The 48,299-nt window shown below is 48.2% G+C and carries 46 protein-coding genes and 3 tRNA genes; 38 read left to right on the top strand and 11 right to left on the bottom strand.

All coding sequences use genetic code 11. The features are described 5' to 3' along the window. Positions 1–135 precede the first annotated feature (135 nt). From Q0537_RS07525 to glmU, 8 genes are all read right to left on the bottom strand, one after another. Complete coding sequence (locus Q0537_RS07525) at positions 136–1,077, bottom strand: TAXI family TRAP transporter solute-binding subunit (protein WP_299226662.1); 942 nt, start codon at positions 1,075–1,077, stop codon at positions 136–138. Positions 1,078–1,310: 233 nt separating this feature from the next. Next, the gene (truA, locus tag Q0537_RS10425) at positions 1,311–2,009 is read right to left on the bottom strand and encodes a tRNA pseudouridine(38-40) synthase TruA (protein WP_366811377.1); all 699 of its coding nucleotides are present in this window, start codon (positions 2,007–2,009) and stop codon (positions 1,311–1,313) included. Between the two features lie 607 nt (positions 2,010–2,616). Further along, positions 2,617–3,648: an LptF/LptG family permease gene (locus tag Q0537_RS07515; protein WP_299226656.1), complete on the bottom strand. Its 1,032-nt coding sequence runs from the start codon at positions 3,646–3,648 to the stop codon at positions 2,617–2,619. Then, entirely contained in the window at positions 3,641–4,396 is a 756-nt protein-coding gene (locus Q0537_RS07510; protein WP_299226653.1) for an A24 family peptidase, read from the bottom strand. Before Q0537_RS07510 ends, Q0537_RS07515 begins: the two co-directional genes overlap by 8 nt. A 65-nt stretch (positions 4,397–4,461) precedes the next feature. Next, the gene (locus Q0537_RS07505; protein WP_299226650.1) at positions 4,462–4,887 is read right to left on the bottom strand and encodes a hypothetical protein; all 426 of its coding nucleotides are present in this window, start codon (positions 4,885–4,887) and stop codon (positions 4,462–4,464) included. A 326-nt stretch (positions 4,888–5,213) separates the two neighbouring features. Continuing rightward, positions 5,214–5,891, bottom strand: a complete 678-nt coding sequence (gene uppS, locus Q0537_RS07500; RefSeq protein WP_299226647.1) for a polyprenyl diphosphate synthase — start codon at positions 5,889–5,891, stop codon at positions 5,214–5,216. 3 nt (positions 5,892–5,894) lie between these two features. Beyond that, positions 5,895–7,076, bottom strand: coding sequence for a bifunctional phosphopantothenoylcysteine decarboxylase/phosphopantothenate--cysteine ligase CoaBC (gene coaBC / locus Q0537_RS07495; RefSeq protein ID WP_299226645.1), 1,182 nt, complete (start codon positions 7,074–7,076; stop codon positions 5,895–5,897). Continuing rightward, on the bottom strand, positions 7,069–8,370 hold the full coding sequence (gene glmU / locus Q0537_RS07490; protein WP_299226642.1) for a bifunctional UDP-N-acetylglucosamine diphosphorylase/glucosamine-1-phosphate N-acetyltransferase GlmU: 1,302 nt from the start codon (positions 8,368–8,370) through the stop codon (positions 7,069–7,071). The genes coaBC and glmU overlap by 8 nt, the downstream gene beginning before the upstream one ends. A gap of 150 nt (positions 8,371–8,520) precedes the next feature. Between glmU and Q0537_RS07485 the strand changes: the two genes are divergently transcribed. The 32 genes from Q0537_RS07485 to msrB all read left to right on the top strand — a co-directional run bounded on the left by Q0537_RS07485 (position 8,521) and on the right by msrB (position 40,882). Further along, entirely contained in the window at positions 8,521–9,390 is an 870-nt protein-coding gene (locus Q0537_RS07485) for an EamA family transporter (RefSeq protein WP_299226639.1), read from the top strand. A gap of 64 nt (positions 9,391–9,454) precedes the next feature. After that, a complete protein-coding gene (locus Q0537_RS07480) occupies positions 9,455–10,639 on the top strand; it encodes an efflux RND transporter periplasmic adaptor subunit (protein ID WP_299226636.1) in 1,185 nt (394 codons plus the stop codon). Between the two features lie 19 nt (positions 10,640–10,658). Beyond that, the gene (locus Q0537_RS07475) at positions 10,659–12,587 is read left to right on the top strand and encodes a MacB family efflux pump subunit (RefSeq protein WP_299226633.1); all 1,929 of its coding nucleotides are present in this window, start codon (positions 10,659–10,661) and stop codon (positions 12,585–12,587) included. A 13-nt stretch (positions 12,588–12,600) separates the two neighbouring features. Beyond that, a complete protein-coding gene (locus tag Q0537_RS07470; protein WP_005873225.1) occupies positions 12,601–13,959 on the top strand; it encodes an efflux transporter outer membrane subunit in 1,359 nt (452 codons plus the stop codon). After that, positions 13,956–14,270 carry a hypothetical protein gene (locus tag Q0537_RS07465; RefSeq protein ID WP_299226630.1) on the top strand — a complete coding sequence of 105 codons (315 nt, stop codon included), beginning with the start codon at positions 13,956–13,958 and terminating at the stop codon, positions 14,268–14,270. Before Q0537_RS07470 ends, Q0537_RS07465 begins: the two co-directional genes overlap by 4 nt. A 78-nt stretch (positions 14,271–14,348) precedes the next feature. Continuing rightward, positions 14,349–14,483: a 50S ribosomal protein L34 gene (gene rpmH, locus Q0537_RS07460; protein ID WP_005873223.1), complete on the top strand. Its 135-nt coding sequence runs from the start codon at positions 14,349–14,351 to the stop codon at positions 14,481–14,483. Beyond that, the gene (gene rnpA / locus Q0537_RS07455) at positions 14,471–14,806 is read left to right on the top strand and encodes a ribonuclease P protein component (RefSeq protein WP_366811375.1); all 336 of its coding nucleotides are present in this window, start codon (positions 14,471–14,473) and stop codon (positions 14,804–14,806) included. The genes rpmH and rnpA overlap by 13 nt, the downstream gene beginning before the upstream one ends. Then, positions 14,803–15,156, top strand: a complete 354-nt coding sequence (yidD, locus tag Q0537_RS07450) for a membrane protein insertion efficiency factor YidD (RefSeq protein ID WP_299226628.1) — start codon at positions 14,803–14,805, stop codon at positions 15,154–15,156. Before rnpA ends, yidD begins: the two co-directional genes overlap by 4 nt. Beyond that, positions 15,146–16,789, top strand: a complete 1,644-nt coding sequence (yidC, locus tag Q0537_RS07445) for a membrane protein insertase YidC (protein ID WP_299226626.1) — start codon at positions 15,146–15,148, stop codon at positions 16,787–16,789. The genes yidD and yidC overlap by 11 nt, the downstream gene beginning before the upstream one ends. Then, on the top strand, positions 16,786–17,541 hold the full coding sequence (locus tag Q0537_RS07440; protein ID WP_299226623.1) for a Jag N-terminal domain-containing protein: 756 nt from the start codon (positions 16,786–16,788) through the stop codon (positions 17,539–17,541). Before yidC ends, Q0537_RS07440 begins: the two co-directional genes overlap by 4 nt. Before the next feature lie 2 nt (positions 17,542–17,543). After that, positions 17,544–19,292 (top strand): tRNA uridine-5-carboxymethylaminomethyl(34) synthesis GTPase MnmE, encoded by a 1,749-nt coding sequence (gene mnmE, locus Q0537_RS07435; protein WP_299226621.1) that lies wholly within the window; start codon positions 17,544–17,546, stop codon positions 19,290–19,292. A 59-nt stretch (positions 19,293–19,351) separates the two neighbouring features. Continuing rightward, positions 19,352–20,233, top strand: coding sequence for a lysophospholipid acyltransferase family protein (locus Q0537_RS07430; RefSeq protein ID WP_297879820.1), 882 nt, complete (start codon positions 19,352–19,354; stop codon positions 20,231–20,233). Then, positions 20,218–21,603, top strand: coding sequence for an ELM1/GtrOC1 family putative glycosyltransferase (locus Q0537_RS07425; protein ID WP_299226619.1), 1,386 nt, complete (start codon positions 20,218–20,220; stop codon positions 21,601–21,603). Before Q0537_RS07430 ends, Q0537_RS07425 begins: the two co-directional genes overlap by 16 nt. Beyond that, positions 21,600–22,676, top strand: coding sequence for a glycosyltransferase family 4 protein (locus Q0537_RS07420; RefSeq protein ID WP_299226617.1), 1,077 nt, complete (start codon positions 21,600–21,602; stop codon positions 22,674–22,676). Before Q0537_RS07425 ends, Q0537_RS07420 begins: the two co-directional genes overlap by 4 nt. Then, complete coding sequence (locus Q0537_RS07415; protein WP_299226615.1) at positions 22,673–23,857, top strand: O-antigen ligase family protein; 1,185 nt, start codon at positions 22,673–22,675, stop codon at positions 23,855–23,857. Before Q0537_RS07420 ends, Q0537_RS07415 begins: the two co-directional genes overlap by 4 nt. Beyond that, the gene (locus tag Q0537_RS07410; protein ID WP_299226612.1) at positions 23,854–24,672 is read left to right on the top strand and encodes a polysaccharide deacetylase family protein; all 819 of its coding nucleotides are present in this window, start codon (positions 23,854–23,856) and stop codon (positions 24,670–24,672) included. The genes Q0537_RS07415 and Q0537_RS07410 overlap by 4 nt, the downstream gene beginning before the upstream one ends. After that, positions 24,669–25,901 (top strand): glycosyltransferase, encoded by a 1,233-nt coding sequence (locus Q0537_RS07405; RefSeq protein WP_299226610.1) that lies wholly within the window; start codon positions 24,669–24,671, stop codon positions 25,899–25,901. Before Q0537_RS07410 ends, Q0537_RS07405 begins: the two co-directional genes overlap by 4 nt. After that, entirely contained in the window at positions 25,889–27,055 is a 1,167-nt protein-coding gene (locus Q0537_RS07400) for a glycosyltransferase (RefSeq protein ID WP_299226608.1), read from the top strand. Before Q0537_RS07405 ends, Q0537_RS07400 begins: the two co-directional genes overlap by 13 nt. Next, positions 27,052–27,843, top strand: coding sequence for a polysaccharide deacetylase family protein (locus Q0537_RS07395; protein WP_299226606.1), 792 nt, complete (start codon positions 27,052–27,054; stop codon positions 27,841–27,843). Before Q0537_RS07400 ends, Q0537_RS07395 begins: the two co-directional genes overlap by 4 nt. Next, entirely contained in the window at positions 27,840–28,595 is a 756-nt protein-coding gene (locus Q0537_RS07390) for a glycosyltransferase family 2 protein (protein WP_298978891.1), read from the top strand. The genes Q0537_RS07395 and Q0537_RS07390 overlap by 4 nt, the downstream gene beginning before the upstream one ends. A 64-nt stretch (positions 28,596–28,659) precedes the next feature. Then, complete coding sequence (gene purL / locus Q0537_RS07385; protein WP_299226603.1) at positions 28,660–30,855, top strand: phosphoribosylformylglycinamidine synthase subunit PurL; 2,196 nt, start codon at positions 28,660–28,662, stop codon at positions 30,853–30,855. Positions 30,856–30,858: 3 nt separating this feature from the next. After that, positions 30,859–31,818: a molecular chaperone DjiA gene (locus tag Q0537_RS07380; protein WP_299226600.1), complete on the top strand. Its 960-nt coding sequence runs from the start codon at positions 30,859–30,861 to the stop codon at positions 31,816–31,818. Between the two features lie 154 nt (positions 31,819–31,972). After that, positions 31,973–32,614: a hypothetical protein gene (locus Q0537_RS07375; RefSeq protein WP_299226598.1), complete on the top strand. Its 642-nt coding sequence runs from the start codon at positions 31,973–31,975 to the stop codon at positions 32,612–32,614. Positions 32,615–32,630: 16 nt separating this feature from the next. After that, positions 32,631–33,242, top strand: a complete 612-nt coding sequence (locus Q0537_RS07370; RefSeq protein WP_299226595.1) for a hypothetical protein — start codon at positions 32,631–32,633, stop codon at positions 33,240–33,242. A gap of 14 nt (positions 33,243–33,256) precedes the next feature. Further along, a complete protein-coding gene (locus Q0537_RS07365) occupies positions 33,257–33,880 on the top strand; it encodes a hypothetical protein (protein ID WP_299226592.1) in 624 nt (207 codons plus the stop codon). A gap of 26 nt (positions 33,881–33,906) precedes the next feature. Next, positions 33,907–34,938 (top strand): hypothetical protein, encoded by a 1,032-nt coding sequence (locus Q0537_RS07360; RefSeq protein ID WP_299226589.1) that lies wholly within the window; start codon positions 33,907–33,909, stop codon positions 34,936–34,938. Positions 34,939–35,257: 319 nt separating this feature from the next. After that, the gene (locus Q0537_RS07355) at positions 35,258–35,779 is read left to right on the top strand and encodes a hypothetical protein (RefSeq protein WP_299226586.1); all 522 of its coding nucleotides are present in this window, start codon (positions 35,258–35,260) and stop codon (positions 35,777–35,779) included. Next, on the top strand, positions 35,730–35,999 hold the full coding sequence (locus tag Q0537_RS07350; protein WP_299226583.1) for a hypothetical protein: 270 nt from the start codon (positions 35,730–35,732) through the stop codon (positions 35,997–35,999). Before Q0537_RS07355 ends, Q0537_RS07350 begins: the two co-directional genes overlap by 50 nt. A 103-nt stretch (positions 36,000–36,102) precedes the next feature. Continuing rightward, positions 36,103–36,693: a hypothetical protein gene (locus Q0537_RS07345; RefSeq protein ID WP_299226580.1), complete on the top strand. Its 591-nt coding sequence runs from the start codon at positions 36,103–36,105 to the stop codon at positions 36,691–36,693. Between the two features lie 16 nt (positions 36,694–36,709). Beyond that, entirely contained in the window at positions 36,710–38,248 is a 1,539-nt protein-coding gene (gene purH, locus Q0537_RS07340) for a bifunctional phosphoribosylaminoimidazolecarboxamide formyltransferase/IMP cyclohydrolase (protein ID WP_299226577.1), read from the top strand. Positions 38,249–39,341: 1,093 nt separating this feature from the next. Beyond that, complete coding sequence (locus Q0537_RS07335) at positions 39,342–39,479, top strand: hypothetical protein (protein ID WP_297882193.1); 138 nt, start codon at positions 39,342–39,344, stop codon at positions 39,477–39,479. Between the two features lie 455 nt (positions 39,480–39,934). Then, on the top strand, positions 39,935–40,882 hold the full coding sequence (gene msrB, locus Q0537_RS07330; RefSeq protein WP_299226665.1) for a peptide-methionine (R)-S-oxide reductase MsrB: 948 nt from the start codon (positions 39,935–39,937) through the stop codon (positions 40,880–40,882). Between the two features lie 789 nt (positions 40,883–41,671). On the opposite strand, the gene Q0537_RS07325 is transcribed toward msrB, so the two are convergent. From Q0537_RS07325 to Q0537_RS07315, 3 genes are all read right to left on the bottom strand, one after another. Continuing rightward, positions 41,672–42,025, bottom strand: coding sequence for a hypothetical protein (locus tag Q0537_RS07325; RefSeq protein WP_299226574.1), 354 nt, complete (start codon positions 42,023–42,025; stop codon positions 41,672–41,674). 16 nt (positions 42,026–42,041) lie between these two features. Further along, a complete protein-coding gene (locus Q0537_RS07320; protein WP_299226571.1) occupies positions 42,042–42,665 on the bottom strand; it encodes a hypothetical protein in 624 nt (207 codons plus the stop codon). A gap of 67 nt (positions 42,666–42,732) precedes the next feature. Next, complete coding sequence (locus tag Q0537_RS07315; protein ID WP_299226568.1) at positions 42,733–44,046, bottom strand: sodium-dependent transporter; 1,314 nt, start codon at positions 44,044–44,046, stop codon at positions 42,733–42,735. 732 nt (positions 44,047–44,778) lie between these two features. On the opposite strand from Q0537_RS07315, the gene Q0537_RS07310 reads away from it, so the two are divergent. From Q0537_RS07310 to Q0537_RS07285, 6 genes are all read left to right on the top strand, one after another. Further along, a tRNA-Arg gene (locus Q0537_RS07310) sits at positions 44,779–44,855 on the top strand. Positions 44,856–44,919: 64 nt separating this feature from the next. Continuing rightward, entirely contained in the window at positions 44,920–45,912 is a 993-nt protein-coding gene (locus Q0537_RS07305) for an agmatine deiminase family protein (protein ID WP_299226566.1), read from the top strand. A gap of 20 nt (positions 45,913–45,932) precedes the next feature. After that, positions 45,933–47,123 (top strand): carbon-nitrogen hydrolase, encoded by a 1,191-nt coding sequence (locus Q0537_RS07300; RefSeq protein ID WP_299226564.1) that lies wholly within the window; start codon positions 45,933–45,935, stop codon positions 47,121–47,123. A gap of 277 nt (positions 47,124–47,400) precedes the next feature. Then, entirely contained in the window at positions 47,401–47,871 is a 471-nt protein-coding gene (locus Q0537_RS07295) for a type II secretion system protein (RefSeq protein WP_299226562.1), read from the top strand. 231 nt (positions 47,872–48,102) lie between these two features. Continuing rightward, positions 48,103–48,177: transfer RNA gene (locus tag Q0537_RS07290), tRNA-Gln, on the top strand. Positions 48,178–48,214: 37 nt separating this feature from the next. Next, positions 48,215–48,289, top strand: a tRNA-Met gene (locus tag Q0537_RS07285). Positions 48,290–48,299: the final 10 nt, after the last annotated feature.

Raw genomic sequence — 48,299 nt, 5'->3', positions numbered from 1 at the left:
CGATGTAAAGCTGAAAGACCGACCACGAGAAGCAGACCAGCGTCACGAGCCAGAAGAGCTTTTTAGAGGTAAATTCTCTACTCTTTACCTCTAAAACCTGCTCGTCGTTTTGTGTAGATTTCTCCATCAACTAGCCTATTTCAGCAGCCCAGCTTCTTTATACACCGCCTCTGCTGCAGGATGAAGTGGCGCACTAAGCCCCTCTAAAAGAGATTCTTTGCTTACCAAATTTAGCGCAGGGTGTAGCTTTTTATACTCGTCAAAATTATCAAGTATAGCTTTAACTACCGCCCTAACCGCCTCGTCGCTTTGGCTAGCGTCGGTTACGAGTACGGCCTTTACGCCGATAGTCTGCGTATCGTGATCTACGCCGTCATACATTTTCGCAGGGATCACGCCTTTAGCGAAATATGGATATTTTTCTAGAATTTTTTTGATATGCTCATCGTCGATGCCGACTAAGTCGATAGGAAGCGAAGTCGCCGCATCAGTGATATTTGCGGTCGGATGTCCTACGACGTAGAAGTATCCGTCGATCTTCTTATCTTTTAGCGCCATAGGGCATTCTTGCGCCGTTAAAACGCCGTGCTGGGCGAGCTTTTTAAGATCAAAGTCGTAGTTTTCAAAAACTATTGTGCTGGTTAGCTCGTTGCCGCTGCCCGGGTTTCCGATATTGATCTTTTTACCCGTAGCGTCGCCGTAGGCTTTGATGCCGCTCTCCTTAGAGACGACGAAAGCCAAAAGCTCCGGATAGATCGAAATTACGGAGCGTAAATTTTTATCCGCCGCGCCTTGGAATTTGCCCGTACCGTTGTATTTATCATAGACGACATCGCTTTGAACGAAGCCGAAATTTAGCTCTTTTTTAAGCACGTTATTGACGTTATACGTCGAGCCGCCCGTCGATTGCACGGAGCATTTCATATTTTTATCCATATTTACCAAGCGGCAAATCGCGCCGCCTACCGGATAATAGGTGCCGGTCATACCGCCGGTGCCGATATTGATGAACTCCTTAGCGCCTGAAACGCTAGCTAGTAAGGCCAAACCGGCCAAAGCAACAGAAAATTTTTTCATCTTTGCTCCTTTTTGAGTTAAAAGTTTGAAAGTATTGCTAAATTTCTATAAAATTCTAATAAAAATAGATCGAATTTCGCGCAAATTTACGATTTTACACATCGTGGTGCAGGTGATTTAATATCAAAGTAGGGTGGCGATCTACTCTCATATGCAGAATTTTACCGCGATAAAATTCTAAGCTTGAAATCCAAATGCCCGTGGATAAAATTTAACGCTATAAATTTCAAGTCTTAATAACTCACGCCGCTAAGATACAACCCGTTCGGCGGAAAGGGGATTCTACTAAGCGCTCGCGAGAAGCTGATCTTGCGCCCGCTCTGCACGGATTTTAGGGCGTTTGCGACCATCAGCCGCACTTGCGCTCGCAAAAATCCGTTGGCTTTAAAATTTATCAAGGTCAAATTTCTAAAAGAGTAGGCGCGCGCGACGTAGAGCTCGCGTATCGGACTTTTTATGTCGCTGCCGCTTTTCATAAACTCGCTAAAATCGTGCTCGCCGACGAAATTTGCAAGCGCAGCATTGAGCGCGGCAAGATCCACGCGCGGATAAAACACGCAAAAATCGCTAAGAAAGGGGCTTGGACGTCCGTGGTTTAAAACGTAGCGATAGCAGCGCGCCACGGCGTCGTAACGCGGATGAAAATCGCGCGGTACCGGGCTGATGTGGCGTACAAAAATATAGGGCGCGCAGTGGCGGTTTATGAGCTCTTTTAGACGCGGTAGCTCCCAGTGCGCGGTGCATTCGACGCAGCTTACCTGGCGCAGCGCGTGCACCCCTTTATCTGTGCGCGAGCTGCTGATTAGCGGCGCAAAGATACCCACGCGCCCCAAAGCCGCGCGCAGCACGTCCTCGACGCCGCGCCCGTGAGGCTGAGACTGCGAGCCGCTAAATTTCGAGCCGTCATAGGAATAGACGAGCTTGAGCTTCACGCGCTCGGAGTTTGCGCTCGCGGCATATGCGCACGCATCTGCGGGGATATTTAGCGGAGTGCTTATTTTGCCGATTTGCGCAAGTTCGCTCGCTGTGAAGTCGCTTGCGGGCGCGCTTTCAATAATATTTTTGGGTCCGGACGCGTTTGCAGGAGTGTTTGCGGAAATGCCCGCTTTGTAGGCGGCGTCTGCTTTGCGGGCATCTGTGGGATGAATTGTGTAAATTTTTTCTATGCCTGCCGCACAAATATCCAAAGCGGCGGTATTGGCGGAATTTTTACGGGCGGAATTTAAATTTGCCGCACGCGCGACCTCTTTGGCGCAAACGGCGTCCAAATTCCGCCTGACGCTTTCTTGCTTCAAACCGCAATCGGGCGCAGTACAAGCAGCCGTATCGCTCTCAGTATTCGCGAGAGCGGAATTTTTAAAATTTGAAAACCCGTCGTTTAAGATCAAAACCTGCTCGCCGTTTTGCGTTTTGCGTTTTAAATTTACGCCACGCAAAATTTCAGACGCGCTAGGCTTGCTAGCCGAAATTTTATCCGCTAAATTTCGAGCAGACGAGCTTTTGTTCAAAATTTCGCCGCTGCAAAGTTCGGAGTCTTTTTCAGTATCTCGGGGCAATTTTGATCCTGTAGTAAAGAAGCGAGCCGATAAGCGTAACGCCGAATGTCACTGGAAGCGCGATGCTCGGGTATTTAGAGAGCAGCATAATCATCGCAAAGTAGCTAAAAAGCACGCCGAATATCCCCGCGTAAACGAAGCCCTTTTCATAGCGATAGGTCACGATACCGAGGCTTAGTGCAAACAGAAAGCTCGCCAGCGGAAAGAGCGAGACGAGGGTGTAGATGCTAAATTCCTTCCTGCGCTTTTCGCTGCCGCTCATATCGCTCCAGTATCCGATCACGCCGCCTCCGCCGCGGATATTGCGGTCGCTTTGCGTGCGCAGGGTTAGGCTTTCAAACTCGCTTACGTGCCACTGCTCGCCGCCCATCGTGTAAATTTTACCGTCGTGCAGCATCGCTGAAAAGCTCGCATTTTCGTTTTTAAACTCGCCGCTACGCGCTACGATCATCCGCTCGTGATCCTGCGAGTTACCTGGATTATACAGCACTAGATCCTTATACAGCGTGCTTGTGCCGTTGTTTTCCTGTGAATCGATAAAAACGAGCCAGTCGGAGAATTTCTGCCCGAATTCGTTGGATTTGATATTTAGCGTCGCGCTGATCTTTTTGTAATCGATGAAATTGTCCTTTAAATTTTCGGCTATCGGCATCATAAAAAGCGAGACGAAAAGCAGCGCCAAGGAGCACAGCGAGGCGCTTATGCCAAAAAACAGCGCGATCTTGCGCGTGGCGTAGCCGATCGTAAATATGACGATGGTTTCGTTCTCTTTAGATAGCCTAAAAAGCGAGATGCTAAGCGCTACAAAAAACGCGATCGGCACCGTAAATATGAGGATGCGCGGCAGCATGAAAAGATAGAGCTTGACTAGCTCTGAAAAATTTATCTCGATAAACGACGTAATGCGCGCGATCTGAAGGAAAAAGACGATCGACATTATGATAAAAAGCGTGCTGAAAAGCGATGCGAAGGAGCCGACGAAATTGCTAAATAAATAGCGCTGCACCCTATCCATAAATGATGTCCAAGAGCCTTAAAATTTGATCTTTGAAGATAAAGGTAAGAAGCAGCCCCATCGATAAAAACGGCACGAAAGGCAGCTCGTAGCCCTTTTTGTTCGCGATGAGATACGCAGGCAGCGTCAAAATCGCGCCGATGTAGATCGAGATACCGCCCAGCTTCCAGCCCAAAATCGCCCCCATAACGCCCGCGATAAAAATATCCGCGCTGCCCATCGCTTCGCGCTTTAGCACGAAAGTAACGATGAGGCGCAGCACGAAAAATATCGCCGCGTATCCCGCCGCTGCACCAACGCCGCTGAGATCAAAATCATACATCAGCGTATAAGCAAGCGAAAGCGCCGTAACTACGTAAAGAAGGCTCTCAGGCACGGCTTTATACTCAAAATCGATCGCCGAAAGCGCCATAAGCAAGATAAAGCAAAGCCCAAGCACCGCGGCTTTTGCAAGATCGGGTTCGCCGAAATACGCCGCAAGCGCAAGCGCGCCGCCTAAAAGCTCGACGATCGGGTAGCGGATCGAAATTTTGGTTTTGCAAAAGGCGCATTTGCCGCCCAAAAAGAGCCACGAAAGCAGCGGGATATTGTGGTAAAATTTTAAAGCGTGAGAGCACTTTGGGCAGTGCGATGCGGGGAAATTTACGCTCTGTCCGCGCGGCAGGCGGTAGATCAGGACGTTGCAAAACGAGCCTACGCAGGTGCCGAATACCGCAAAAATCACGCCGTAAACGATATTTAAATCCATCTTTTTCCTTTGGAGCTTTAACTTTTTAAAATTTAATCAAACGCTCTATGGTAGCGAGAAATTTCTTAGTTTTCATTGATTTTTTGCCTCTTATAAGGGAAAAATTTTACGAAAATCGCCGCCGCGCCCACGCAAAATAAAATGGCTATGAGCCCCGCGATTAGCGGCTCGCCCCATGCCTCATATAATCCGCCGAAAATCAAAAATCCCGCTACTAGTATCACGGCGTCCAAAAGATCGAAGTTTAAAGTATCTACGATCCATAAAAACATAATATATGCGCCTATCCCGCTGCCTGCGGATGCCAAAATCCCCATTTTATCGGGGATGAAGGCAAACGCTAGCATAAAAAACAGCAGCAGGCAAATATAGACCGCCAATATAAATTTCTTAGGTTTTTTATACACGCTGCCGCATCTTGGGCATCTTAGAGTTTTCATCGGCTTTTTCGTAAGTTTTTTGCCGCAACCACATTGTATGTAGTAGCTCATGGCCTTCCTTTCGGTCCTTGCGTTAACGGGCGGCGTGATTTTAAAATTCCTGCCGCGTAAATTTACCGCACCTCGTAACACGGCTCGCGCTAGAGCTTTAAATTTAAGCGGCACGAAATTTTAAAATTCTAAAATTTTGAAATTTCACGGCACCGCGCGCCTGCGTAGTTAAAATTTTAAATTTTACGACGCCGTAAATTAAAATCCCGAAATTTTAAAATTTCAAGATGTCGCGAGCGCTCGTGGATTAAATTTTAAAATTTATCGCGTTGCAGGCGGTAAAATTTTAAAATTTAAAGCAGCCGTCAGAGCGACTGCGACGCAGCTCAAAGACCGCCGAAGCGGCGCTGTTTGCGGCGGAAATCATCCACTATGCGCGCAAGCTCCTCGCGCGTGAAATCCGGCCACAGCGTCGGCGTAAATGCAAGCTCGGCGTAGCTTGCCTGCCAGAGCAAGAAATTCGATAGCCGCTGCTCGCCACCCGTGCGCACCAGCAGATCCACGTCGCCGCTGTGCGCGGTATCCAGATGCGCGCCGATGCCCGCTTCGCTTAGTCGCTCGCCGCTTGCAAGCAGCCTCTCGCACGCCCTGGTGATCTCGTCGCGCGAGCCGTAGTTGATCGCTAGGTTAAAATTTAGCGCTCGCCTGTTTTGAGTTAAATTTGAAAGATATTCGATCTCGCTTCGCAGATCGCCCTCAAAAGCCGATATGTCGCCGATCGGATAGAATTTTATCCCGTTTTGGGTAAATTTTTCGCGGCGAGAGATTAGGAATTTTTGAAGCAACTTCATCAAAAATTCCACTTCGCTTTTCGGGCGCTTCCAATTTTCGGTGCTAAAGGCGTAGAGCGTGAGGTTTGCGATGCCTTCGTCGATGCAAAACTCGCAGATCTGCTCCACGACCTCCGCGCCCGCTTCGTGCCCGCCGGTGCGCAGCAGACCGCGCTTTTTCGCCCAGCGCCCGTTGCCGTCCATCACGAGGGCTAGATGATTTAGGCTATTCACGGATCAGATTTTTTTCAGCTCAGCCGCGATTTTTAGGGCGACTTCGTCCTTCGGCGCGGTGTCGATTACGACCTGATCGTTTTTCGTGATGAAAGTGACCTTAAGGACATCGCCGCCGAGCTTGATGATGTCGTCCAGCACGTTTAGGCAGACGGCGTCGAGATGCTTTTCGTTAAGCATGCGTTTGGCCTCGCCGACGGCGTTTTCGCGGTCGGTTTCGAGTTTAAAGCCCACTTTTTTGATATTTCCGCGCACGGAGCTTAAGATATCCTCGTTTTCGCCCAGGCGTAAATTCCAAATTTCGCCGATCTCCGCTTTTTTCACCTTGTCTTTGTAGCGCACCTTCGGCGAGTAATCGCTTACCGCGGCAGCCATTATCAAATATGCGCCGTCGGGGAATTTTGTGCTGTCAAGCGCCGATTTTAGCCCGATAGTGCTTTCAAATTTAACGAGCTTGTATGGCAAATTTTCATATTCGTTGCTAGAGATCAGCGTCACGTCCGCGCCTAGGTAAAACAGCGCGTCGGCAATCGCTTTGGAGGTTTTACCGCTGGAAAAATTCGTAATGCCGCGCACGCTGTCGATCTTTTCGATCGTCGCGCCTCCGGTGATGATGACGGTTTTATCCTCCCAAAATTTATCGTTGTAAAGCGCGCGCTTTAGCGTCTGCATGATCGCCTCGGTACTCGCTAGCCCGCCCTTGCCGGTATCGCCACAAGCTAGGGTTTTTTCTATCGGATCGACGAAATACGCATTGACGCTCGCTTTTAGCATATCGATGCAGTTTTTCGTGATGTTGTTTTCAAGTAGCGCGGGGTTCGCTGCGGGCGCGATAACCACCTTGGCATGGGCGAAAGCCGCGTTTAGCACCTCTAAAAATATGTTGTCGCAGACGCCCCACGCGAGCTTGTTTATCGTATTTGCCGTTGCGGGCGCGATCAAAACTAAATCCACTTTGGAGTAAGCGATGTGGTTGATGCCGGCCTGCCAGTTCTCGTTGGCTTTGCAAAGCACCGGGTGATCGCACAGCGCTTCGAATGCCTTGTAGCTGACGAACTCCTGCACGCCGTCGCTAAGCGCGACATAGACGTCGAAATTCGACTTTTTCAGAGCGGATAAAATTTCAAACGCTTTGTAAAAACTGATACTCCCGCAAACCGCCAGTAAAACCTTTTTCTTACTCATCTTCGCTCCTAAAAAATTTATGGAAAAACCCATCTTTGTTGATTTGCTTGCTTCGGCTGATCGCCAGCGCGCCGCTCGGAACGTCGCTTGTCACCGTCGTGCCCGCGGCGATTATGACGTCGTCGGCCACCCGCACGGGCGCTACTAGCTGCGTATCCGAGCCGATAAAGACGTTTTTGCCGATTATTGTTTTGTATTTTTTCTTGCCGTCGTAGTTGCACGTAATCGTGCCGCAGCCGATATTGCTGCCCTCATCGATCTCGCAATCCCCAAGATAGCTTAAATGCCCCGCCTTGATCTTGTTTACTTTTGCGTTTTTAAGCTCGACGAAATTTCCGATATGGGTGCCTATAACCTCGCATTTTGGGCGCAGATGCGCCATCGGACCGATATCGGAATTTTTTACGACGCTATCTTCGATGACACAGCCACTTTTGATGAGCGAGCTTTCGATCACGCAAGGACCTATGATGCTTACATTTTCTTGCAGCTCGCACTCGCCGATAAATTTTGCTCTGCCGTCGATGTAGATGCTTTGAGGCAGGCGCATCAAAACGCCTTGCTTCATCAAATTTTCTTTGATCTCGTTTTGCATTAAATTTTCGGCAATGCTGAGGGCAAATTTATCGTTTATACCCATGAAGCTTTGCTCATCCACCCACACGGCGGCGCATTTTAAGCCCATATCTTTGGCGATTTTGATCGCATCCGTGAGGTAGTACTCTTTTTGCGCGTTATCTGGTTTGATCTGCGGTAGTATCTGTTTCAATGCCTCGCTTTTGAAGCAGTAGCAGCCGGCGTTTGCGTCTTTTACCGCTTTTTCCTCTTCGCTTGCGTCCTTTTGCTCGACGATCTTTAAAATTTCGCCACCGCGAGTAATTACGCGACCGTATCCGAATGGATCGTGCGCGCTAAAAACGCTTAAATTTACTTCCGCGTTTCCCTCGCAGAGTTTGCGAAGCTCGGCGCTTTTTACCAAAGGCATATCGCCGCAGATTATTAGCGTTTTGGCTCCGCTGATTTCGACCTCTTTTAGTCCGCCCGCAGTGCCGGGGAAGCGCTCGTGGTCTTGTTTGTAAATTTTAGCGTTTGGGAACTGCGCTAGAACCGCGCTTTTAACCTCGTCGAATTGATAGTGTAAAATCACGCTCACATCGTTTGAAATTTCGTAAGCTTTCTTTAGGATGTGGATTATCATCGGCTCGCCGCAAAGCTCGAAAAGAACCTTGGCTTTTTGCGACTTCATCCGAGTGCCGAGTCCTGCGGCAAGAACTATAACCGAAACGTCGTTCATTTGTACCCTTAAATTTCAAAAATCGGATAATTTTAACACATTTAAAATAAATAAAAACCTAAATTTATGCCGCGCGGGCGAAATTTAAATCCCAAATTAAACTAAAATTTTATAAAATTCCGCCTAAATTTTAAAGCTTAGGCGGACGTTTTGAAAAAACTGATTTTGGTTACTTGTATTTGGGCGTTTAGCTTCTCGCTGATAGGCGAGTTTTTGCGCGGCATAGACAGCGCGTATTTGGCATTTTCGCGCGTATCATTGGCGTTAATTTGTTTTTTGCCGTTTATGAAATTTCGCGGCGTAAATCCCACTTTAGCGCTTAAAATTTGCGCCGTGGGCGCTGTGCAGATCGGCGTGATGTATATCTTCTACTACCGCAGCTTTGCGTATTTGAAGGTCTATGAAGTCGCGCTTTTTACGATATTTACTCCGTTTTACGTGACGCTGCTTTACGACGCGCTTAAGCTTAGATTTCGCGCGTTATACCTTTTCAGCGTCGCTGTCGCGGTGCTCGGGGCTTTGGTGATAAAATTCGGCGCGATAAACTCTGAGTTTTTGACGGGTTTCTTGCTCGTACAAGGCGCAAATTTATGCTTCGGGCTCGGGCAGAGCGCGTATAAATTTATGCTGGAGCGCCACGGCTTTAGCGAGCAGAAGGAGCTTTTCGGCTATTTTTTCGTGGGGGCTACCGCGGTTACGGCGATTGCGGCGATCGTGCTCGGAGATTTTTCTAAATTTAATCCTAGCTTCTCGCAGGGCGCGGTGATCGTGTATCTGGGCACGGTAGCCAGCGCTCTAGGGTATTTTTTGTGGAACAAGGGCGCGTGCGAAGTCGATAGCGGCGTGCTTGCGATTATGAATAACGCGCTCATCCCCGCAGCAATCGTCGTAAATTTAGTGTTTTGGCAAAAGGACGCCGATCTAGCGCGCCTGCTTGCGGGCTCGGCGCTGATCTGCGTTTCGCTAATTTTGCATAAAAAGATTATGAAATTTTACGCCCTGCGCGAGCAAAGAATTTAGTATTTAACTAAAATTTTATATTTTTACATTAGAATTAGCTCTTATTTTATTTGAAGTTGGCAAAATGAAAAAAACCTTGAAATTTATCACCTTTACCCTGCTTGTCGTCATTGCGATATATTTTTTATACGGCAAATTTTTTAAACAAGAAGAGGTGCCGAAGGCCCTTACCACAAGGCTTGAGAAGGGTAGTATCAGAGGCACGGTAACGGCTGCGGGCGAGGTTTATGCCAGGGATTTGGTCGACGTAGGCGCTCAGGTAAGCGGTCAGATCAAAAAGCTCTACGTCAAAGTGGGCGATAAGGTTCAAAAAGGCGATATGATCGCACAGATTGACTCGGTCACGCAAGAAAACGAGATTGCGCAGCAAAAGGCGCAGCTTCTAATCCACGAGGCAAATTTGGCTTCGGCAAAGATCGCCGCGGCAAACGCTAAAACGCAGTATAACCGCGAGCTGCAGCTGTATAAAAGAAACGCCGCTTCCAAAGAGGCTGTGGAAAACGCTAAAAATAGCGCCGCTTTAAAAGAGGCCGAGCAGAAGCAGATCGAGGCGCAGATCGAGCAGACCAAACTTCAGCTAAGCACGGCGGAGACGAATTTCGGCTATACCAAGATCACGGCTCCGATAAGCGGCACGATCGTTTCCATGCCGGTAGAGGAGGGCAAAACGGTAAATTCCAACCAAACTACGCCTACGATCGTAAAGATTGCCGATCTGAGCAAGATGGAGATCAAGATGCAGATCGCAGAGGGCGATATATCTAAAGTAAAGGTTGGAATGGACGTAGAATACTCCATACTATCGGATCTGGATAATATCAAAAAGGCTAAAATTTACAAGATCGATCCGGGTCTTACTACGCTTAGCGACGGGACGTACGATAAAACCTCTAGCGGTTCGTCCTATTCTTCGAGTAGCAGCGACAGCGCGATCTATTTTTACGCAAAGATGCTAGTGGATAACGAAAACGATTTTTTAAAGATCGGAATGACGACCGAAAACAACATAATCGTAAGCGAAGCGAACAATACTAGCTACCTACCTACCTCGGTTATTAAGCGCGACGGGGGAGGCGATTACGTCACGGTGCTTAATGGCAAAGAGCCTGAGCAGCGATACGTGAAAACGGGCGTCAGCGACGATCTGAATACTGAAATTTTAAGCGGTTTGGATGAAAAAGATGAGGTGCTCATCGCCGACGGAAAAGCCGCGCCGTTAAATATGGACGGGCCTCCGATGGTGTTTTAGAGAATTTTATGGTGTGAAGATGCTAGAGCTTAAAGATATAAACAAAAAATTCATTCTCGGCGATAACGAAATCCACGTCCTAAAGGACGTAAGCTTAAATATCGAGGCGGGCGAGTTTATATCTATAATCGGGCAATCGGGAAGCGGAAAATCGACGCTGATGAATATAATCGGCTGCATAGATACGCCAAGCAGCGGAAGCTACAAGATCGAAGGTCGCGAAACCGCGAATTTAAGCGGCGACGAGCTTGCGGCGCTTAGAAGCAAAAAATTCGGCTTCGTTTTTCAAAAATACAATCTCATCGCTACGATGGATGCGACCGCAAACGTCTCGCTGCCTGCGGTGTATGCGGGCGTAGGGGCGAGCGAACGGACGAAACGAGCGGTGGAGCTTTTGGATAAGCTAGAGCTTGGCGATCGCATTAAAAATTTACCGAGCAAGCTTAGCGGCGGGCAGCAGCAGCGAGTAAGTATCGCCCGCGCTCTGATAAACGGCGGCGAAGTGATTTTGGCCGATGAGCCTACTGGCGCGCTTGATAGCAAAAGCGGCGAGACGGTGATGCAAATTTTAACGGCGCTGCACAAAGAGGGTCACACTATCATCATAGTTACGCATGATGCGCATATTGCGGAATTTGCGGATCGTATCATCGAGATAAAAGATGGCAGAATTTTAAGTGATAAAAGAAAGGCTGAGCGGGTTTTTGAGCGCAAAAAAGAGCAGATCAAAACGAAAAATTCCTTTATATTTTGCAAAGACCAGCTCATAGAAAGCTTTAAAATGTCGATTAGCGCGATATTTTCGCATAAACTAAGATCGATTTTGACGATGTTAGGCATCATCATCGGCATCGCGTCTGTTATCTGCGTAGTAGCTCTCGGTAAGGGTTCGGAGGAAAAAATTCTATCCGAGATCCGTAAAATTGGCACCAATACGATCGATATCTATCCCGGTAAAAATTTCGGCGACGTGCGAGCGGGCTTTGTGAGTACCCTTACGATAAGCGATTCTAAAGTTTTGGCGCGCCAGCCCTACGTTGATTATGCCACACCAAATGCTTCTGCAAGCGGTACGGCAACATATGCTAATTTAAGCTCCAAGGCTCAACTGCGCGGCGGCGGCGTGAATTCTTTGGCGGTTAATGGCATAGATATAGAAGATGGTAGAAATTTTAGCGACGATGATATTAAAAATTCTGCCTCCGTCGCGATTATCGATCCAAACACTAAAAAAACATTTTTTAAAAATTCCGATCCTATCGGAAAGACGATTTTATTTTCGGGTAAGCCACTTAAGATCATAGGAGTTTCGGGCAAGGATGAAAACGCCTTCGGAAGCAACGAAAATTTAAGAATTTACGCGCCATACTCAACCGTGATGAATAAAATCACGGGCAATCGAAAAATCAGCTCTATCACCATCAAAATAAAAGACGATGTCAATACTCAAGTAGCCGAAGAGAGCCTAACTCAGCTACTTATCCAAAGACACGGCTCACGGGATTTTCATACGATGAACGCAGATACTATCAAACAAACAATACAAAGCACCACTGGCACGATGACGATTCTGATCTCATCGATCGCAGTGATCTCGCTCGTCGTCGGCGGCATCGGCGTGATGAATATCATGCTCGTAAGCGTTACCGAGCGCACGCGCGAGATCGGTATCAGAATGGCGATCGGCGCGAAGCAATCCAACATCTTGCAGCAGTTTTTGATAGAGGCGATCTTGCTTTGCTCGCTGGGCGGAGCTTTAGGAATTTTAATCGCTTTGGCGCTTGGATTTGCGTTTAATACCATAAGCCCGGATTTTGCGATGAAATTTACTACTGCGCCTTTCGTGATCGCCTTTGTGGCGTCGTCCGCGATCGGTATAGTTTTCGGCTATCTGCCGGCAAGAAACGCCAGCAGATTAAATCCGATAGATGCTTTAGCACAAGAATAACCAAGGAGAGAAAATGATAAATTCCAAAGTAATTTTAAGCGGCGTTTTAGCTGTTTTTATCGGCGGTTGCGCCTCAAATCAAAGTGAGGTCGAATTTAAGCCTGTAGAGCATTTCAAGGACGAAAATGCAAGCTATGAAATTGATACGCTGTGGTATAAAAAATATGGCGAATCATACTTAAATAAGCTTGTAGATCAAGCCCTTGCGAATAACTACGATCTAAAAACAGCGGCTTTAAATGTTGAGAGTGCTTATGCAAATTTAGGGCTAAGTAGGGCTGATCTTTTTCCTACGCTAAGCAGCTCGTGGAGTGCAGGCGCCAACCGCGATATAAGCACCGGCTCGAACTGGAATAAAACCTATAGCTCGGGCTTTAACGTAAGCTATGAGCTTGATCTTTTCGGCAAGATCCGCTCGGCGGTAAATGCCGAGGGCTGGAACGCCAAAGCTAGCGAGTTTGATCTCGAAAATACCCGCCTGACTCTTATAAATTCTGTCGTAAGCGGCTACTTCGAGATGCTTTATCTAAACGATTCGCTAAAATGGACAAAACAGAATTTAAGCGATTACCGAGAGATCGAAAAAATAATCAAGGCAAAATACGACTACGGCAAGTCCGAGCAGCTTGATTACAGGCAGATTCAAAATTCTATCCTAGGGCTTGAAAACAAGGTCTTAAGCATTCAAAAAAATATCGAGGATAATCATAAATATATGAGAAATCTCATCTCCTCTAGCTTGCAATTTGATGATAATACCGATTCGATAAATTCCATAGAATTCCAAGGCGTTGATTTAAATGTGCCTTACACGGCGCTTGCTAACCGCCCCGACATTAGAGCTGCGATCGCTAGGTTAAATTCCAGCTTTTACGACGAACAGACCGCTAAGTTAAATTTCTTTCCTAGCGTGAATTTGGGCGCAGGGCTTACTAACGGGCAAGGCGTGAGCGCTAACGATAGCTTCAAGCTAAATTTTTTAAGCGGCAACGTAAGCATAAGTCTGCCGTTTTTGGATTATGCGAGGGTTGAAAACCGCCTTAAAATTTCAGAGATCGCTTTTCGCAAAAACGTCGTAAATTATGAACAGACGCTCTCTAACGCTACGAATGAGGTGCTAAATTTATATAGAATTTACCAGATCAATCTGGCTAGCCTTAAAAATTTAAGCGCTGCTTACGATGAAAAGGCGCGTATTGCCGATCTTTACGCCGCGAAATACGAAGCTGGCTCAAGTGAGCTGAAGGATATGCTAGAAGCCCGCACCGACGCCGTAAATGCCAAGATAAACGAGCTAAATCAAAGATATTTGACGCTTCAAAACGAGGCGGCGATCTATCGCGCGATGGCAGGTAAATTTAAACGCAAATGAAAAAGGCTTTGATATTTTGGCTGCTTTGTGGCGCGATGTTTGCGGCGGAATACGACTGCGCTTTTGAAGGAAGCGACTTTGAGGAGCATCGTAGCGAGGTTTTGCAAAACCGCCGCAAGATCGAAAGCGACGGCAAAATTTTGCAAGATAATTTAGAGCGCAGCGGCTCGCACGGCGAGCAAAACCGCGGCTTGCAAAATTTTTCCTCTGAAAAAGATCCGATGCAGAGCATAAAAGAGCAAAACGATAGGGCGGCGCAGGAGCTTAAGATACGAAATCAAAAGCTGCGAGGCAATTCAAAAAGGCGCTAAAAGCCCCGCGCTCGTTTATCGCTTTTTAAGTAAAGTTTCTATAAAATCTCCGCTTTACATTTTCTTAAAGGAACAGTTATGAAAAGAACGTACCAACCCCACAATACCCCTAAAAAGCGTACTCACGGCTTTCGCGTCCGTATGAAAACAAAAAACGGCCGCAGAGTTTTAAGCGCAAGACGCGCTAAAGGCAGAAGAAGATTGGCTGCGTAGGCGAATTTGCTGCGATAAGCGATAGCAGGGTTTTTTCGGAGGTTTATAAAAGTGCGGCAAAGTGGCATTGCGAATGCGCTGTTGTGTATTTTTTGGCTAGCGAGCAGCGTAAATTTAGCGCAGTCGCCAGTAAAAAAATAGGCAATTCAGTTACGCGAAATTACGCTAAAAGACGTTTGCGCGCAGCGTTTTATAATCAAAAAGACGCCATTGTTAGCGGAATTTTTATATTAATCGCAAAAAAGCAGATCATAGATATGAGCTTTGACGACATCGAGCGAAATTTAAAATGGGCGTTTAAAAAGATCGGCGCAGCAAAATGAAGAGATTTTTTATAGCCGCGATCGGGTTTTATCGAAAATTTATTTCGCCCGCGTTTCCGCGCTGTTGCCGTTATTATCCGAGCTGTTCGGAATACGCGCTTTATGAGTTTAAGTTTAACGGCGTCTTTGGCGCGCTCTGCGCTGTAACGGCTAGAATTTTAAGATGCAATCCGCTCTTTAGCGGCGGCATAGATTATCCGATAATCGCGCGAAATTTCAAATTTTGCGTATTTTCAAAAGCCTGCGAAGGCGGCTTTAACGCGCGCGCGGAGAAATTTAAGCTTTGGTTTATACCATATAAAAAAAATAGATATTACGTCATACGACTAGGAGAAAATAGTGCTAGATAAACTTCCTCAATCAAAGCGCCTTGCTATCGCAATAGCAACTGCGCTCATATTTTTTGTAGCTTACGATCATTTTTATTTATCAAAAATTCGCGCTGCTATGGAGGCAAATGCAACCGCGGCGCAAATCGCGCAAAAAAATGCCGCCAAGTCCGCTCCGCAAACTTCCGCCGCTGGCGTGAGCGCGCAGGGAGCGAATTTAAATACCACAAATTCCATCTCTGCACCGTTAGTGCGCGTGGTCGGAAAAGAAGCGAATTTTACGATCGACGGACTTGGTCGCATAAGCTCGTATATACTAAACGATGCTAAATTCCGTGACGAAAACGGCGATGCGATAAATTTAATTGATCCTAAATCACATTCTAAACCGCTTGAGATGCGCTTCGAGGACGCGGCGTTGAATGCAATGGCTTTCGATACTCCTTACAGCGCTTCATCTGGCGAGCTGGACGTACGAAACGGGGAGGCTAGCGTTACGTTAAGTCAAAGTTTAGGCGCCGTTAGCATAAATAAAATTCTTACCTTTTATCCAAATGGTAGTTATAAATTGGATCTGAAGTTAAGCGGCAATGCGCGTTATTTTATCAGCCCTGGCTCGCGCCCGAACGTAGAAGTAGATAGCTATACGGTTCACGGCGTCATCGTAGGAAAACCTGGCGAAGCAGGAATTTCAGATAAAATCGCTTCATTTTTTACAGGCTCGCAGGCTATAAACGAAAGCGTAGAAATTTTTAAAGATGGTGATGTGGATAAAAACGAGCGAATAAGTGGCGTAAATATCGCTGCAAGCTCCGATCGCTATTATACGACGCTATTTTACGGAGAGAGCTTGAATGCGACCGTGACTGACGCAGATAAAATTTCGCAGGTTTTCATAAGCTCGGACGGCGATCTTAGTCTTACGGGCTATATCGGCGCGAAAGATCACGCGACGCTAAGCTCGATAAATCCTGCTCTTACGCACATTATCGAATATGGCTGGTTTACCTTCATCGCCCGCCCGATGTTTAAATTTCTAAACTGGCTGCACGGCTATATCGGTAACTGGGGCTGGTCGATCGTCGTGCTTACGCTCATCATCCGCCTAATCTTATTCCCGCTAAGTTACAAGGGAATGCTATCTATGAATAAGCTAAAAGATCTGGCGCCTAAGATGAAGGAGCTTCAGGAGAAATATAAGGACGATAAGCAGAAGCTGCAGATGCATATGATGGATCTGTATAAGAAAAATGGCGCCAATCCGATGGGCGGCTGCTTGCCGATTTTACTTCAGATACCGGTATTTTTCGCGATCTATCGCGTGCTGCTTAATGCGATCGAGCTAAAGGGCGCGGAGTGGGCGCTGTGGATCCACGATCTGTCGCTTAAAGATCCATATTACATCCTGCCGATTACGATGGGAATTTTGATGTTTTTGCAGCAAAAGATCACGCCGACTACGTTTACCGATCCGATGCAAGAGAAGATGATGAAATTCTTGCCGCTCATTTTTACGGTATTTTTCGTAATGTTTCCTGCTGGTCTTACGCTATACTGGACGGTAAATAATTTCTGCTCCATTATCCAGCAATATGTCATTAATAAAGCCTTTGCTAGGCATAAACAAGCTCAAATAGCGGAGAAAAAATCATGATAATTGAAGCAGAAAATTTAAAAGACGCATATAATAAAGCAGCAGCTGAGCTGGAATGTTCAGTAACGCAACTTAATGTGCGCGTGCTGCAGCATCCAAGCGGCGGATTTTTGGGCTTTTTTAAGAAAAATGCCGTAATCGAAGCTGTCCTAGAAGGGGAAAAATTTAGCGAAAGCGCAGAGCTTAACGCCTCGCAAAACAAAGCCGGCAAAGCGGAGAAAAAGCAGGGCGATAAATCGGAGCCGCAAAGCCCGCGCACCGCACATCCTAAACATCGCAAAGAAAAGCAAAAAGCCGTCGTAACCGATGAAAATTTAATCGAGATCAAAGAGAAGCTCTCGGCGCTTTTTGGATCGAGCGAGTTTAAGATCGAAGTGAGCGAAGTTAGCAAAATCGACGAAAACAGCATTTATATCAAGCTTGACGGCGAGGATAGCGCGCTTTTGATAGGCAAAGAGGGGCACCGCTACAAGGCTCTTTCGTATATGATCTATAATTGGATCAGCATAAGATACAACCTCGCAGTCGTGTTTGAAGTCGCAGAATTTTTACAAAACCAAAGAAAATTTATCGACTCCTACGTCGATGCGCTCGTACAAAAATCGGGCGATGAGCGTATCGTGACTAAGAGCTTTGACGGAGCGTTCGTTAAAATCGTAGCCGATAAGCTAAAGCAGGCCTATCCGGATCGCATAGTCGGTATAAAATCCACGCGCAACGGCAAAATCGTCATCGTAGACGAAAAAAGCTAACGATGAACGAAACTATCGCCGCTATCGCTACGGCTCACGGTATCGGCGGAATCTGCATAGTTAGAATTTCAGGCGGCGATGCTCTGCGTATCGCGCTAGCTATCTCGCATCGCAGCCGCCTTGAGCCGCGCCGCGCGACGCTTGTCGATCTTTTTGACGCAAGCGGCGAAATTTTCGGCGAGGCGATACTGATATATTTCAAATCCCCACATAGCTTTACCGGCGAGGACATAGTCGAGATCCAAACTCACGGCGGCTTCGTCGCATCCTCTCTAGCTCTTGAAGCGGCGGTATCGCTGGGCGCTCGCATAGCGCATCCAGGCGAGTTTAGCAAGCGAGCTTTTTTGAACGATAAAATGGATCTTAGCAAAGCCGAAGCCATAAGCGATCTTATAAATTCGCGCTCGCAAAGTGCGGCTAAAATTTTAGCTAGAAACCTGCGCGGCGAGCTAGCAGACTTCGTCGCAAATCTGCGCGCGGCTCTGGTTAAGACGCTAGCTTTTGTCGAGGTTTGCATCGACTACGCAGAGGACGATCTGCCTTCTGATGTGCTGCAAAGCTCGCAAAAGATGCTGGATGAAAATATAAAAAGCCTGGAAAAAATCACCCGCATAAGCCGCAGCCGCAAGGGGCTAATCGAGGGCTTTAAGGTGGCGATCGTAGGCAGGCCCAACGTCGGCAAATCAAGCATACTAAACGCGCTTTTAAATTTCGAGCGCGCTATCGTGAGCGACGAAGCGGGCACTACGCGCGATCTCATCGAAGAAAGCCTGCATATAGGCACTCATCTAATCCGTATAGTCGATACCGCAGGTATCAGACACAGCGGCTCAAAGCTCGAGAGTATCGGCATTTCATATTCTCTTCGCGCTGCAAGCGAGGCAGACGTGATTTTGGCAGTGTTTGACGCAAGTCGCGAATGGGACGCCGAGGACGCGCAGATCCTAAAAATATTGCGCGAACAAAAAGACAAAAAAATCATCTACGTTTTAAACAAATGTGACTTGCCGCGTAAATTTCATCCTAGCACTGAGGATCTTGGCGAGGATTTAGAGGCTTTTTCTGAAAAAAATTTCGCAGCCGAAAATCCCATATCAGAGAATTTCACAGCCGAAAATTTAAAGCAAAGTCGGACCTGCGACGCTTCTTTAAATTCTTGCGCGCAGAATTTAAAAGCTAAAAATTTAAAACATGACTTAAGCGCGCAAAATTTTACTTCCACAAATTCCGCGCCTACAAGCAAAGCAGCTCTTGTAAATTTTATAAATCCAATGGAACAGAATTCCGCCGCAAAAGCGGGATTAGTGGCACCAAATACCGAGCGCGCTACTGCAAGCTGTGCTGCGGAGAATTTTACGAAAGATGATTCCAAACAAAATTCTGCAAATTCCATCGCGCCTAGTAGCTCTGCAATAAATTCCGCTGGGCAAAATACCCAAGCGAATTCCATTTTTGCGCCGCTTGAAATTTCTGCAAACGAGGGCGTGGATAAAATTTTAACCGCGCTTGAGAGCTACTTAAATTCTCAAAATTTCGATGGTCTTATGCTAAGCAACGAGCGGCAAATTCTATCTTGCGAGAGCGCGCTTGCGGCTCTTAAAAATGCGAGCGAGCGCCTGGCTTGCGGCGAGCTTGAGCTTTTTGCATTTGAGATAAATCGCGCGATTGAGGCGATTGCACGTATTTCGCGTCCATTTGAGCGAGATGAAATTTTAGACGAAATGTTTAGCAATTTTTGCCTCGGCAAATAGCGTTTTAGCTACTAATTAGCCAAAATTCAATATAATCTCGCATTTAAAACGAGGTCTTTATGAAGGAAAAAATCCAATATTTTTTGGCGCTGGGTCTGATAAAATTTGCAAAATTCGCGCCGAAAAGCTTCATATTCGCATTTTTCGATAAGCTCGCACTTTTTGCATCGTGGAAGCTTAGCAGGCGCGTTAAAGTCGCACAAGACAACCTTCGCGCCGCCTATCCGCAAAAAAGCGAAAGTGAGCTTCATGCTCTTGCGATCGAGAATTTTCGCAGTATCGCTAGGACGCTTACCGACACGCTTTTATTTTACAATGGTAGACTAAAATTTGATGATCTGATTTCAAACGGCGAGCAGGCGCTAGAGCGTGTCCGAAAGCTAAAAGGTGATAATCCGCACGGGATTTTATTTTTTACGGCGCATTTTGGAAATTGGGAAATTCTAGCTAATTTTTTCGGCGCCAATGGCTTTCCTGTCTCGGTAGTCGGGCGTCGCAGCGATAATGAGTTGATCGAAGAGCGGCTAGTGGCGCCGTTTCGCGAGCGCTACGGCAACGATCTCATTTATAAAGACGATGCGATGCGCAGGCTCGTGCAGGCGCTAAAGCAGGGGCGCAACGTAGGCATTCTGCCCGATCAAAAGCCGGGCCCTAAAAACAGCCTGATTACGACATTTTTCGGACGGCAATGCTACACCACGAAGACTATCGCGTCGCTTTATTTGAAATTTCGCCCCGTGCTGATACCAATTTTTGCGCGCCGCGGAGAGGATGATCGATACGAGATCGTGATCAAGGATTTCCCGCCGCTACCTGAGGGGCTAAATAAGGACGAGGCCGAGCTGTTTATCACGCAAAAGTGCAACGACATTTTCGAAGAGGTCGTGCGAACTGCGCCGCAGCAGTGGTTTTGGATACATAAACGATGGAAGATGGACTGATGGCGCGGCAAATTTCAAGAGGCGAGAGCAGACGGGGCGCCATAAGAAATTTATCCGCGCCGCAGGGCTTGCGCCTTTTTGCAAAAGAGCAAAGCGTCGTAAATTTAGGCGCCGCCGCGCGAGAAGGTAAAATTTTAAATCGCGAAAATTTCGTAGCGATCGCCGCCGCGCGAGAGAGCAAAAATTCGGATTTCAAAAATTTTATATCGTTTTGCGGTGGCTCTTCTTGTGCTTTGCGGCGTGAAAGCTTTAGTGATAAAAATTTAAGATCGGGTGCCTCAGATTACGCGTGGCACGCAGGCGGCGGGTCATTAAATTTAAACAGCGAAAACTCCGCTGCAAATCCGTCCGCCCCAAAAAATCCGCATCGAAAAGCGCTCATCTTAAGCGACGGCCGCAAGGGGCACGAGAACCAAAGTATCGCATTTTGCGAGCTAAAAGGGCTTGAGTTTTGCATTTACAAGATCGCTTACGCAAACAAGCTTCTTAAACTCTGCTCCTACGCGCTTGATTTTTTTGGGCTTTATTTTAAAATTTTTAAGTGCGATCTTGGCGGGAGTGGCATGGCGGCGGACTGCAAAAACGGATCAAATTTAAATAATACCTCTTTAAATAGCCCCGCTGCATCAGATAGCGCAAATTTAGACGCTGCATCAGATCGCAATTTAAATTTCGCAGATTTCGATCTGTTCGTAGGCGCGGGCTCTACGATCTATTACGCGCTGAAATTTTACGCGCGCAGATACGTAAAGCCGAGTATAGCGCTAATGTATCCGAAGGGCTACCGCAAGGATTTTAGCGTCATCATCGCAGGCGCGCATGACCGCCCAAAGCCGCGCGCAAATCTTAAAATTTCGCCCGTCTCGCTTAGTTTTTCGCGCCCGCAGGGGCTGTATAAGCCGCAGCGCAAATCCATTGGATTTATCATCGGCGGGCCGAATTCCTGCTTTGAGATGGGAGATGAAATTTTAAAGCAGATCGAGGGCGTAAGGGCGCAGTTTGCGGACTGCGAGTTTGCGCTAACGACCTCTCCGCGCACGCCGCGGGCTACCGAGAGCGCGCTAGAAAAACTCGGCTGGGATTACAGCGTGATTTATAGCCGAGAGCCCGTAAATCCGATCGGCGATTTTTTGGCGCAGTGCGAGTGGGTTTTTATTAGCGAAGACAGTGTCTCGATGATAAGCGAGGCCGTATCTAACGGGAGCGCGAGCGTAGCTATTTTGAACCTAAAGCGCAAAGACGCTCATAATAAATTTGACGATTTTATAAGCGCTCTCGTTTCTACGGGTCATGCTAGGCGCTACGATGAAGCGCTAAAAAAGACCGCAAAGTACGATCTGAAGGCGTTTGTGAGGGAGATAAAAATATGAGGGTTGTGCAAATCCTGCCAGAGCTGAACGAAGGCGGCGTCGAGCGCGGCGTAGTCGAGCTAAATAGAGAGTTTGCACGGCGCGGCATCGAAAATTTCGTTATCAGTAACGGCGGCAAATTGGCGCCAAAGATAGAAAAAGATGGCGGCGTGCACGTGCAACTCGACGTTTGCTCCAAAAGTATCCTAAGCGCTCCGGCGCGCGTTTTAAAGCTACGTAAAATTTTAAGCGAGATCGCTCCCGACATCGTGCATGTCCGCTCCCGCGTGCCGGCGTGGCTGGTTAAATTTGCCCATCCCAAAGCAAAGATCGTAAGCACCGTGCATGGGATAAATTCCGTAAATTTCTACAGCAAAATCATGACGGATGCGGACGCGATCATCTGTCCTAGCGGATATGCGCGCGATCACGTGGTGCGAAGCTACAGCACGGATGCAGCCAAGATCACAATCATTCCGCGCGGCATCGATCTAGAAAAATTTAATCCCAAAAATTTAGACGAGCGCTTTATCGCGGAATTTAGACAGAATTTTAACCTCGCGCAGGATGATTTCATCGTCTCAAGCATTGGGCGCATTACGCAGATTAAGGATTACAAAACCCTGATCCGCGCCGCGGCTTTAGCAAGTGAACAAAAGCTTAAAATTTTGATCGTAGGCGGCGTGAGAGCGGATCGCGACGAGTATTTTTCCGAGCTAAAATCGCTCGTAGCTGAGCTTGGCCTGGACGAGCGCGTAATTTTTGCAGGCTCGCAGAGCAAGGTAGCCGAGATTTACTCGCTCTCGTCGGTCACGGTAAGCGCTTCGAGCAAGCCCGAGAGCTTCGGGCGCTCAATGGCTGAGGCGATCGCGCTAAACTGTCCCGTGATCGCGACCCGTCACGGCGGCGCGCTGGATATCGTAAGAGAGGGCGAAAACGGTTATTTTTTTGACGTGGGCGATGCGCAGGCGTTAGCGGAGCTGTTTGCCCCCGCGCGCGAGCTGAAATTTGACGGCTACGGCTACGTTTCGCAAAACTTCAGCCTAGAGCAGATGGTAGAAAAAACGATAAAGGTTTATGAGAGTTTAATATGAAAAAATTTTTTTACGAAAACGCGCCTAGCGGCTGGAGAATCACATTTTTAACGCTGCTGCTTCTTTGGTGCGCGTCCCTATTTTTTAAAAACGCGGTCTATCAGATCTCCTTTGCAGCGCTAAATTTACTCTTTTTGGTGCATCTATTGTATTTTAAAAACTACGCAATCCTAAGCGAAATTTTGAAAAAAACGCGATTTATCGCGATCTGCTTCGTCTGTTTAGTGGCGACGCTAGCGATCTCAAACCTCCTAAACGAGGCTGTTATCTCAAAAAAAGCATGGCAGAGCACGCTATTTTTCATCCTTCGATACGGCACTATATTTTTGACGCTTTGCTATTTTTACAAGCTTAAATTCTTTGATCAGAGCGTCGTTTTTGCCTTTTTGTTCGTGGGGCTTGGAATTTTATCGGCGAGCGCGATCTATCAGTTTGTAAGTAGTCCCGATGCGATCGTCTTTTCAAGCGACTCTGTTCGCGGAGGTCTTAGCGGAGCGCTTTCGAACCGCAATATTTTAGGGCTTTTTATGGGCTTTGGGCTCTGCCTTAGCGCGGTGGCGATACGGCGGCCTTTATCGCTTAAATTTGCGGCTCTATTTTTGTTTGCATTTTTTATGATCTTTTCATTTTCCAGAGCGGCGTGGGTCGGCGCGTTCTGCGCGCTCGCGTTTTACGGCGCGCTAAATTTAAAGAGCCTAAACAAAAAATACCTGCTTTTCACGGTAGGCTTTATCGCGATTTTTGCTGTTTTGCTTGCGCTTTCGCCGTCGTTTGAGCAAAGGCTAGCCGCGCTATTTAGCGGCGATTCTTCAGGCAGGACCGTGATTTGGAGCTATATTTTAGAAATGGCGCAGCAAAAGCCTATCTTAGGCTACGGACTGGGCTCATATATAAATTTGCCGGGCTCCCCGGTTCTTGAGCATCCCGAATACAACGCACCGCATAATTTATTTTTAGAAATTTTACTTTATAGCGGCGCACTCGGCCTCATCTTTTACGGCGCGATCCTATTTAGCGTTTTTAAGGAGTGCATTCAAAGCAGGCAGTTTGGGGTTCTTGCGCTTCTAATCTATCTTTTGATAGATTGCCAGTTCGATCACGGCGCGTATCTGTCGAAAGAAGCGCTAAGTCTGGCTACGATTTTGAGCTTTTTGGCATATCGCACGAGGATCGAGCGATGATTTACGCGGCGGTTTTGGCTTTTGCGGCAGCGGCGCTTTTTACGTGGTTTTGCCTGCGCTTTGCGTGGTGGGCGAAGGATCTGCCTTACGAGTATCCGCGCGTGCTGATGTATCATATGATCCGCGCGCATCTGCCAAAGCATGCTTCTAAATTTAACCGCCTGCGCGTAGAGCCCGCCGCGTTTGAAAAACAGCTTGCGTGGCTGAAGCGAAACGGCTTTACGAGCTACACTCTAAGTGAGCTTGCGAGTTTGGATAGCAAGCCTGTAAAGGCGGTTTGCATTACTTTCGACGATGGGTATCGCGATAATCTTACGGGCGCCCTGCCTCTTTTGCAAAAATACGGCTTTAAGGCGACGATTTTCATCGTGAACCGGCGCTTTGACGGGAATTGGGCGACCGATAAAGATCTGAAAAAGCCAAGCGACGAGCTAAATCGCGAGCAGATGCTAAGCGACGAGGAGGTCCGCGAGCTCTTGCAAAGCGGCCTCATCGAGATCGGCTCGCATACGCTCGATCACGCAAACTTGACTAGCTTGGACGCGGCAGAACAGCTGCGCCAGATGAGCGAATCAAAGCGCGAAATAGAGGCGAAATTTGAGATTTCTTGCAGCGCCTTTGCCTATCCGTTCGGCTTTTACGACGAGATTAGCGTGTGCTGCGCGCGCGAGGCGGGATTTAGCTGCGCCGTTACAACGCAAAACGACGTGTTGCGCCCTCACTACTCAAATTTTGAAATTCCGCGTATCATGGTTAGCGGCAGGCAGGGGCTTTTTAGCTTCATTTTGAAGATGAAGAAGGGCAGAAATAGATGAAAATCGCCTATCTTTGCTGCTCCAGATTTTACGGCGGCGTCGAAAAGATCGTGATCGACTCGCTAAATGAGCTTTGCAAAAGCGAGCAGGTAGCGCTCATCGTGCCCGATAGATGCGAGTTTTTGCAGCGCTTGGATGCTCGCGTGCAAATTTATCAGTACAGAAGCCGCGACAAGCGCTACAATCCGTTTTTGTTCGTTGAAATTTATCGGTTTTTACGCTCGGGCGGATTTGAAATTTTACATTCGCATGGCGCCAAAGCCGCACAGATCGGCTTCGTGGTAGAAAAATTTTTAAATCTTAAGCTTGTCGCGACCAAACACAACGACCGAAAAGCGCCCGTTTTCGATCGCGTGCAAAACGTCATCGCAGCCTCGCGCAAGGTCGCGACCACGATAAATCACGCCGCAAAGGTGATATATTTCGGCATAGAGCCGCAACAGGAGTTTGCAAATCATGAAATTCTCGCGCTCTGCAAGGATACGGAGGGTGCCGCAAACGAAGCGCCGAAGGAAACAAAGGATGCGCGCGACGACTCGGCTGGTACTGCGGACACGTCGCAAGATACGCCTGGCGTTGCATTTGCGTCGCAAGATACGCCTGATAGGGCGAGTGTATCGCAAGATAGGGCTTTGGATGCGGACGCATCGCAAAATAAGACTAGTAGCGTATTCGTATCGCAACAGGGCGCAAACGCGGCGGCGAAAAATTTTAAATTTAGCATCGTCGCGGTCGGCAGGCTCGATAAGATCAAGGGTTTTGATCTTTTGATCCGCGCCGTAAGCGAGCTAAAATTTGATTTCGAGCTTAAAATTTACGGTCAGGGCGACGAGAGGCAAAATTTGCAAAATTTAATCGATTCGCTAAATTTGCAGGATCGCGTGCGGCTGTGCGGCTTTTGCGACGACGTTGCGGCGGCTCTGAGCGCGTCGCACCTGCACGTCATCAGCTCGCGCAAGGAAGGCTTTCCGGTGATTTTGATCGAAGGTATTTTTTATTCGCCCGTGCTGATCTCTACCCGCGTGGGTGGAATTTCGGAAATTTTAAGCGAGGAGTTTTTATGCGAGGCGGCGGATCTGGGCGCTAAAATAGATGAAATTTACCGCACTTACGGCAAATACGCCCGGGCTTTTGCGCAAAAACACGCTGGTCTTAAGCAAACTTTGACGCTGCAAAATTATATTAGCTCGCTTAAAAATTACTACGAGGAGCTGTTATGCGAAGCCTAAAGATCGTGCATTGCGGCATTTTCAACGAATATGACGACGGCAGTTTTTTCTACGGCATGGAGCGCAAGATCAGCCACGGTCTCATCCGCGGCGGACACTTCGTCTATGATTTTAGCTACCGCGATTGGGAGCGGAGCCTGCGCTTTTGCGGGCTGAAAAACAGCGGCTTAAAAAAGATGAACGCCAAGCTCGTGCGTATCTGCGAAAACATTGGCGTCGATCTGCTTTTAATCGGCAAGGGCGAAAAGATCGGTCTTAGCACGCTGCGAGCGATAAAATCGGCGCTTCCTAAGATCAAAATCGCGATCTGGTACGTCGATCACCTGCAAGAAAAACGGGAATTTTTCGAAAAGCTAAGCTTCGTCGACGTGTTTTTTTGGGCGAATGCGCTGAGGCTGCGCGATCTTTCGGCGAGATACGGCGCGAAATTCGCCTTTTTTCCAAACATCTCCGACGTGGCGTTTGATAGACGCCTAGACGCCGCTAAAACGACCGACGTGATCTACATAGCGCGTGATTATAAAGAGGACGTGAGGTATAAATTTGCGCTTTTGCTGCGCGATTTTTGCGAAAAAGAAGGGCTTAGGCTTAAAATTTTTGCGAGCCTCGGCGCGCCTGCCGTATTCGGCGATAAATTTCATTGCGAGATCGCGGCTGCGAAGATTGCGATAAATTTTAATCGCGACGACGAGCTTGAGTGCGCGCACGCTCATAAATTGCTCGGCGCGAGCGACCGCATGGCGCAGTTTTTGGGCTGTGGCGTCTGCACTTTTAGCCCCAAGATCGCGGGGTTTGAGCGGCTTTACGAGGACGGCTCGGAGATAGTTTATTTTGATGATCCTGCGGATTGCTTTTCAAAGATCAAACGCCTCCTTTCTAGCGGCGAATACGCGCACATCGCGCAGCGCGGCAGAGCTAAGACGCTAAGGATCGCAAATGCCGCCCGAGTGGCAAAATTTATGCTTGAGACGATCTTTGAAGAGAGCTTTGGCGCAGATGCCTGCGGTGAAATTTCTGATGAAAAATGCAGCGAGAGCGGCGGCGAACGTTACGACGCACCAAACGGAAGAGATAAAAGCGAGCGGAGCGATTTTTACAGTGAGCCTTACGAGTGGCGCGAGTTCGTCTATAAAAACGGAGAGAAATTCAGATGATTTATTTTGCGGCTTTTTTGATCTTGGCCGCCGCGGTGGGCGTTTCGCTGCGGTATAACTGGTGGCGGATCCCGCAGGGCTGGCATAAGGCGCGGGTGCTGATGTATCATAGTGTAGAGGAGCACAAGGGCGATAAATTCGATAAATGGCGACTAAAGCCTGCGGATTTTGAAAGACAGATCGCGTGGCTTGCGAAAAATGGCTTTGAAAGCTTTAAGCTTAGCGAGCTTATCGCGCTAGATCGGCTGCCTAAAAAGGCGGTTTGCATCACATTCGATGACGGGTTTGAAAATAATTTTACTAACGCTTTTGAAATTTTGAAAAAATATGATTTCAAAGCGAGCATATTTTTGGTGCCGGACGCCGCGCAAAACGACTGGGAGCGCGCTAATACGACCCATCTTGCGCGGATGCTAAGCGAGGAGCAAATTTTAAAAATGCAAGCAAGCGGGCTGGTGGAGTTCGGCGCGCATACGATGCATCACGTAAATTTAGACCTTACTTACGCGAGCGATCCGCAGCTAGCCGTAGATGAGATCATCACGTCCAAGGCTCGCGTAGCAGGTATTTGCGCTCAGCCTTGCGAGGTGTTTGCCTACCCCTACGGTAAATTTAACGACGAAATTTTAAATATCGCCAGATCAAATTTTAAAGGCGCGGTGGTCGTCAAGCGCGGACTTTACGAGGCGGGCGACGACAAATACGCCGTAAAGCGTATCGGCATTTTAGGCACGGAGGGGTTTTTTGATTTTTGGCTGAAATTTACGAGGATAAGGAACAAACTATGATTAAAGCGTCCGTTTATGCGATAGTGATGAATGAGGAGCGCCACATCGAGCGTATGCTGCGTAGCGTGGCGGATTTTGCCGAGATCATAATTGTCGATAGCGGCAGCACTGATGCCACGCTGCAAATCGCGCGTAAATTTACCGATAAAATTTACCACCACGACTGGCAGGGCGAGGGGGTGCAGAAAAACTACGCATTTTCGCTCTGCAGCAACGAATGGGTGCTAAATCTCGACGGCGACGAGGAGGTAAGTCCTGAGCTAAAGGGCGAGATAGAGGAGTTTATGAGCCAGAGCGATTACTCGGCGCTGGATATTAAATTTCATGAATACTCGCTAGGGCGCAAGTGCTCGGATCTAGTGCGCAAAAATACTCATATTCGCTTCTTTCGTAAGGAGTGCGGCGAGTATAAAAATATGGGGGTGCACGCGCAAATTTCGATCATAAAAGGCGCGGTGAAAAAGAGCAAATTTTGCATCAACCATTTTAGCGAAAAGCCGATCGCCGAGCTCGTTATGAAAAATAACAACTACTCCACGCTGCGCGCGCAGGGGGATTTTGAGAAGGGCAAAAAGCCGAGCCTTGCGAAGCTTTTGCTGATCTATCCGTTTGCGTTTTTTAAATCGTACATTTTGCGCAGATCGCTTTTTGACGGGCGTAAGGGATTTATCACGGCAAACATTAACGCGTTTTACGCGTTTTTAAAAGAGGCGAAACTTTACGAGAAGTATCTTAAAAAGGGCGAAGATTAATCGAAATGATAGAAAATTTTAGTTATCATTGGAACCTAAATTTAACGGCGAAAAGGGCGAAAAAATGGATAAAAAAGTAGTAGCGGCACATAAAATTTCAGACGAAGAATATGAAAAAATTTTAAAAATTTTAGGTCGCGAGCCGAATTTACTCGAGCTTGGGATTTTTAGCGCGATGTGGAGCGAGCACTGCAGTTACAAATCGAGTAAGAAATACCTTAACGGCTTTCCGACCAAGGCGCCTTGGGTCATCCAGGGTCCCGGCGAAAATGCAGGCATCATCGACATCGGCGGCGGCATGGCGGCGGTTTTTAAGATGGAAAGCCACAACCACCCAAGCTTCATTGAGCCGTTTCAGGGCGCTGCGACCGGCGTGGGCGGGATATTGCGCGATATCTTTACGATGGGTGCGCGCGTCGAGGCCAATATGAACTCGCTTCGTTTCGGCGAGGTGCGAGGAAGAAGCGAGAATGCCAGGAAACAGCGCTATCTGCTAAAAGGAGCAGTTGCCGGCATCGCGCACTACGGCAACTGCATGGGCATTCCTACGATAGGCGGCGAGACGAGCTTCGATAAGAGCTTTGACGGCAATATTTTGGTTAATGCCTTTGCTCTAGGTATCGTTAAAAAGGATGAAATTTTCTACGGCAGGGCCGAAGGCGTGGGCAATAGCGTGATCTACGTGGGCTCCAAAACCGGTCGTGACGGGCTCGGCGGAGCCGTGATGGCGAGCGATAGTTTTAATGACGCGAATAAATCTCTGCGCCCGACCGTGCAGGTGGGCGATCCATTCGCCGAAAAGCTGCTGATGGAAGCGTGCTTGGAGCTTTTTAAAACCGACTACGTCGTGGGTATCCAGGATATGGGCGCAGCGGGACTTACTTCAAGCAGCTTTGAGATGGCGGGGCGCAGCGGCAGCGGCATGAGATTAAATTTGGACCGTGTACCGATGCGCGAGGAGGGGATGAGCCCGTATGAGCTGATGCTAAGCGAGAGCCAAGAGCGCATGCTGATCTGCGCCAAAAAGGGCTGCGAGGAGAAAATCAAAGAGATTTTTGCTAAATGGGATCTGGATGCCGCCGTCATCGGCGAGGTGACGGATAGCGGCAAGATGGAGCTTTTTTGGCACGGCGAGCTAGCAGGCGTTATCCCGATCGAGCCGCTTAGCGAGGCGGCGCCCGTGCTGGATCGCCCGATAAAAGAGCCTGCATATATGGCGCAGATCGCGGGGCAAAATTTATGCGGCTGCGGTGCAAGCGAGCGCGAGCTGGACGCGGCGTTTGATAAAATTTTTGAGGACCCCGAAGTGCTAAATAAATCCTACATCTACGATCAATATGACGCCAACGTAGGGTTAAATTCTGCCAAGCGTCCCGGTATGCTGGGCGCTGCGGTAATGCGAGTTAAGCAAAACGGCGTCAAGCTCGCGATGGCTGCGGACTGCAACACGCGGATGAATTACGTCCATCCTCGCATAGGCGCGGCGCTCGCGGTAGCGTCGGCGGGGCGAAAGGTCGTGATGAGCGGCGCGACGCCTCTAGCTATCACCGACTGCCTAAACTACGGCAATCCGCAAAATCCAGAGGTTATGTGGCAGTTCGCGCAGGGCTGCGAGGGGATCAAGCAGGCTTGCGCCGCGCTAAATACCCCCGTCGTAAGCGGCAACGTAAGCCTGTATAACGAAACGGGCGGCGTTAGCATCCAGCCCACTCCCGCGATCGTCTGCGTGGGCACAAACGAGGGCGAGATCATCCCTAGCGATTTTTGCGCTAGCGGCGTGAGCGTCTATCTGGCGGGTGACACGAAGGGCGTTTTTGCGGGCTCGCTTTATATGAAAGCGGTGGAAAACCGCGTCGCAGGCAGCTTGCCTGAGTTAAATTTAAAAGCAGAGCGCGCTTTGTGGGACTTCGCGATCGAGGCTGGCAGGAGCGGGGTTTTGGAATTTGCAAATTCCGTAGGAATCGGCGGCGTGGCGATTACGCTAGCTAAGATGGCGTGCGTAGGCGGTATCGGCGGCGAGTTTGAGATGAGCTGCGACGATAGTAGAGATATTTTCGATGAGAGCTTTTCGCGCGCGATTTTCGGCGTACGCGACGAGGCGAAATTTAAAGAGCTGGCCGCAAAATACGGGCTAAGCTTGATGCGTCTAGGCATCAGCGGCGGCGAAGCGTTTCGCATAAATTCCGTCCGTAAAAATCTAAAGGCGTTAAAAGAAATTTACTTCGGCGAGTTTGCTAAGATCGTAAAGAGCGAAGACTAGCGCGTGCTTAGCATCATATTCCTTTTAATCGCGCTGTATATTTTCGCGCAGATCGGCGGGGCTCTCAGCAACTCCGGCTATCGCGGCAAGGCGCAAATGCAGCTAGCAGAGGCTAAAATTTTAGTAGCGCTTCTGGCCAAGGTCGCCAAAAGCGACGGGTACGTAAGCGAGTCCGAAGCTGCGATGATAAGCGAAATTTTAGACGATTTGGTGCGCCAAATGGGCGCCGGCGAACGCGAACGCCAGGCGCTGAAGCTCGTTTATAAGCTCGAGAAAGAAAATCTCGCAAACGTACGCGAGCTCGCCGAGAAATATAACCAAACCTACCGCCCGAGCCCGAGCCGCAAAACGGGGCTAATCTATTTCTTTTTAAATTTAGCCTACGTCGATCGCGGTTTTAGCGCGGCAGAGCGGCGCACGATCTCGCAGATTTGTGACGGATTGGGCATTGCGGAGCATATCCAAAGCCAGATATTCGCGACCTTTGAGCGCAGTTTTTACGGCACATATTACGAAAACGGCGGCTCGCAAAGCAGCTCCGCTTACGACGAATACGACGGCTATAGCACAAGAAGCGGCGGGTATTGGGACAAATACGGCGGCAGAAGCACGGGTGGCTACGGAAGCAGCAGTTACGGCGGTGGCACCGGCTACGGCTATGGCGGCACGGCGGGTTCGGGCTATGGAGGCTCGCAAAGTTCAGGCGGCTCATACGGCGGGTATTCGAGTGGATCGCAGGGCTCCGCCAAAAGCAAAAGAGATCCGTATGAAATTTTGGGGCTCTCCAAGGACGCTACGTTTAGCGAGATCAAGAAAAAATATCGCGAGCTCGTGAAAAAATACCACCCCGACATCCTGATGGGCAAGGGCGCGGACGAGGAGATCATCCAGGAGGGCACGAAGAGGCTTCAGGAGATCAACGAGGCGTATAAAATTTTAAAGGAGCGCTTCGGCGAGAAGTAGGGCGAGCAAATTTTAAAATTTGAGGGCGCAAAACGCCTTGAAATTTTGAGGTAGGGCTCGCGATACGGCGACAAGGTGCGGCGAAGGAATTTTAAGGCGCGCAGACAAGAGCAGATTAAATCCGCGGCGCCAAATTAGATTTAAGGAGTGATGAATGAAAAATTTCATAATTTTTGCCGTTTTGGCGGCACTGCTTGGAGGATGCGCGAGCAAAAAAGACCAAAACGGAATTGCCGACTCGGAAGATATCGCAATGTTAAGCTTTGACAAAAATATTTCCACCAGATACCGAGCCCATAACGGAAAACTTTATAAAAATGGCAAAGTGTTAGGCAAATATCTTACGGCACCGGGACTTGGTATGCAGATTTATACGGATGAAATGGGAAATGGTTATATAGATCCCAGTGCGATAAAGGAACATAATTCTAAAAAAATTACGGAGATAATATTCGTTCCGAACGAATTTATTAAAGTGATCTCTTATAGCCATAATGACGGCGTTTGTAAAGCATTGTCCGCAGGAAAATATGTACATATAAAGGAGTATATCACTATATATTCACGAGGTGAGCCGATCGTGGCATATAGTTATGATGTTTTGATGTCAAGAAAAGGAATGGGGAAAATTTCATCCAGGTATGATTTCGTTAATGAAAAGTTATCTTATGTGGATAAAAAAATTTTAGAAAAACTAAATTCGACAGTAGCAGATCATGTGCAAGCATCCGTCGTGCTTAGCGGTGCTACGCTTCTTGGTCTGCTTTGTAGAGAAAAGTCTAAAAGGTTGGATTAAATTTAAGGAGAGATAAATGAAGAATTTTATAGTTTTTGCCGTTTTGGCGGCACTGCTTGGAGGATGCGGGATATTGCGTCCGGCTAAGAGCGATAAGGAGTTTAAATTTTACGACGGCAACAAAACCATGATCTATAAATTTGCGGGCGAGGATCTGTATGAAAACGGCAGAAATTTAGGCTCCTATTCTATGGATAGAGGTGAGTTTAGGATGCTTATACTCGACGAGGCGGGCAAGTCTTACGGCAACAATTACAAGTCCGCGCTGAATGCCAAGCGGATGAAATTTTATCTTTTTAACGATGAAAGGGCTATGGTATTTAGCATTTGGCACAAAGATGGGATTTGTAGCGTCTATAACGCCGGCAGATACGTAAATTTCGACTATACTTCAAATATGTTCAAAGACGGCGATTGGCTTTACGCGGACGGCAAAATTTCAAAAAGCGAGAGCTTGGTGCAAAATATGAGTTCAAAAACGTTGAGCGCATATAAAAATATGAATTTTGAAAAAGCGGTCGATCGCAAAGATGCGAAATATATAGCGAAGGACTTGGCTGTGGCTGGTTTTTTCAAAAAGACGATCGAGGGTCTTAAAACCATGGTTTTGGACGATTTTTGCAGATAGACTTCGAGGGAGTTATGGATAAAATCAAAATTTTAGCGCTGCTTGCGGCGGTCGCGCTGCTCGCAGGCTGTATGAAGATAAAGTATTCGCAAGCCGAGCTACATCCGGAAAATTCCGTGATGATGAGCTATGACGGGCAGACCGTCACCGAGTATAAAATTTCAGGCGGCATGCTTTTAAAAGATGACGCAATCTTAGGAAGATATGAAAAGGAGGGCTCCAATCTCTATCTATTTACGGACGAAAGAGGAGTCAGCACGGCTAAGGATCAAATTTCGCAAAGAGGTCTAAATAAATTTACGATCTACGTTTTTACGCCCAATAAAGAGCTGCGAATCGCCGAGTATTCCGCAAGCGGCGGCGTTTGCAAGGCCTTTACGGAGGGTAAATTCGTAAGCCTGAAAGAGCACTTTAGCGGCTACGCTTCCTCCGCGCCGCTTTATTCATACTCGTTTTCGGCTTCGGTGTCGCAAAGCGCCAGCGCAAACGTGATCTCACGTTACGAATACGTGGGCTCAAGTCTAAAAAATAGTAGGGCGTTTTTGCAAAGCCCGCATACAGCTCTAGGCAATACGGTTAAAGAGAGCATCGAGTGGCACCGGGATAGATTGCGCGATATTTGTAAGTTAAAATTTTAAAACCAAACCAACACGAAAGGGAAAACATGGGATTTTTATCCAAAGACGAAGAGCCGCAGAAGCATGGCGCTAAAAAGGCGGCAAAGCAACCGCCGATCTTGATGAAGCAAACGCAAGAGGTGATCACCAATATCGAGAAATATCTGGGCGCGCCACTGCTTACCTACTTCAATTCGGGCGCGGGTAGCGTCTGCGGCAACGACGCGATCAGTATCAACGACCACCTAAAGGGCAAGCATTTCGAAAAACTCTACCTTTACATCAAATCTGACGGCGGCAGCGGCATAGCATCGCTTAAGATCGTTTCGATCCTGCGCAACCACTGCGACGAGCTGATCGCTCTAGTGCCTGCAAACTGCGCTTCGGCGGCTACGATGATGGCGCTTGGGGCGAATAAAATTTTAATGGGGCCGCTAGGCTATCTCACGTCGGTCGATACTTCGCTGCGCCACGAGCTTTCGCCGGTTACGAACACAAACGATCAAGCCAACGTTTCGATGGACGAGCTAAGCCGCGTGGTGAAGCTTTGGAAAAATAACGAGCGCCCGAACGACGAGAACCCGTATAAGGAGCTTTACAAATATATCCATCCGCTCGTTTTCGGCGCCGTCGATCGCGCAAGCAGCCTGTCGCTTAAAATTTGCCGCGAAATTCTACGCTATCACTTCGAAGATGAGCAAAAGATCGCCTTTATCAGCGACAAGCTAAACAGCGGCTATCCGTCGCACGACTATCCGATCTTATTCAGAGAGGCTAACGAGCTTGGGCTTCAGGTCGAGAAGATGGATACGCGCCTAAGCGAGATGCTTCAAATTTTAAACGAGCTCTACGCCGAGATGGGGCAGCGCACCTTCACCGACTTCGATGAGAACAACTACCACGACAATAACATCGCCAATATCATCGAAATTTCGGGATGCCAGATCTACTATCAGATCGACAAGGACTGGTTTTACCGCGAGGAGGAGAAGCGCTGGATCGTGCTAAACGACGAGAGCTCGTGGCGCAAAAACGAACTCGACGGCAAAAATATCAAAAACAGCATCTATTATATTTAGTGCGGTTTTGGATTTCGCGTCGCTTTAAATTTGTGGCTTGTAAAATTTAAAGCGACGCATAAAATTTAAACGAGTGCGTAAAATTTAAACAGGCGGCGTGAGCGGTTTTGTGCGAACGCAGTGCGCTTGTTCGTCAAGCGGCGCGGTTTGAAATTTGAAATTTGATCGATCCAGCGGCGCGTCCGCAGCTTTAAATTTAGCTAGGCGCGCCTTAAAATTTTAAAAGGGAAAAAATGAAAAATTTGATTTTAATCTTTTCTGCGTTTTTGTTTGCGGGCTGCTTCGCTACGCCTTCAAAGGTCGGGAGCGGCGCGACGCTTTGAAAATTTTCGACGGCAACCAAACGAAGGTCTATGAGGTGCGCGCGGATCAGGTGTATGAAAACGGCAAGCTGCTGGGCAAATATGAAAAGATAGGCGAGGCGGAGTTCGGCGTCGCGACCGACGGACAGGGCGGCTCCTACGCCTACACCGACGACGGCGCGGTTAAAAGCAAAAATTTAAAGAGCTACAACAAATATCTTTTCGATCCAAGAAGCGGCGTGAAGGCGGTGAAGCTTCACCACGAGAGCGGTATTTGCGAGGCTTACAGATCGGGCTATTTGGTGGATATTACGATTTATAAAAGCGTTTACGACGGCGAGGCGTTCGTCAAATCCTATAGCGCTAAGGCCTATATTTCGAACTCGCGCGCATTAAGCAGCGATGAAAAATATGAATATTTAAGCCCCGCGCTTGCAAAAAATATGAGCGATCAGCAGCGGCAAACGGCGCTAATGGAGCTCGTGGGCGATGACGTGGCTGCGCTTATGGACGAGCTGGAAAACAGGATGTGCAAGTAAATTTAAAATTTTAAAAAGCGGCAAAAGCAAGTGCCTACCTGGCTTGATGATAAAAGCTGCGCCGCGAAATTTTAAATTTAGCCGATTTGCGCAGGTCCTTGCGGCTAAATTTGCGCTGCGGTTTAAATTTACGTTTCGCGTCGCGGCTTTTAATTTAGCCTTTGCAAGCGGCGCAAAATTTTTAAATTTACGTCCGCACGGGCAAAGCGGCGGCATTTGAGAAGCAAATTTAAAATTTGCGCGCGGTAAATTTAGTAAATTTCGTTTTGCCGATTTCCGCTTCATAAATTTGGCAAAATTTTAAAATTTAAAGGGTTTTTGCGATGAAATTTTTTATCTCGTCTCTGTTTTTAGCTCTGTCGCTGCTCGGCTGCGCGGGCAAAAACTCGCTCGCAACCGATGAAACCTACGTTCTTTCAAACGAGCTTGGCGATACGAAATACGCTCTTTACGGCGGCAATCTCTACGAAAACGGCACGATTTTAGGTCCTTACGAAACGCGAGGCGATGCGAGACTTGCGATTTTGGGCGATAGCAGCGCAAATTTAGACAAAAACGCAAAGCTCATAAAACTATATTTTTTCGAGCGCAGATATGGCGCGATCTACGCCGCAAGCCACAAAAACGGGGTCTGCGCCGAGTACAATAAGGGAAATTTCGTAGATTTTAAAATTTTATTTAATATTTTTCAAAGCAAAGAGTGGTTTAATTATAGCGGCAGCATCTCTCCGGGCGGCGAGAAGCTAAAAGAGCTGAGTTCGGCGCGCATGGCGAAATTTAACGGCGCAAAGCTCGGCGCAGCAGATGAAAAGATGAGGCGCGAGTATCAAAAGGCTCGCCGTGAGGCGATTTTGTATTTTCAGCTTAATGCAAACGACATGCGCGAGCTGATTTTTAAAAAATTATGCGAATAAATTAAAAGGAGAAAAGATGAGAGCGTTAATTAGCGTAAGCGATAAGAAGGGCGTCGTAGAGTTTGCCAAAGGGCTGCAGAGGCTCGGATTTGAAATTTTAATCACAGGCGGTACGCATAAATTGCTTTTGCAAAATGGCGTGAAAGCAACGGAAGTGAGCGAATACTCGGGCTCGCCCGAGATGTTTGAGGGGCGGGTTAAGACCCTGCATCCGAAGATCCACGGCGGAATTTTGTATAAGCGAAACGACGCAAATCACGTAAGCCAAGCCGCGCAGCACGGCATCGGCGGCATCGATCTCGTGTGCGTAAATTTATATCCTTTTAAAGCGACCGTAGCCCGCACCGACGATTTTTCCGAGATTATCGAAAATATCGACATCGGCGGCCCTGCGATGGTTCGAAGCGCGGCTAAAAATTTCGCGAGCGTCTATGTCGTTACTAGCCCGCTTGATTACGACGCGGTTTTGCAAAATTTAGCGAGCCCTGACGAGAGCGAGAAGCTGAAATTTAGGCAAAATTTGATGATTAAAGCTTATGAGCACACCGCAGCCTACGACGCGATGATCGCAAACTATATGAACGAGCGCTTTAACGGCGGCTTCGGCGCGAAAAAATTTATCACGGGCAGCAAGGTATTTGATACTCGCTACGGCGAAAATCCGCATCAAAAGGGCGCGCTGTACGAATTCGAGGACTTTTTTAGCAAGCACTTTAAGAGCCTAAAGGGCGAGGCGAGCTTTAACAATATGACCGATATGCACGGCGCGCTGATGCTCGCTAGTAGCTTCGGGGAGGCGCCTGCGGTAGCGATCTGCAAGCATGCCAATCCATGCGGCTTTGCCGTAAAGGGGAGCCTGCTTGAAAGCTACGTAGAGGCGTTAAAATGCGACCCCGTTTCGGCATACGGCGGCGTCGTGGCGATAAACGGCGTTTTGGACGAGGAGCTAGCGCATAAAATCAATGAAATTTTTGTCGAAGTTATCCTTGCCGCTCGCGTCACGCCCGCGGCGCTTGCGGTATTTGAAAAGAAAAAGCGTATTAAAATTTTCGAGCAGGGCGAGGAGTTTTTAATGCGCGAAAACGACAAGTATGATTTTAAATTTATTGACGGTGGCTTCGTATATCAGCAGCGCGACTACGTGGGCGCGGGCGAGGTCGCAAACGCCCGCTGCGTCACGAGGCGCGCGGCGAGCCAGAGCGAGCTTAGCGATCTAAAAATCGCGTGGCAGATCGCCGCGCTTACGAAGAGCAACTGTGTGGTTTACGTCAAAAATCGCGCGATGGTCGCGATCGGCATGGGTATGACGAGCCGCGTGGACGCCGCACGTGCGGCAGTGGCCAAGGCTCGCGATGTGGGCGTCGATCTGAGTGGCTGCGCGCTTGCTAGCGAGGCGTTTTTCCCGTTTAAAGACAGCATCGAGATCGCCCATGCTGCGGGCGTCGCGGCGGTCGTGCAGCCCGGCGGCAGCATCCGCGACGATGAGGTGATCGCAAGCGCCGACGAGTTTGGCATGGCGATGTATTTTACCGGAGTGCGCCACTTTTTGCACTAAATTTCACTCGCCTGCGGTGGAGTGGATTTCGTTGCTCTCTGTGTATCGGGCGCGATATAAATTTGACTGCGCTCCGATACGCGCTGGGCGTGATCGAATCGGACTACTTGCGCTTTGCCATACGGTTGTGCGACGACGATTTAGCTGTGCGGTATATCGTTTTGTAGTGGCGCGGTGCGGATCTAATGCATGGTGCTTTGTTACGCACCAATGCGGTGCGGATCCGGCTGCTCGCGACTGCGCGGCGCAAGTCCGGCTACCTCCGCTACGCAGCCGTGCGCGATGTAAATTTGACTGCGCTCCGCTACGTGGCGGAGGCAGTGCGAATCAGACTGTTCGCGCTTCGTTATACTACTGCACGGCGCGAGTTTTTGGCTATGCGACATACCGCTACGTATCGGTGCGGCGCAATCTAAATTTAATCATCCGCCGCTCCTGAATGGTCGCGAAAATTTTATCTAGCAACCGCGGCGCGTAAATTTTAAATTTAATCGCGCGCGCAGCGGATGGGTTCGCGCCTCGTCGTCGTATAACGGCGCACAAATTTTATCTCGCGGCGCGAAAATTTCATGGCGCCCATTTTGCGTTGAAATTTCGGCGCCGTTTCGCAGTAGATACGGAGCGGAGTATAAATTTTTAAGGCGGTGCCTCGTCGCGATCGGGCGCGCGCATAGACAAATTTTAATCGTGCTGCGAGCAGATGGACGCCGTGCCGCAACCTAAGCGGCGTGTAGAAAATTTAGCCGCGCGGTGGACAAGTGCCGTGCCGCATTTGAAGCGGTGCGTAGATAAAATTTAATCGCGTAGTAGAGTAGCGGGCGCAGTGCAAAGCTTCCGTCCCGCGAGCAGTCCGTGCCCTCGCAAAACGCGCGCGGTAGAATTCGGCCGCGTCGTAAAACTCGCAAAGGCGCTAAATCAGGCTCAAGCCACGGTTGCGCGGCGGTAAAATTTTGATCCCCACGATGGTAGCAAAATCTAGCCGCGAGGCGCGACAATAAAATTTCGCGCCGCAATAGGGTGTATCAAAATCTCTAAAATCCCCACGTAAGCCGCGATGAATGGATAAATTTCACGCGAGCCGTAGCGCAGGCGAATGGACGGCGCAAGAGTCTCGCTCGTAAAAGGGACAAATTTCATCGTAGCGCAGGGGGCGACGAAATTCCAACCCTACAGCGGTAGCAAAATTTTAATTCTTGCCGCGGCGATCAAATCCAACCGCTTACCGCGCTAGCGAAATCCAGCCCCCCGCTGAAGCGGTAAAATTTTAATCTTGGCGGCGGCGGTAAAATTTCAGCCCTCGTTATAGCATAGAATTTTAACCGCTTGCGAGGAGGTAAAATTCCGATGCTGCAGCGTGCCGCGAGGATAAGATAAAATTTTGATCTTGCGCCGCAGCGATAAAATTCTAATTCTGCGGCGACGGCGAGCCGAAAGCTCCGATCCCGCGGCGATAAAATTTGGGTAGCGATCCGCCGTAAGCGATAAAATTTCTCTCTTTCACTCTCGCTTCATTTAGAGATTGTAAAATTGCGCAAAATTCAAAACGAAAGGATCAAAATGAAAATTTCTAAAGTTTTAATCTGCCTCTTTGCTTTGGCGGCGGGTTATTTAGTCGCGCTCAATGCCGCAGGCGGCGGCGGTAGCGCCGGTGCGGCGGACGCAAATTTTAAAGTTAAAGGAGGCGGTATGAACGCAAACGTGAAAGAAATTTATCTGGCAGGCGGCTGCTTTTGGGGTATGGAGGCGTATTTCAAGCAGCTCGACGGCATAGTCGCGACGCAGGTGGGCTACGCCAACGGCAAGAGCGATAAGGCAAGCTACGAGGGCTTACATAGCAGCGATCATGCCGAGACGTTAATGCTTAAATTTGACGCCAATGTCATCAGCGAGCCTGAAATTTTGGCGCATTATTTCCGCATCATCGATCCGTTCTCGATCGACAAGCAGGGTAACGACCGCGGGCGCCAATACCGCACGGGCATCTACTACGCCGACGAGGCGAGCGGCGAGCTCGCGCGCTTTTTCATAGCCGCGCAGCAGGCAAAATTTAAAGAAAAGATCGCCGTAGAAGTGGCGCCGTTAAAGAATTTCGTTCGCGCAGAGGAGTATCATCAGGACTATCTCGGCAAAAACCCCGGCGGATACTGCCACATCGATCTGCGCCTCGCTAAAAAGCCGCTTGAGGACGATGAGAAATTTAAAGTGCAAAGCAAGGAGGAGCTGAAAAAAAATTTAACCGAGCTTCAGTATCAGGTCACACAGGAAAAGGCGACCGAGCGGCCGTTTTCGAGCGAATACGACAAGAATTATAAAAAGGGCATCTATATCGACATCGTGTCGAAAAAGCCGCTGTTTTCATCCACCGATAAATTTGACGCGGGCTGCGGCTGGCCGAGCTTTTCAAAGCCGATAACGACCGATGCGATCGCGTACGCGCAAGATGACAGCCACGGTATGCAGCGCGTCGAGGTCTCAAGCCGCGTGGGAGGCAGCCATTTGGGGCACGTCTTTGAGGATGGGCCGAAAGAGAAGGGCGGTATGAGATACTGCATCAACGGCGCGAGTTTGAAATTTATCCCGCTTGAGGAGATGGACGCGCTAGGCTACGGGGATTATAAAATTTACGTAGAATAAGCGTCGCTTTCTGGGTTAGCTCGCGATTGAGCGGCTGCGGGTTTGGCTTACGGCTGGGCGGTTTAGCGGCTCGGCTGCCGATCGGTTGGCGGTATATTGTTTCGGCGGTCAGTCGTTTTGTAACTCGAGTGCGCACTCCTCTAGTCTGCGGCTACTGCTTTTAGCGGTCGGTCGGTTGATTTTACAATCATATCATAGCTAGCTTACGGGCATTTCATCGATCGATTTGACGGCTATACGAGATCGATTTTCAATCGGTCGGTTGTTTGACGACTAGTCGGTTGCCGATCGGTTTGGTCGGCGGCTAGTTTAGTTCGCGGTCAAGCGGAAGCTTGACGATCGGCGGACGGCTTGGCGGTTTGATGATTTATCGGCGGATAAATTGGTTTGGCAGCCACAGATGGAATTTTAAAATTCCAAATACGATAAAAATACCTCTAAAGAATTTCATGCGGCGTAGCCGCAATAGAAAGAATTTAACGCGAGCGCAGCTCGCCCATATAGCGTTGTAGGGGGTTTTGCAGTCGAGCAGAGCAATGCGGTGCTGCGGCGGCGGCACCCGCAAGAAATGTGACATCGCAATTGGGGCCCCTTCCCGCCCTGATAGAAACGGAAATCACGGCATAAATTCCACAAGCCGTGGATTCGGCGATAAAATTTTGAAATTTTACTTTTAAGACGCGGAAGCGGTGTATGCTTGGTAAGAGATGCAGCGTAAAATTTGAAATTCCGCAACAAAAACGGCGTCTATGCAATGCCCGCTCTGCATCCGCGTCGCAAATTTTAAATTTAGGATAAAATTTTGACGACGCACCCCGCGCAAAATAGAAAAATCCCTGCATAGATCGCTAAAAACGGCGCGATTATCGCATAATGGATGATAAACTCGAAGAAATTGTAGATCAAATGCTTGCTTTTGGGCTCTTTAAATTTTAATTCTAGCGGCTCGTTCAAATCAAACGGCGTGTTGGATCGCAAGATGTGCCTCAGACTAAACATCCAGCGCACGAAATCTATTCTATTGCGCTGCATATAGTCTTTGCCGATGCCCAATACGCCGTTTATATAGCATACAAAACCAAAACCGCCGAAAAACAAAATTAGCCCGATGTCGATCAGTCTATCGCTTATAAGGTATCCCATTCTTCAAATCTTTTGATTAATATTTTTTCAAATTTTTAAAACCACAGATTGTAAAAATCAAACCCCAAGAACCAACGCCGCAACCGGCAATAAACCATAGAGAGAAAAATGTAATCCAAAAATACATCTTAATTTTCGAGGTAAAATATAGGTTAAAGCTTTTTAGCCCGAAGCTTATCTCTCCCATAGCCATTTCGCCGAAATAATAATATGTAGTTCCTAAATACCCCAAGAAAAACGTAAATATAATAGCGGGAATTCCTTTTGGAAAAACTTTTAAATCATAGATATTTGGCATATTGTAAAAACTAAGATAAATCATCAAAGCCGAGCAAACAATCACCCAAATCCACATAAAACTTACGTAAAAAGCTGTAACCTGGGGCATTGCGCTAATAGCTTCAAAGGCTTCGATATTCGGAAAAATTCCTTTCATAAATTTAACGAAACTAGCGCAGGCTTCGCTTTTATCTAAAACTTTTATCGGTATAAAAAACACCGATAAAGATATAAGCGCATAAATAGGCATCGAATATTCTGCAAATTTAGAAAGCTTGGATTTTTCGCGGATTTTCGTAGGTCTCGAATCCCATTCGCGCAATTTGGGCTTTGGGGAATTTTCGTTTTCTAAATCGCTCATACAATCGATCCTTTTATTCATTGCAGATTAAATTTTTTAATCTCATACTTCGATGATAAAATTTAACTCAAAACGAAATATGCATGCTTAGCGCGATTATGCAAAGTAACATCGCCAGCGGCACGTATAAAAAGCGCCCCACGTTGTACCAAAACGCGCCGTATCGCTTGGATGCGCCCGAATTTACTTCATCTAAAATTTCATCTTTTTTGATCACCCAAAACCACGAAACCGCGCCGATGACCGCGCCGATCGGGATAATGTAGATCGAGACGAAGTCCATCCACGGCCCCCATTTGACGATAGCTTCCATATTCACGCCCACGCCAAAGCAGATCACGCACAAAAGCACGAGCGTGCAGGTGCGGTTCAGGCGCGGAAATTTATGCATCAAGGACTCGGCGACGACTTCAAACATATTTTGAAGCGATGAAATTCCGCCGAAGATCACCGCCGTAAAGAGGATGATCGCAAAAATTTGCCCGCCGATCATGTCTTGTAAAATTTTAGGCAGCGTCACAAAAAGCAGCCCCGGACCCGCGGCGGGATCGGTGTGATACGCAAAGACCGCAGGGATCATCACTAGCGCGGCCACCATCGCCGCAAGCGTGTCGAAAAACGCCGTATTTTTCGCAGCCGAGACGACGTCTTCGTTTTTAGGCAGATACGCGCCGTAAACGATCATACCCGAGCCCGTGATCGAAAGCGAGAAAAACGCCTGTCCCATCGCAGAGATCCACACCATCGGATCGCTAAGCTTGCCGAAATCGGGCGTGAATAGAAATTTATACCCAGCGCCCGAGCCCGGTAGCATGGCGACCTTGACCGCAAGCACCGCAAAAAGGATGAAAAATAGCGGCATCATGATTTTGTTGGTTTTTTCGATACTGTGCGCGCCGAAAAACAGCGTAAAAAGCGTGCCTGCAACGACGATGAAGTGAAACGGCACGACCGAATAGGGCGTTAGCGCGAAGGACTCAAACCAAGTGTTCGTATCCACGCTCATCAAAGAGCCGTCTATGGCCTGCGCTAGGGCTTTTAGCACGTATGAGATGATGACTGCGTAACCGATGGCGATACACAGCGAGCCCGCAAGCGGCAGCCAGCCGATGATCTTGCCGACGGTGCCGAGCCCACGGCTTTTCCACGCGTATTCGTAAGAGCCCAGAGTGCCAGTTCTGGCGCGGCGTCCGATCGCGTACTCGGCGCTAAGCCCCGCGTAGGAAAACAGCGCGATAAAAAATAGATAGATCAGCAAAAATGCGCCGCCGCCGTTCGTGCCGAGTTTGTAGGGGAAGCCCCAAACGTTTGCCATACCCACGGCAGAGCCCACGCAGGCGATAATGAAAGCCCAGCGCGACGAGAAACTTCGTTTATTCATTTGCATACCCCTATTTAAATTTGCGTTATGGTAGCAAAAAAGTATTTAAATTTTATTTATTGTGCGCGGGATTCGGCTTATTTTTCGTGATTTCATGATTTCATGATTTCATGATTTTACATTCACGCGCGAGGTGACCGCGAGTTTTTAAATTTTGAATCTTTTAACGAAGCGGATTTCTTAAATTTAGACGGTTTTGGCGAAACGGATTTTTAAATTTGAACATTTTGCGAAGTGGATTAAATTTATGCGCTGCTTGCGAGGTAGCTTTTTGGCCGCAATCGAGTATATTACGCTACTGCGCGCCGTGCATTTTAAAAATATCATCGATTCGTGCTGCCAATCTTTACGGCGACGGATTTTGTGTGGGCGTATCAATGAATGGCTTTGCTCAATAATGCCGACGCCGTTTATATCGTATCTCGTTTATCGTGATAGGCGCGCGTAGCTTGCGATTTCTGGTTGCACCTGCCGTCTTACGTCGTCTCTGCGCCGCTGCCGCATAAAATTTAAAAGCAGCGCAAAATTTTAAAATTTAATCTCGCGGCGCGAATTATACGGCGATCTGCAGCAGATACTCGATTTAAGGATTTTATGCGATCGCGCAGCTGGCTTACGACCGCGCTCGAGCCGTCGCGCTTGTGCCAGATTTGCCGCTGCGCTAAAAATTTACTCCGATTTTTGGCTAAATTTAAGCTAAAAACGCTATAATCCCGTTTTCTTTTATTTCGTGCGCTCGTAGCTCAGCTGGATAGAGCATTTGATTGCGGTTCAAAAGGTCGGGGATTCGAATTCCTCCGGGCGCACCATCCACAAATATCTTTTTAAACCGAGCTTCGCTATAATCCGTGAAATTTTAATCTTGGAGCAAAAATGAGAGCATTCGCCGAATGGGAGGAGCAAGAGGCGCTTTTGGCGTCTTTGCCGCACGCAGGTACCGACTGGGCGCCGTATTTAGGCGAGATACGGGCGGCTTATCGTGACTTTATCGCCGCCGCAGCGAGGTTTGAGCCGGTCGTCGCGATCGCGCCGAGCCGCGAGGATTTTGAGCAAATTTGCGGCGGCTTAGCAAACGTCAGCTTCGCGCAAATCGATACCGACGATACGTGGATCCGCGATTACGGAGCGATCGACGTGGAGGAGGGCGGTAAAATCACGGGGCTAAATTTTCGTTTCAACGCCTGGGGCGGCAAATTTGCAAGCGCTAAGGACGACGCATTAAATTCCAAGCTTTACGCCGCGAGCGCTCGTCCGCTACGAGACGTGGATTTGATATTGGAGGGCGGTAGCGTCGATTTTGACGGCGCGGGCACGATGCTGACTACGAGCGCGTGTTTGTTAAACGAAAATCGCAACTCCCTAAGCAAGGCCGAGCTGGATGCGCGGCTGCGTGAAATTTTCGGGCTAAAAAACATAATCTGGCTGGGACGCGGTTTCATAAAAGGCGACGATACTGATAGCCACGTCGATACCCTCGCACGCTTTCTAAGCCCGTGCGTCGTGGTGATAAGCTCGTGCGACGATCCGAGCGATCTGCACTATGCGGAGCTTGGCGCGATGAAGGATGAAATTTCATCGCTCGGATACGATGTGATCGAGCTGCCGATCCCGCGAGCTATCTCTTATCGGGGGCGCAGGCTGCCCGCGACTTACGCAAATTTCGTCTTTTTAAACGACGCGCTCATCGTGCCTACCTATGCAGACCCCGCAGATCCGCACGATCCAAATCGCGCGGCGGACGAGCTGGCGCTGTCGCGTCTGCGTGCAGCGTGCGCGGATCGCGAAGTAGTGGGAGTGAACGCGCGCGTTTTCATCCGCCAAAATGGCTCGCTGCACTGCTCGTGTATGAATAAATTCAGGCTTTAAATTTAGACCGAAGGAAAAATATGAAAATTTTAAAAGTTGGGCTGATTTCGCATAAATTTGAAGGCATCAAGGCGCGCACGATAGCGCGCAGTATCGAGCTCATCGCGCGCGCAGCGGCGAAGGGTGCGCGGCTAATCGTTTTGCAAGAACTTCATCAGACGCATTATTTTTGCCAGCGCGAAAATACCGAAAATTTCGATTATGCGCAGGATTTCGAGCGCGATTTGCGGCTGTGGAGCGAGGTGGCGAAGAGATTTGGCGTCGTGCTGGTAAGCTCGCTTTTCGAGCACCGCGCCACGGGGCTGTATCACAATACCGCCGTGGTCTTCGAGCGCGACGGCTCTATCGCGGGGCGGTATCGCAAGATGCATATTCCCGACGATCCGCAGTTTTACGAAAAATTTTATTTCACGCCGGGCGATCTGGGCTTTGAGCCCATAGATACGAGCGTGGGACGGCTCGGCGTGCTCGTGTGCTGGGATCAGTGGTATCCAGAAGCGGCGCGCGCGATGGCGCTACGCGGTGCCGAGCTACTCATATATCCGACCGCGATCGGGTGGTTTGACGGCGACGGCGAGGATGAAAAAGCGCGCCAGCTGGAGGCCTGGGTTGCGGTACAGCGCGGGCATGCTGTAGCAAACTCCCTGCCCGTAATCGCCGTAAATCGCGTGGGCTTTGAGAGTGCCGCGCTTAGCGAGGTTTCGCCGGATGAAATTCTATCCGGGGGAAATGAAATTTCGGCAGCAAACGACGGCGGAGCAGCCAGCGATAAAATTTTGCGCTCCGCGGATGCGAGCGACGATAGTAAAATTTTAAGCGAGGGCGGAATTTTATCCTTTAATAATGGGGCGCTAACGGATAGCGGCAAAATGGCGATCGACAGCGAAATTTTGCCCGCAAAGGATGAGGCGGCACGAGAGAATTTAAAAATTTCGATAGAGATTAAATTTAACGGCGAAACTTTAGAGGTGCTGCCGAATAAACAGCGCGTAGATCAGCTTGCCAGCGAAGAGGGGATTAGGTTTTGGGGCAATAGCTTTGTTTTTGGCGCGCAGGGCGAGCAACTGTTTCGCGCAAACAGCACCGACGAGCTATGCGAAGTCGTAACTATCGATATGCAAAGATGCGAAAACGTGCGCCGCTGGTGGCCGTTTTTGCGCGATAGACGCATAGAAAACTATGAAATTTTGACTAAGCGATACGGGCTGTAGAATCCCCGTATCTCGAATAGTCATATAGTTTATCGGGTGCGCATGAGAATGAAAGCGAATAATTTTATGATATCAATGTGTAGAAGCGCCGCTAAAATACATTATATAAGCCGAATGGATTTAAAATTTTGATTTTACAATGCCCGCAAAATGGGGCTTCGTAAATAAATTGTAAAAAATTTGCTAAAAACTATTGACAATTTTTAAATTTTTCTCTATAATTCCGTCAAGTTTCGCATATAGGTATGCGGAATGAATTTTATTTAAGGAGTAAACCATGAAAAAAGGTTTTACTATGATCGAGTTGATCTTCGTTATCGTTATTTTAGGTATTTTGGCAGCTGTTGCTATTCCAAGACTTGCAGCTACTCGTGATGATGCTGAGATCTCTAAGGCAGCTACAAATGTATCTACGCTCGTAAATGAGATTAATGGATATTACCAAGCTCAAGCGCAATTACCAGCCCATATTGAGAAAATTACCAATATTCCAGTAGATGGCACTGGTGCATCGGTTGATTTGAAGGTTAAGAATAAGGGATGCATTACATTTACTGTAGGCAATGCTACTGCTGCAAATGCAAATCCTGATAAAAGTATCGCAGAAGGTGATCCTATTTTGACCCTATCTAATGCAACAGCAGGAAATAGTGAGGTAGCTTGCAAAGGAACCCGAGATGCTGTTAAAAAGCTAATGGCGTCTAGCCCAGTTAAACTTGGCGGTAGCAGTGTTAAATTTGAAGAATAATATTTAATATTAATTTTTCAGTCTAACAAGGCCCGAGCATTTGCTTGGGCCTTTTCTATTTATATTAAATCTTAGTTTTATCCAAGGTTTATTTTCATAATATAAATTAAATTATTGTATAATGCGAGTGCGTTAATTTTATATTTTTGTTTTATTTTATAAAATTTCTAATAAAGCGTATTGACATTTTATAATTATTTGTATATAATAACTTTTCGTGTTTTGATCAATTGGGGTATAGCCAAGCGGCAAGGCAATTGGTTTTGGTCCAATCATTCGGAGGTTCGAATCCTCCTACCCCATCCATTTGACGAATTTAAAAATTTATTCGCACTTCTTATATCGCAGAGTAGAGCAGTGGTAGCTCGTCGGGCTCATAACCCGAAGGTCGGTGGTTCAAATCCACCCTCTGCAACCAATACTTTAAA

This window comes from uncultured Campylobacter sp., assembly GCF_938017775.1.
Lineage (GTDB): Bacteria > Campylobacterota > Campylobacteria > Campylobacterales > Campylobacteraceae > Campylobacter_B.
Note: the sequence above shows the minus strand (reverse complement) of the source record. Positions and strands in the feature narration are given on the sequence as shown.

Bases quoted from the DNA above. Each gene is read 5' to 3' on its own strand.
- Q0537_RS07505 (WP_299226650.1), bottom strand. From the start codon at position 4,887: ATGAGCTACTACATACAATGTGGTTGCGGCAAAAAACTTACGAAAAAG.
- Q0537_RS07480 (WP_299226636.1), top strand. From the start codon at position 9,455: ATGAAAAAAACCTTGAAATTTATCACCTTTACCCTGCTTGTCGTCATT.
- Q0537_RS07465 (WP_299226630.1), top strand. From the start codon at position 13,956: ATGAAAAAGGCTTTGATATTTTGGCTGCTTTGTGGCGCGATGTTTGCG.
- Q0537_RS07510 (WP_299226653.1), bottom strand. From the start codon at position 4,396: ATGGATTTAAATATCGTTTACGGCGTGATTTTTGCGGTATTCGGCACC.
- Q0537_RS07475 (WP_299226633.1), top strand. From the start codon at position 10,659: ATGCTAGAGCTTAAAGATATAAACAAAAAATTCATTCTCGGCGATAAC.
- Q0537_RS07300 (WP_299226564.1), top strand. From the start codon at position 45,933: ATGAAAATTTTAAAAGTTGGGCTGATTTCGCATAAATTTGAAGGCATC.
- Q0537_RS07320 (WP_299226571.1), bottom strand. From the start codon at position 42,665: ATGAGCGATTTAGAAAACGAAAATTCCCCAAAGCCCAAATTGCGCGAA.
- Q0537_RS07400 (WP_299226608.1), top strand. From the start codon at position 25,889: ATGCGAAGCCTAAAGATCGTGCATTGCGGCATTTTCAACGAATATGAC.
- Q0537_RS07375 (WP_299226598.1), top strand. From the start codon at position 31,973: ATGAAAAATTTCATAATTTTTGCCGTTTTGGCGGCACTGCTTGGAGGA.
- Q0537_RS07325 (WP_299226574.1), bottom strand. From the start codon at position 42,025: ATGGGATACCTTATAAGCGATAGACTGATCGACATCGGGCTAATTTTG.
- Q0537_RS07305 (WP_299226566.1), top strand. From the start codon at position 44,920: ATGAGAGCATTCGCCGAATGGGAGGAGCAAGAGGCGCTTTTGGCGTCT.
- yidD (WP_299226628.1), top strand. From the start codon at position 14,803: ATGAAGAGATTTTTTATAGCCGCGATCGGGTTTTATCGAAAATTTATT.
- Q0537_RS07335 (WP_297882193.1), top strand. From the start codon at position 39,342: ATGGACGGCGCAAGAGTCTCGCTCGTAAAAGGGACAAATTTCATCGTA.
- Q0537_RS07420 (WP_299226617.1), top strand. From the start codon at position 21,600: ATGAGGGTTGTGCAAATCCTGCCAGAGCTGAACGAAGGCGGCGTCGAG.
- Q0537_RS07365 (WP_299226592.1), top strand. From the start codon at position 33,257: ATGGATAAAATCAAAATTTTAGCGCTGCTTGCGGCGGTCGCGCTGCTC.
- Q0537_RS07350 (WP_299226583.1), top strand. From the start codon at position 35,730: ATGACGTGGCTGCGCTTATGGACGAGCTGGAAAACAGGATGTGCAAGT.
- Q0537_RS07440 (WP_299226623.1), top strand. From the start codon at position 16,786: ATGATAATTGAAGCAGAAAATTTAAAAGACGCATATAATAAAGCAGCA.
- Q0537_RS07390 (WP_298978891.1), top strand. From the start codon at position 27,840: ATGATTAAAGCGTCCGTTTATGCGATAGTGATGAATGAGGAGCGCCAC.
- Q0537_RS07410 (WP_299226612.1), top strand. From the start codon at position 23,854: ATGATTTACGCGGCGGTTTTGGCTTTTGCGGCAGCGGCGCTTTTTACG.
- msrB (WP_299226665.1), top strand. From the start codon at position 39,935: ATGAACGCAAACGTGAAAGAAATTTATCTGGCAGGCGGCTGCTTTTGG.
- Q0537_RS07405 (WP_299226610.1), top strand. From the start codon at position 24,669: ATGAAAATCGCCTATCTTTGCTGCTCCAGATTTTACGGCGGCGTCGAA.
- Q0537_RS07415 (WP_299226615.1), top strand. From the start codon at position 22,673: ATGAAAAAATTTTTTTACGAAAACGCGCCTAGCGGCTGGAGAATCACA.
- glmU (WP_299226642.1), bottom strand. From the start codon at position 8,370: ATGAACGACGTTTCGGTTATAGTTCTTGCCGCAGGACTCGGCACTCGG.
- Q0537_RS07395 (WP_299226606.1), top strand. From the start codon at position 27,052: ATGATTTATTTTGCGGCTTTTTTGATCTTGGCCGCCGCGGTGGGCGTT.
- Q0537_RS07425 (WP_299226619.1), top strand. From the start codon at position 20,218: ATGGAAGATGGACTGATGGCGCGGCAAATTTCAAGAGGCGAGAGCAGA.
- mnmE (WP_299226621.1), top strand. From the start codon at position 17,544: ATGAACGAAACTATCGCCGCTATCGCTACGGCTCACGGTATCGGCGGA.
- purL (WP_299226603.1), top strand. From the start codon at position 28,660: ATGGATAAAAAAGTAGTAGCGGCACATAAAATTTCAGACGAAGAATAT.
- Q0537_RS07525 (WP_299226662.1), bottom strand. From the start codon at position 1,077: ATGAAAAAATTTTCTGTTGCTTTGGCCGGTTTGGCCTTACTAGCTAGC.
- Q0537_RS07360 (WP_299226589.1), top strand. From the start codon at position 33,907: ATGGGATTTTTATCCAAAGACGAAGAGCCGCAGAAGCATGGCGCTAAA.
- rpmH (WP_005873223.1), top strand. From the start codon at position 14,349: ATGAAAAGAACGTACCAACCCCACAATACCCCTAAAAAGCGTACTCAC.
- Q0537_RS07470 (WP_005873225.1), top strand. From the start codon at position 12,601: ATGATAAATTCCAAAGTAATTTTAAGCGGCGTTTTAGCTGTTTTTATC.
- purH (WP_299226577.1), top strand. From the start codon at position 36,710: ATGAGAGCGTTAATTAGCGTAAGCGATAAGAAGGGCGTCGTAGAGTTT.
- Q0537_RS07345 (WP_299226580.1), top strand. From the start codon at position 36,103: ATGAAATTTTTTATCTCGTCTCTGTTTTTAGCTCTGTCGCTGCTCGGC.
- coaBC (WP_299226645.1), bottom strand. From the start codon at position 7,076: ATGAGTAAGAAAAAGGTTTTACTGGCGGTTTGCGGGAGTATCAGTTTT.
- Q0537_RS07515 (WP_299226656.1), bottom strand. From the start codon at position 3,648: ATGGATAGGGTGCAGCGCTATTTATTTAGCAATTTCGTCGGCTCCTTC.
- Q0537_RS07295 (WP_299226562.1), top strand. From the start codon at position 47,401: ATGAAAAAAGGTTTTACTATGATCGAGTTGATCTTCGTTATCGTTATT.
- Q0537_RS07430 (WP_297879820.1), top strand. From the start codon at position 19,352: ATGAAGGAAAAAATCCAATATTTTTTGGCGCTGGGTCTGATAAAATTT.
- Q0537_RS07370 (WP_299226595.1), top strand. From the start codon at position 32,631: ATGAAGAATTTTATAGTTTTTGCCGTTTTGGCGGCACTGCTTGGAGGA.
- Q0537_RS07315 (WP_299226568.1), bottom strand. From the start codon at position 44,046: ATGAATAAACGAAGTTTCTCGTCGCGCTGGGCTTTCATTATCGCCTGC.